The sequence below is a fragment of the Streptomyces sp. NPDC006134 genome (assembly GCF_040628835.1).
GTDB lineage: Bacteria > Actinomycetota > Actinomycetes > Streptomycetales > Streptomycetaceae > Streptomyces.
Genome location: NZ_JBEXTV010000048.1, coordinates 1 through 56,122, shown reverse-complemented (window position 1 = coordinate 56,122; position 56,122 = coordinate 1). Strand labels below are relative to the sequence as shown.

General features: G+C 74.2%; 51 protein-coding genes and 1 pseudogene (1 of these 52 cut by a window edge). 29 read left to right on the top strand and 23 right to left on the bottom strand.

Going from position 1 to position 56,122, the window contains the following annotated elements; all coding sequences use genetic code 11:
* From ABZ340_RS27135 to ABZ340_RS27090, 10 genes are all read left to right on the top strand, one after another.
* On the top strand, positions 1-4,017 hold the 3' portion of the coding sequence (locus tag ABZ340_RS27135; protein ID WP_358784446.1) for a HAMP domain-containing protein. Its footprint begins 261 nt before the window's first position; 4,017 of the gene's 4,278 nt are visible here — the last part of the coding sequence; its start codon lies off the left edge, out of view; the stop codon is at positions 4,015-4,017.
* A gap of 334 nt (positions 4,018-4,351) precedes the next feature.
* On the top strand, positions 4,352-6,721 hold the full coding sequence (locus ABZ340_RS27130) for a SpoIIE family protein phosphatase (protein ID WP_358784461.1): 2,370 nt from the start codon (positions 4,352-4,354) through the stop codon (positions 6,719-6,721).
* Positions 6,722-6,883: 162 nt separating this feature from the next.
* Complete coding sequence (locus ABZ340_RS27125) at positions 6,884-7,294, top strand: STAS domain-containing protein (protein WP_358784445.1); 411 nt, start codon at positions 6,884-6,886, stop codon at positions 7,292-7,294.
* Between the two features lie 217 nt (positions 7,295-7,511).
* Positions 7,512-8,411, top strand: coding sequence for an STAS domain-containing protein (locus ABZ340_RS27120; RefSeq protein ID WP_358784444.1), 900 nt, complete (start codon positions 7,512-7,514; stop codon positions 8,409-8,411).
* Positions 8,408-8,818, top strand: a complete 411-nt coding sequence (locus tag ABZ340_RS27115; protein ID WP_358784443.1) for an STAS domain-containing protein — start codon at positions 8,408-8,410, stop codon at positions 8,816-8,818. The genes ABZ340_RS27120 and ABZ340_RS27115 overlap by 4 nt, the downstream gene beginning before the upstream one ends.
* A complete protein-coding gene (locus ABZ340_RS27110) occupies positions 8,818-9,258 on the top strand; it encodes an anti-sigma regulatory factor (RefSeq protein WP_358784442.1) in 441 nt (146 codons plus the stop codon). The genes ABZ340_RS27115 and ABZ340_RS27110 overlap by 1 nt, the downstream gene beginning before the upstream one ends.
* Positions 9,258-10,316, top strand: a complete 1,059-nt coding sequence (locus tag ABZ340_RS27105) for an ATP-binding SpoIIE family protein phosphatase (protein WP_358784441.1) — start codon at positions 9,258-9,260, stop codon at positions 10,314-10,316. Before ABZ340_RS27110 ends, ABZ340_RS27105 begins: the two co-directional genes overlap by 1 nt.
* Positions 10,313-12,055, top strand: coding sequence for a SpoIIE family protein phosphatase (locus tag ABZ340_RS27100; protein WP_358784440.1), 1,743 nt, complete (start codon positions 10,313-10,315; stop codon positions 12,053-12,055). Before ABZ340_RS27105 ends, ABZ340_RS27100 begins: the two co-directional genes overlap by 4 nt.
* 193 nt (positions 12,056-12,248) lie before the next feature.
* Positions 12,249-13,625 (top strand): NAD(P)/FAD-dependent oxidoreductase, encoded by a 1,377-nt coding sequence (locus ABZ340_RS27095; protein WP_358784460.1) that lies wholly within the window; start codon positions 12,249-12,251, stop codon positions 13,623-13,625.
* A 101-nt stretch (positions 13,626-13,726) separates the two neighbouring features.
* Complete coding sequence (locus ABZ340_RS27090) at positions 13,727-15,973, top strand: FUSC family protein (protein ID WP_358784439.1); 2,247 nt, start codon at positions 13,727-13,729, stop codon at positions 15,971-15,973.
* Between the two features lie 39 nt (positions 15,974-16,012).
* Here the strand turns inward: ABZ340_RS27090 and ABZ340_RS27085 are convergent, their stop codons facing one another.
* The 4 genes from ABZ340_RS27085 to ABZ340_RS27070 form a co-directional block, all read right to left on the bottom strand.
* Positions 16,013-16,444: a hypothetical protein gene (locus ABZ340_RS27085; RefSeq protein ID WP_358784438.1), complete on the bottom strand. Its 432-nt coding sequence runs from the start codon at positions 16,442-16,444 to the stop codon at positions 16,013-16,015.
* 28 nt (positions 16,445-16,472) lie between these two features.
* Complete coding sequence (locus ABZ340_RS27080; protein ID WP_358784459.1) at positions 16,473-17,324, bottom strand: DUF1206 domain-containing protein; 852 nt, start codon at positions 17,322-17,324, stop codon at positions 16,473-16,475.
* A gap of 404 nt (positions 17,325-17,728) precedes the next feature.
* Positions 17,729-18,595 (bottom strand): SigB/SigF/SigG family RNA polymerase sigma factor, encoded by an 867-nt coding sequence (locus ABZ340_RS27075; protein ID WP_358784437.1) that lies wholly within the window; start codon positions 18,593-18,595, stop codon positions 17,729-17,731.
* A 218-nt stretch (positions 18,596-18,813) separates the two neighbouring features.
* A complete protein-coding gene (locus tag ABZ340_RS27070) occupies positions 18,814-19,257 on the bottom strand; it encodes an ATP-binding protein (RefSeq protein ID WP_358784436.1) in 444 nt (147 codons plus the stop codon).
* 233 nt (positions 19,258-19,490) lie between these two features.
* Between ABZ340_RS27070 and ABZ340_RS27065 the strand changes: the two genes are divergently transcribed.
* The 3 genes from ABZ340_RS27065 (at position 19,491) to ABZ340_RS27055 (ending at position 22,028) form a co-directional block, all read left to right on the top strand.
* A complete protein-coding gene (locus tag ABZ340_RS27065; RefSeq protein WP_358784435.1) occupies positions 19,491-19,718 on the top strand; it encodes a hypothetical protein in 228 nt (75 codons plus the stop codon).
* 90 nt (positions 19,719-19,808) lie between these two features.
* Entirely contained in the window at positions 19,809-21,296 is a 1,488-nt protein-coding gene (locus ABZ340_RS27060; RefSeq protein WP_358784434.1) for an aminotransferase class I/II-fold pyridoxal phosphate-dependent enzyme, read from the top strand.
* 276 nt (positions 21,297-21,572) lie between these two features.
* Positions 21,573-22,028, top strand: coding sequence for a cyclic nucleotide-binding domain-containing protein (locus tag ABZ340_RS27055; RefSeq protein ID WP_358784433.1), 456 nt, complete (start codon positions 21,573-21,575; stop codon positions 22,026-22,028).
* A 22-nt stretch (positions 22,029-22,050) separates the two neighbouring features.
* Here ABZ340_RS27055 and ABZ340_RS27050 read toward each other — a convergent pair whose 3' ends face one another.
* Both ABZ340_RS27050 and ABZ340_RS27045 read right to left on the bottom strand, forming a co-directional pair.
* Positions 22,051-23,373 carry an MFS transporter gene (locus ABZ340_RS27050; protein ID WP_358784432.1) on the bottom strand — a complete coding sequence of 441 codons (1,323 nt, stop codon included), beginning with the start codon at positions 23,371-23,373 and terminating at the stop codon, positions 22,051-22,053.
* Between the two features lie 118 nt (positions 23,374-23,491).
* Positions 23,492-24,103, bottom strand: a complete 612-nt coding sequence (locus ABZ340_RS27045; RefSeq protein WP_358784431.1) for a LysE/ArgO family amino acid transporter — start codon at positions 24,101-24,103, stop codon at positions 23,492-23,494.
* Positions 24,104-24,175: 72 nt separating this feature from the next.
* Between ABZ340_RS27045 and ABZ340_RS27040 the strand changes: the two genes are divergently transcribed.
* Positions 24,176-25,081, top strand: a complete 906-nt coding sequence (locus tag ABZ340_RS27040) for a LysR family transcriptional regulator ArgP (protein ID WP_358784458.1) — start codon at positions 24,176-24,178, stop codon at positions 25,079-25,081.
* Positions 25,082-25,276: 195 nt separating this feature from the next.
* Complete coding sequence (locus ABZ340_RS27035; RefSeq protein ID WP_358784430.1) at positions 25,277-25,528, top strand: WhiB family transcriptional regulator; 252 nt, start codon at positions 25,277-25,279, stop codon at positions 25,526-25,528.
* Positions 25,529-25,571: 43 nt separating this feature from the next.
* Here ABZ340_RS27035 and ABZ340_RS27030 read toward each other — a convergent pair whose 3' ends face one another.
* Positions 25,572-26,021, bottom strand: a complete 450-nt coding sequence (locus tag ABZ340_RS27030; protein ID WP_358784429.1) for a DUF6098 family protein — start codon at positions 26,019-26,021, stop codon at positions 25,572-25,574.
* Between the two features lie 347 nt (positions 26,022-26,368).
* On the opposite strand from ABZ340_RS27030, the gene ABZ340_RS27025 reads away from it, so the two are divergent.
* Positions 26,369-26,722, top strand: a complete 354-nt coding sequence (locus tag ABZ340_RS27025; RefSeq protein ID WP_358784428.1) for a DUF488 family protein — start codon at positions 26,369-26,371, stop codon at positions 26,720-26,722.
* A gap of 86 nt (positions 26,723-26,808) precedes the next feature.
* On the opposite strand, the gene ABZ340_RS27020 is transcribed toward ABZ340_RS27025, so the two are convergent.
* Entirely contained in the window at positions 26,809-28,482 is a 1,674-nt protein-coding gene (locus ABZ340_RS27020; protein WP_358784427.1) for an FAD-binding dehydrogenase, read from the bottom strand.
* Positions 28,483-28,935: 453 nt separating this feature from the next.
* Here ABZ340_RS27020 and ABZ340_RS27015 point away from each other — a divergent pair, with 453 nt between their 5' ends.
* Positions 28,936-29,682 (top strand): MBL fold metallo-hydrolase, encoded by a 747-nt coding sequence (locus tag ABZ340_RS27015; protein WP_358784426.1) that lies wholly within the window; start codon positions 28,936-28,938, stop codon positions 29,680-29,682.
* A gap of 9 nt (positions 29,683-29,691) precedes the next feature.
* Positions 29,692-30,924 (top strand): DUF4032 domain-containing protein, encoded by a 1,233-nt coding sequence (locus ABZ340_RS27010; protein WP_358784425.1) that lies wholly within the window; start codon positions 29,692-29,694, stop codon positions 30,922-30,924.
* Between the two features lie 166 nt (positions 30,925-31,090).
* On the opposite strand, the gene ABZ340_RS27005 is transcribed toward ABZ340_RS27010, so the two are convergent.
* Positions 31,091-32,581 (bottom strand): MFS transporter, encoded by a 1,491-nt coding sequence (locus ABZ340_RS27005; RefSeq protein WP_358784424.1) that lies wholly within the window; start codon positions 32,579-32,581, stop codon positions 31,091-31,093.
* A 203-nt stretch (positions 32,582-32,784) separates the two neighbouring features.
* Here ABZ340_RS27005 and ABZ340_RS27000 point away from each other — a divergent pair, with 203 nt between their 5' ends.
* The 3 genes from ABZ340_RS27000 to ABZ340_RS26990 all read left to right on the top strand — a co-directional run bounded on the left by ABZ340_RS27000 (position 32,785) and on the right by ABZ340_RS26990 (position 35,468).
* Positions 32,785-33,462 carry an AIM24 family protein gene (locus ABZ340_RS27000; protein ID WP_358784423.1) on the top strand — a complete coding sequence of 226 codons (678 nt, stop codon included), beginning with the start codon at positions 32,785-32,787 and terminating at the stop codon, positions 33,460-33,462.
* Positions 33,463-33,747: 285 nt separating this feature from the next.
* Positions 33,748-34,707, top strand: a complete 960-nt coding sequence (locus ABZ340_RS26995; protein ID WP_358784422.1) for a threonine/serine dehydratase — start codon at positions 33,748-33,750, stop codon at positions 34,705-34,707.
* A gap of 335 nt (positions 34,708-35,042) precedes the next feature.
* A complete protein-coding gene (locus ABZ340_RS26990) occupies positions 35,043-35,468 on the top strand; it encodes an SsgA family sporulation/cell division regulator (protein WP_358784421.1) in 426 nt (141 codons plus the stop codon).
* 61 nt (positions 35,469-35,529) lie between these two features.
* Here the strand turns inward: ABZ340_RS26990 and ABZ340_RS26985 are convergent, their stop codons facing one another.
* Positions 35,530-36,069, bottom strand: a complete 540-nt coding sequence (locus ABZ340_RS26985; RefSeq protein ID WP_358784420.1) for a DUF6328 family protein — start codon at positions 36,067-36,069, stop codon at positions 35,530-35,532.
* A 191-nt stretch (positions 36,070-36,260) separates the two neighbouring features.
* Here ABZ340_RS26985 and ABZ340_RS26980 point away from each other — a divergent pair, with 191 nt between their 5' ends.
* Positions 36,261-36,608 (top strand): hypothetical protein, encoded by a 348-nt coding sequence (locus tag ABZ340_RS26980; protein WP_358784419.1) that lies wholly within the window; start codon positions 36,261-36,263, stop codon positions 36,606-36,608.
* Between the two features lie 33 nt (positions 36,609-36,641).
* On the opposite strand, the gene ABZ340_RS26975 is transcribed toward ABZ340_RS26980, so the two are convergent.
* Complete coding sequence (locus ABZ340_RS26975) at positions 36,642-37,625, bottom strand: aldo/keto reductase (RefSeq protein WP_358784418.1); 984 nt, start codon at positions 37,623-37,625, stop codon at positions 36,642-36,644.
* Positions 37,626-37,699: 74 nt separating this feature from the next.
* Entirely contained in the window at positions 37,700-38,917 is a 1,218-nt protein-coding gene (locus ABZ340_RS26970; RefSeq protein ID WP_358784417.1) for an FAD-dependent monooxygenase, read from the bottom strand.
* Positions 38,918-39,149: 232 nt separating this feature from the next.
* On the opposite strand from ABZ340_RS26970, the gene ABZ340_RS26965 reads away from it, so the two are divergent.
* A complete protein-coding gene (locus tag ABZ340_RS26965; RefSeq protein ID WP_358784416.1) occupies positions 39,150-39,602 on the top strand; it encodes an SRPBCC family protein in 453 nt (150 codons plus the stop codon).
* A 178-nt stretch (positions 39,603-39,780) separates the two neighbouring features.
* On the opposite strand, the gene ABZ340_RS26960 is transcribed toward ABZ340_RS26965, so the two are convergent.
* Together ABZ340_RS26960 and ABZ340_RS26955 are read right to left on the bottom strand one after the other, a co-directional pair.
* Positions 39,781-40,491, bottom strand: coding sequence for a ribonuclease H (locus ABZ340_RS26960; RefSeq protein WP_358784415.1), 711 nt, complete (start codon positions 40,489-40,491; stop codon positions 39,781-39,783).
* A gap of 42 nt (positions 40,492-40,533) precedes the next feature.
* Positions 40,534-41,331, bottom strand: a complete 798-nt coding sequence (locus ABZ340_RS26955) for a VOC family protein (RefSeq protein ID WP_358784414.1) — start codon at positions 41,329-41,331, stop codon at positions 40,534-40,536.
* 189 nt (positions 41,332-41,520) lie between these two features.
* Here ABZ340_RS26955 and ABZ340_RS26950 point away from each other — a divergent pair.
* Positions 41,521-42,401: pseudogene (locus ABZ340_RS26950) on the top strand (aminoglycoside phosphotransferase family protein).
* Positions 42,402-42,431: 30 nt separating this feature from the next.
* On the opposite strand, the gene ABZ340_RS26945 reads toward ABZ340_RS26950, so the two are convergent.
* Positions 42,432-42,914: a VOC family protein gene (locus tag ABZ340_RS26945; protein WP_358784413.1), complete on the bottom strand. Its 483-nt coding sequence runs from the start codon at positions 42,912-42,914 to the stop codon at positions 42,432-42,434.
* A gap of 398 nt (positions 42,915-43,312) precedes the next feature.
* Here ABZ340_RS26945 and ABZ340_RS26940 point away from each other — a divergent pair, with 398 nt between their 5' ends.
* Together ABZ340_RS26940 and ABZ340_RS26935 are read left to right on the top strand one after the other, a co-directional pair.
* Complete coding sequence (locus ABZ340_RS26940; RefSeq protein WP_358784412.1) at positions 43,313-43,969, top strand: ATP-dependent Clp protease proteolytic subunit; 657 nt, start codon at positions 43,313-43,315, stop codon at positions 43,967-43,969.
* Positions 43,969-44,571, top strand: a complete 603-nt coding sequence (locus ABZ340_RS26935; protein ID WP_358784411.1) for an ATP-dependent Clp protease proteolytic subunit — start codon at positions 43,969-43,971, stop codon at positions 44,569-44,571. Before ABZ340_RS26940 ends, ABZ340_RS26935 begins: the two co-directional genes overlap by 1 nt.
* Before the next feature lie 150 nt (positions 44,572-44,721).
* Here ABZ340_RS26935 and ABZ340_RS26930 read toward each other — a convergent pair whose 3' ends face one another.
* Positions 44,722-45,132, bottom strand: coding sequence for a helix-turn-helix transcriptional regulator (locus ABZ340_RS26930; RefSeq protein ID WP_358784410.1), 411 nt, complete (start codon positions 45,130-45,132; stop codon positions 44,722-44,724).
* A 271-nt stretch (positions 45,133-45,403) separates the two neighbouring features.
* Here ABZ340_RS26930 and ABZ340_RS26925 point away from each other — a divergent pair, with 271 nt between their 5' ends.
* Complete coding sequence (locus ABZ340_RS26925; protein WP_358784457.1) at positions 45,404-46,303, top strand: RNA polymerase sigma factor SigF; 900 nt, start codon at positions 45,404-45,406, stop codon at positions 46,301-46,303.
* A 125-nt stretch (positions 46,304-46,428) separates the two neighbouring features.
* Here ABZ340_RS26925 and ABZ340_RS26920 read toward each other — a convergent pair whose 3' ends face one another.
* Entirely contained in the window at positions 46,429-46,884 is a 456-nt protein-coding gene (locus ABZ340_RS26920; protein ID WP_358784409.1) for an ATP-binding protein, read from the bottom strand.
* Between the two features lie 196 nt (positions 46,885-47,080).
* A complete protein-coding gene (locus ABZ340_RS26915) occupies positions 47,081-48,361 on the bottom strand; it encodes a DUF6777 domain-containing protein (RefSeq protein ID WP_358784408.1) in 1,281 nt (426 codons plus the stop codon).
* Positions 48,362-48,546: 185 nt separating this feature from the next.
* Between ABZ340_RS26915 and ABZ340_RS26910 the strand changes: the two genes are divergently transcribed.
* Complete coding sequence (locus ABZ340_RS26910) at positions 48,547-49,833, top strand: streptophobe family protein (RefSeq protein WP_358784407.1); 1,287 nt, start codon at positions 48,547-48,549, stop codon at positions 49,831-49,833.
* A gap of 70 nt (positions 49,834-49,903) precedes the next feature.
* Here the strand turns inward: ABZ340_RS26910 and ABZ340_RS26905 are convergent, their stop codons facing one another.
* Entirely contained in the window at positions 49,904-50,257 is a 354-nt protein-coding gene (locus ABZ340_RS26905; protein WP_358784456.1) for a helix-turn-helix domain-containing protein, read from the bottom strand.
* Positions 50,258-50,502: 245 nt separating this feature from the next.
* On the opposite strand from ABZ340_RS26905, the gene ABZ340_RS26900 reads away from it, so the two are divergent.
* Entirely contained in the window at positions 50,503-51,210 is a 708-nt protein-coding gene (locus ABZ340_RS26900; protein ID WP_358784406.1) for an SDR family NAD(P)-dependent oxidoreductase, read from the top strand.
* 209 nt (positions 51,211-51,419) lie between these two features.
* Here ABZ340_RS26900 and ABZ340_RS26895 read toward each other — a convergent pair whose 3' ends face one another.
* The 4 genes from ABZ340_RS26895 to ABZ340_RS26880 all read right to left on the bottom strand — a co-directional run bounded on the left by ABZ340_RS26895 (position 51,420) and on the right by ABZ340_RS26880 (position 55,816).
* Complete coding sequence (locus tag ABZ340_RS26895; protein WP_358784405.1) at positions 51,420-52,427, bottom strand: serine/threonine-protein kinase; 1,008 nt, start codon at positions 52,425-52,427, stop codon at positions 51,420-51,422.
* A complete protein-coding gene (locus ABZ340_RS26890; protein WP_358784404.1) occupies positions 52,427-52,972 on the bottom strand; it encodes a hypothetical protein in 546 nt (181 codons plus the stop codon). Before ABZ340_RS26890 ends, ABZ340_RS26895 begins: the two co-directional genes overlap by 1 nt.
* Positions 52,969-55,341 carry an FHA domain-containing protein gene (locus ABZ340_RS26885; protein ID WP_358784403.1) on the bottom strand — a complete coding sequence of 791 codons (2,373 nt, stop codon included), beginning with the start codon at positions 55,339-55,341 and terminating at the stop codon, positions 52,969-52,971. Before ABZ340_RS26885 ends, ABZ340_RS26890 begins: the two co-directional genes overlap by 4 nt.
* A gap of 64 nt (positions 55,342-55,405) precedes the next feature.
* Positions 55,406-55,816, bottom strand: coding sequence for a hypothetical protein (locus tag ABZ340_RS26880; protein ID WP_358784402.1), 411 nt, complete (start codon positions 55,814-55,816; stop codon positions 55,406-55,408).
* Between the last annotated feature and the right edge of the window lie 306 nt (positions 55,817-56,122).

Sequence of the window (56,122 nt, the reverse complement as noted above, 5' to 3'; positions counted from 1 at the left end):
GTCTCGGGCACCTGGGCGGACCTGACGGACTCGGTCAACGCCATGGCCGGGAACCTGACCACCCAGGTCCGGGACATCGCCCAGGTGGCCACGGCGGTGGCCAAGGGCGATCTGTCGCAGAAGATCGACGTGCCCGCGCGGGGGGAGATCCTGGAGCTGAAGGAGACCGTCAACACGATGGTCGACCAGCTCTCCGCCTTCGCCGACGAGGTCACCCGCGTGGCCCGCGAGGTCGGCAGCGAGGGGCGCCTCGGCGGCCAGGCCAAGGTGCCGGGGGTCGCCGGTGTGTGGCGTGACCTGACGGACTCCGTGAACCACATGGCGGGCAACCTGACCAGCCAGGTCCGCTCCATCGCCCAGGTCACCACGGCGGTGGCCAAGGGCGACCTCTCCCAGAAGATCACCGTGGACGCCCGCGGCGAGATCCTCGAGCTGAAGAACACCATCAACACGATGGTCGACCAGCTCTCCGCCTTCGCCGACGAGGTCACCCGCGTCGCCCGCGAGGTCGGCACCGAAGGGCGGCTCGGCGGGCAGGCGGACGTCAAGGGCGTCAAGGGCACCTGGCGGGACCTGACGGACTCCGTGAACTTCATGGCGGGCAACCTCACCGCCCAGGTCCGCAACGTCGCCCAGGTCGCCACCGCGGTCGCCGAGGGCGACCTGTCGCAGAAGATCACCGTGGACGCCCGCGGCGAGATCCTCGAGCTGAAGAACACCATCAACACGATGGTCGACCAGCTCTCCGCCTTCGCCGACGAGGTCACCCGCGTCGCCCGCGAGGTCGGCACCGAGGGCAACCTGGGCGGGCAGGCGACGGTCCGCGGGGTGTCGGGCACCTGGAAGGACCTCACCGACAACGTCAACGTGATGGCGTCGAACCTGACCGGCCAGGTGCGCTCCATCGCCCAGGTCGCCACCGCCGTGGCCCGCGGCGACCTGTCGCAGCGGATCACGGTGGAGGCCAAGGGCGAGGTCGCGGCGCTGGCCGGGGTCATCAACACGATGGTCGACACCCTGTCGGCGTTCGCGGACGAGGTGACCCGGGTGGCCCGCGAGGTCGGCACCGAGGGACGCCTCGGCGGCCAGGCGCACGTGCCGAACGTGGCCGGCACGTGGAAGGACCTCACCGACAACGTCAACTCGATGGCCAACAACCTCACCGGCCAGGTGCGCAACATCGCGCTGGTGACGACCGCGGTGGCCAAGGGCGACCTGTCGAAGAAGATCGACGTCGACGCCCGCGGCGAGATCCTCGAACTGAAGACGACGATCAACACGATGGTCGACCAGCTCTCCGCCTTCGCCGACGAGGTCACCCGCGTGGCCCGCGAGGTCGGCACCGAGGGACGGCTCGGCGGCCAGGCCGAGGTGGAGGGCGTCTCCGGCACCTGGAAGCGCCTGACGGAGAACGTCAACGAGCTCGCGGGCAACCTGACCCGGCAGGTCCGTGCGATCGCCGAGGTCGCCAGCGCCGTCGCCGAGGGCGACCTGACCCGCTCGATCACCGTGGAGGCGTCCGGCGAGGTCGCCGAGCTCAAGGACAACATCAACTCCATGGTGGAGTCCCTGCGCGAGACCACCCGGGCCAACCAGGAGCAGGACTGGCTCAAGACCAACCTCGCCCGGATCTCCAGCCTGATGCAGGGGCACCGGGACCTGCCGGTGGTCGCCGAGCTGATCATGGACGAGCTGGTGCCGCTGGTGTCGGCGCAGTACGGCGCCTTCTACCTCGCCGAGGACGGCGACGACGGCCCGGAGCTGCGGCTCGTCGGCTCCTACGGGCGGCCCGGGGACGATCCGCGGCCCACCCGCATCGCCTTCGGCCGCACCCTGGTCGGCCAGGCCGCGCGCAGCCGCCGCACCATCACGGTGGACGAGCTGCCGCCCGGCTACGTCACCATCTCCTCCGGCCTCGGCGAGGTGGTGCCGACCGCGCTGGTGGTGCTGCCCATCGTGGTCGAGGGCCAGGTGCTCGGCGTGATCGAGCTGGCGTCGGTCACCCCGTTCACCCAGATCCACCAGGACTTCCTGGCCCAGCTGATGGAGACCGTCGGCGTCAACCTCAACACGATCGTCGCCAACGCCCGCACCGACGAGCTGCTGGCCGAGTCGCAGCGCCTGACGTCCGAACTCCAGGCCCGGTCGACGGAGCTGCAGGTGCAGCAGGAGGAGCTCCAGCGCTCCAACGCCGAACTGGAGGAGAAGGCCTCGCTGCTGGCCGCGCAGAACCGGGACATCGAGGCGAAGAACCTCCAGATCGAGCAGGCGCGGCAGGAGCTGGAGGCCCGCGCCCAGCAGCTGTCGCTGGCGTCGAAGTACAAGTCGGAGTTCCTGGCCAACATGAGCCACGAACTGCGCACCCCGCTCAACAGCCTGCTCATCCTCGCCCAGCTGCTCGCCCAGAACCCGTCGCGCAACCTCACCCCCAAGCAGGTCGAGTACGCGCAGATCATCCACTCCGCCGGCTCGGACCTGCTCCAGCTGATCAACGACATCCTGGACCTGTCGAAGGTCGAGGCGGGCAAGATGGACGTGGCGCCCGAGCGGGTGACGCTGCGCCAGCTCATCGAGTACGTCGAGGCCACCTTCCGGCCCATGACGACGCAGAAGGGGCTGGACTTCACGGTCGCCACCGCGCCCGGGGCGCCCGCGGACCTGCTCACCGACGACTCCCGGCTGCGGCAGGTGCTGCGCAACCTGCTGTCCAACGCGGTGAAGTTCACCGAGCGGGGCGGCGTGGAACTGCGCGTCGAACCGGCGGCGGACGACGAGGTGCCGGAGGGCGTCCTGCGGGGCGGTGCCGTGGTGGCGTTCCGGGTGAAGGACACCGGCATCGGCATCCCGGAACAGCACCTGGAGACGATCTTCGGCGCGTTCCAGCAGGCGGACGGCACCACGAGCCGCAAGTACGGCGGCACCGGCCTCGGCCTGTCCATCACCCGGGAGATCGCCCAGCTGCTCGGCGGCGCCGTCACGGTGGACAGCACGCCCGGCCAGGGCAGCACCTTCACCCTGTTCCTGCCCGTGGCGCGGCCCGACTTCGAGGACCTGCTCGGCCGCGGCCAGGTGCCGGAGCAGGAGCCGGCCGACGCGCCCGCCGACGTGCTCGCCGGCCAGCCGGCGGTGCCCCAGGTCACGGCCGGGCCGCGGCAGCGCCCCCGGCGGCTGCTGGTCGTGGAGGAACGGCCGCGCGGGCTGCTCACCCTCGTCGCGGAGAGCGTCGTGGCGGACCTGACGCACGGCCGGGACGACACGGTCGCCCGGCCCCCGGTCGACATCATCACCGCCGTGGGCGCGCAGGAGGCGGCGGGCGCCCTGGCCGCCGACCCCTGCCACTGCGTGGTCCTGGAGCTGGGCATGCCGGACGAGGAGGCGTCCCGGTTCCTCCAGGCGCTGGAGGGCGACTCGGCGCTGGCGAGCGTGCCGGTGCTCGTGCACAGCGGTCACCGGACGGACGCCGCCCTGGAGGAGGGACTGCGGTCGCGGGCGGCGGGCGGGGCGCTGGAGTTCCTCTCCAGCCTCGACGAGCTGCGCGAGCGCATCGCGCTGCACCTGTCCGCCGAGGAGCCCGGGGACGTCCTGTCCCTGGTGCGCCACGAGGAGCCGAAGCGTCTGGCGCCGCAGCCCGTCGACGCCTCGCCGTCCGGCCGTACCGTCCTCGTCGTCGACGACGACGCGCGCAACCTGTTCGCGCTCAGCGGCATCCTCGAGCTGCACGGCTTCCGGGTGCTGCACGCGGAGAACGGGCGCAAGGGCATCGAGACCCTGGTGAACAACCCGGACATCGCGCTGGTCCTGATGGACGTGATGATGCCGGAGATGGACGGCTACACGGCGACCGCGGAGATCCGCAGGATGCCGCAGTACGCGGAGCTGCCCATCATCGCGGTCACGGCGAAGGCGATGCCCGGCGACCGGGAGAAGTCCCTCGCCTCGGGAGCGAGTGATTACGTCACCAAGCCCGTGGACACCCGCGATCTCATCGCCTGCGTCCGGCGCTGGCTGCCCGCATGAGCCCGGCCCCCGTCCCGTACACCGGAGGGCCGGGCGGCCCGCGGCGCCCCGCGTCGCGAGCCGCGGCGCCCCGCAGCCGAGGAGCGGTCACAGCGTGAGTATCTCCGAGCATCCGAGTGAACAGGCCGGCGACGAGCCGCGGTTCGAGGCCACCGCGCCCGGAGCCACCGGGGCCTCCGAGGTCACCGGGATCTCCGAGGGCACCGGGACCTCCGAGGTCGCCGGGGCCTCCGGGACCTCCGAGGCCACTGGGGCCACCGGGATCTCCGAGGCCACCAGGGCCTCCGAGGTCACCGGGATCTCCGGGACCTCCGGGGCGTCCGCCCCGCCGGGGGTGCCCGCCGTTCCGGGCGGCCTCGGCATCCCCCCGCTCTCCCCCGTGGGCCGGCTGGCGGCCACGGTGGAGCGGCTCAGCCGCGAGGTGCGGGCCGCGCAGGCGGAGGCCGAGGGGCGCGCCCTGATCGAACTGGCCAAGGGCATCCTGGTCGAGCGGCTCGGGTGCGGCCCGGCCCAGGCCGCCCGGCAACTCGCCGAGCTGGCCGAGCAGGCCCAGGTGACGCCGCTGGAGCTGGCGGTCGACGTCATCAACCAGGCCGCCCGGGACCGGGTGTCGGAGGTGACGGACGCCTTCCTCGCGGCCACCGCCGCCGCGGAGGCCGCGGACGCCGAGGCCGAGTCGGCCGCCGTGCGGCTGCGGGCGGCGGAGAGCGGTGCGCTGGCGGCGGACGACACCCAGGCCGTCGCCGACGCCCTGCTGGAGCAGGCGCTGCGCCCGCTGGGCGCGGTGGCCGTGGCGATCTGGGCGGCGGGCGCCGACGGGTCGCTCACCCTGGCCGGCAGCGCCGGCTTCTCCCCCGCCGAGGCCGCCCGCTGGCGGTACGTCCCGCCGGACGTGGCGACGGTGGCCCGGCGCGGCCTGACCGAACGCCAGGGACAGTGGATCACCTCGCTCGGCCGGACCGGGGTGCCCAGCGTGGGCCGGCACCAGCACCCGGACGGCGGGCGGGTCGCCCTGCCCGCCGGGACCGGCGGCCGCATCCACGGCGTCCTGGAGATCGTCTGGCCCGAGCCGCTGGAACCGCAGCCGCCCCAGGTCGTGCGGCAGGTGGAGGCCCTGGCGGAGCTGTGCGCCCACACCCTGGAGACGTACAGTCCGCCGCCCGGCGCCGCACAGGAGCCGCGGGTGCTGCCGGACGCGGCGGAGCTGATGGACCTGGCCGACGGTCTGCACGACCCCGCGCTGGTCCTGGTGCCGCACCTGGACGCCGCCGGGAACCTGGCGGACTTCCGCATCCACCACGTCAACGACCGTTTCCTGGACCCGGCCGGACGGCCGCGCGCGGTGGTGAACGGCGCGCTGCTGCTGGAGGCCTACCCGATGGCCGCCGGGGAGAGCGAGCTGTTCCAGCGGGTGGAGCGGGTGTATGCCACCGGCGAGCCGTTCCGGGCCCGCCGCATGAACCTGACCGCGCTGGTCGACCAGGTGCCGCTGTCGGCGGTCGCGGACATCAGCGTCAGCCGGCACGGCAGCGCCGTCCTGCTGATCTGGCGCATCGAGGACGAGACGGCGCGGCTGGCGAGCCTGCTCCAGCATGCCCAGCGCCTGGGCCGGATCGGCGGTTTCGAGGAGAACCTGCTCACCGGGGAGATCACCTGGAACGGGCAGCTGTTCGACCTGTACGGGCGCCCGGAGTCCAGTACGCCGGTGCCGCTGGAGGAGCTGCCCGCGTACGCCCACCCGGACGACGCCGTCACCATCGGCCGGTTCCTGCGGACCCTGCTGCACCACCGGCGGCCGGCGTCGGCGGCGTTCCGGCTGCAGCGGCCGGACGGGGTGACCCGGCACATCCGGGTGGTCGCCGAGCCGGTGCTGGACACCGACGGCCGGCTGCTCCTCGTCCGCGGGGCGTACCAGGACATCTCGGCCCAGCACTGGACGGAGGTGGCGCTCGCCGCGACGCGCGACCAGCTGGCGCACACCGAGCAGCAGGCCAGTGAGCGCAGCCGGCTGGCGCTGCAGCTGCAACGCGCGATCATGCCGCCGACGCAGGCCCCGCTGCGGCTGCCCGAGCTGCAGGTGGCGGTCCGCTACCGGCCCGCCGAGACCGAGCACCTGGTGGGCGGCGACTGGTACGACGCCGTGCACCTGCCGTCCGGGCTGGTGCTGCTGAGCGTGGGCGACGTGGCCGGGCACGGCATCGAGGCCGCCACCAGCATGGTCGTGCTGCGCAACGCGCTGCGCGGCCTGGCGGTGACCGGTGCCGGGCCGGGGCAGCTGCTGTCGTGGCTGAACATCGTGGCGCACCACCTGACGGGCGCGGTCACGGCCACGGCGGTGTGCGGCCTGTACGACCCGGCCACCCGGGCGCTGCGGTGGGCCAGGGCGGGCCATCTGCCGCCCGTGCTGGTCCGGGGGGCGCAGGCGGCTCCGCTGCCCCTGGTGAAGGGGATGCTCCTCGGGGCGGTGCCGGAGGCCTCGTACGAGGAGGCGGAGCTGCAACTGGCGGCCGGGGACACTCTGTTGATGTACACGGACGGCCTGATCGAGCGCCGCGACCGCTCCGTGGAGGAGTCCCTGACGCAGCTGCTGACGACCGCCCGCACGGCGCCGAGCACCCTGGACCAGCAGCTGGACCGCCTGCTCACCTACAGCCGGTCGGACACGGACGACGACACGTGCATCGTGGGCATCAGGGTCGGGTGACCGGGTCCCTGCGGGCCGGGTGGCGGACGTCACGGCGTCCCGCCGCCCGGCCGGCAGGCATGAGACGGGGATTCGGGGGTAACCGCCCGGGCGCGGTGAGGAACGCCTGCGGAACGCCGCAGGGGTCACCGGCCCTGGCCGTCCGCTCTGTTGGAGGTACTCGTGCCCATTGCCCAGAACCCGCTGTCCGTCGAGGTGTCGCTGCCCCGGGAGGATGTGGCGCTGCTCACGGTGCAGGGTTACCTGGACGTCGACACGGCGACGGAGTTCCAGCACCATCTGGCCAACCAGCTCCACCACGGCCGGCGGCACTTCCTGCTGGACCTGTCGGCGGTGCCGTTCATGGACTCCTCCGGCATGAACATCATCCTGCGCGTGTACCAGGAGGTCCGGGAGATCCCCGGGAGCGTGCACATCATCAACCCCACGCCGGCCGTGCAGCGCATCCTGGACCTGACCGGGGTGAGCATCACGGTGCCGGTCTCCAAGACCGCGGACGACGCGCTCGCCCTCGTCGACCGGGGGACCGTGCCACAGCCGGAGGGGGACCCGGCGCCCGGGCCGGACGCCTGAGCCGGGCCGGCCGCCGCCCGCCCGAACCGCTGTTCCTTCCCAGGATGTGCGTCGCGACGCCGGCCAACCGCCGTGCCACCCGGCCGGATCGTCTCCGAGGGACGAGGTGTCGTCCGAGGTGGACGGGTGATTACAGTGGTCGCCCGGCAGAGTCACACAGCCGTCCCGTTGCCTGAAACGGTTCGGTGCGACGCAACGTGGATGAGGAGTGAAGCAGGTGCCGGAGCACACAGCGGAGGACACGCTCGGAACGCCGACTCACGAGGTCAGGGAATTCCTGCGCCGCCGTCGTGAGCAGATCGCCCAGCGGTGGGCGGACGAGCCGCTGTTCCGCTCCGTGTTCACCGTCTCGCGGGACGAGGCGGTGGAGGCGGGCAAGGCCGTCGTGGACGCGCTGGCCGAGGTCGCGGACACCGCGCGGGTGGACGATCCCGACGCGGCCGGGTTCAGCGGGGTGCGCGAGCAGCTGGCGCGGATGGGCGCCGCCCGGGGCCGCGCCGGCCTGACCGCCGCCCAGGTGTCGAGCGAGCTGGCCACCCTGCGCCCGCCCGTGGAGAACCTGCTGCTCAGCGATCTCGCCGAGGCCCCGGCCGAGCACGTGCGGGCGTGCGTCACCACGCTGACCGTGCTGATGGGCACGTTGCGGGTGGTCGTCATGCAGACGGCGCTGAGCGAGGGGGAGGCCCTGATCGACCGGCAGCGGCTGCAGCTGCTGGAGGTCGCCACGCCCGTCATCAAGCTGTGGGACGGCATCGTGGCGGTCCCGCTGATCGGGACGCTGGACAGCGCCCGCAGCCAGGTGGTGATGGAGACCCTCCTGCAGGCCATCGTCGAGCAGCAGGCGCGGTTCGCGATCCTCGACATCACCGGGGTGCCGACGGTCGACACGCTGGTGGCGCAGCACCTGATGAAGACGGTCGCGGCGGCCCGGCTGATGGGTGCGGAGTGCATCGTCTCCGGGATCCGCCCCGCGATCGCCCAGACCATCGTCCACCTGGGGCTGGACCTGGGCACGGTGATCACCCGGGCCGGGCTGGCCGACGCGCTGAAGTACGCGCTGCACCAGCTCGGGGCCGACATCGTGGGCCCGACGGCGAACGGTGCGGGTCAGCGGTGAGCGAGGCGTTCTCCGGCCCGGGCGCGGGACATGTGCCGGTCCTGCGACTCGGTGACGTCCTCCTGGTCACGCTCCAGGGGGATCTGCACGACAGTACGGCGCAGCAGTTGCAGCAGGACCTCGCCGAGACCATCACGCGCAGCGGGGCCACCGGTGTGATCATCGACATCTCCGGGGTGGAGATCGTCGACTCGTTCCTCGGCCGGGTGCTGGCGGAGATCGCGGCGCAGGCCTCGCTGCTGGCCGCGCGCACGGTCGTGGTCGGCATGCGGCCCGCGGTCGCCATCACCCTGGTGGAGCTGGGTCTGACGCTGCCCGGACTGGACACGGCGCTCAGCACCGAGGTGGCCATGGACCTCCTCACGCAGGGATCGCCCCGCGTGGGCGTGCGCCGGGAGAGTCCGTGATGACCACGGGCGCGGGCGTTCAGGCCCGCCTGCCGATCCGGTCGGACATGGATCTGGTGTGGGTGCGCCAGCATGTGCGGCAGGCGGCAGCCCAGCTCGGCTTCGGTCTGGTGGACCAGACCAAGCTGGTCACCGCGGCCAGCGAGCTGGCCCGTAACACCCTGGTGCACGGCGGCGGTGGCCACATGGAGTCGGAGGCGCTGGAGAGCCGTGGCGTACGCGGGCTGCGGCTGACCTTTTGCGACGAGGGTCCGGGCATCGCGGACGTGGAGCGGGCGCTGAGCGACGGGTACACCTCCGGTGGCGGCCTGGGCATGGGGCTGGGCGGCGCCCGGCGTCTGGTCCACGAGTTCGCGATCGAGACCGCCCCGGGGGCCGGGACGACCGTGCGGGTGACCTCCTGGACGGCCCAGCCGCCACGGCCGCGTGAGGAGCACTGATGCCGCGCGTATGGGACGTTCCGGTGCACGACTCGACACGCGTGCGCGACGCCCGGGTCGCCGCCGAGCAGGCGGCGGCCGCCGCCGCGCTGGACGAGTCGCGCACCTCGGCGGCGGCGCTGGTGGCGACGGAACTCGCCACCAATCTGCTCAAGCACGCGGGCGGCGGCCAGGTCCTCATCGACCTCGTGGACCCGCCCCTCCCGGCCGACGGCCGGGAGGGTGTGCGGGTGGTGCAGATAGCGGCGATCGACCACGGTCCGGGGATCGCCGACGTGTCCGCCGCCCTGCGGGACGGGTTCTCCACGGCCCGCTCGCTCGGCGCCGGGCTCGGCACGTGCCGGCGCGTCGCCGACGACTTCGGCCTGCACAGTGCCCCGGGCCGGGGCACGGTGGCGCTGGCCCGGGTCGGCGCCGCCGTTCCGCGCGGTGCCGGCCGGACGGCCGGGGTCCGGGCCGGCGGGATCAACGTGCCCTTCGCCGGGGCGGAGTACTCCGGGGACGCCTGGGCGTGGGTGCGGTCCGGGGACCGGGTGACGCTGATGCTGACCGACGGTCTGGGCCACGGCCCGGAGGCGGCCCGCGCCTCGGCCGTCGCGGTGGAGGCACTGCGCGGCTCGGCCCACCGCACGCCCGCCGAGGTGCTGCGGCACCTGGACACGGCGCTCGGCGGCACCCGCGGCGCGGCCGTGGCCCTGGCGCAGGTCGACGTCCGCGCGGGCCGGCTGCGGTTCGCGGGGATCGGCAACGTGGGGGCGCGGCTGTGCGAGGGCGGCGGCTGGCGGACGCTGGTGTCCCGGCCCGGGATCGTCGGCGTGCATCGGCCGGCGACCGTGCGCGAGGAGGAGACGGTCTGGGCGGAGGACCGGCTGCTGGTCCTGCACAGCGACGGCCTGCCCAGCCGCTGGGTCCCGCCGGCCGAGTTCTGCCCGGGGACCGCGGCCGATCCGGCGGTGACGGCCGCCGTGACGATACGCGACGCCAGCAGTCCCGCCCGCCCGGTGCGGGACGACACCGCCGTGGCCGTGCTGACCCCGACCCCGCCGGACCGCCCATGATGCGTACTTGGCAGATCTCCACCGTCACCGATGCGGCACGGGCCCGCATCGCCGCCGCGCGGCTGGCCGCCGCCCACGGGGTGCCGCCTCTGGAGCGCACCCGGCTCGCGGCCTCGCTCAGCGCCCAGCTGCGGCAGTGCCTCACCAAGGGCGGCACCTGGCGGCTCACGCTGGAGACGGACACGTCCGCCGGGGCGCAGTGCCTGCTGCACGTGACGGTGACGCCGTCGCCGGAGGCGTGCGCCGCCGGAGCGCCGCCGTGGCGGACCACGGTGGCCTGCCCGGAGGCGGCGGAGGACGCCGGGGCCGGTCCGGTGGCGGACGACGACCCGGCGGCGCTGGCGGAGGCGTTGCTGGGCGCCGACGAGGACACGGCGCTGGTGCTGGACAAGCTCACCGAGCAGGAGGAGCTGGTCGCCTTCCACCGGGAGGAGCTGCACCAGACCAACCAGGGCGTCGTGGCGCTCCACGCCGAGCTGGACGCGGCGGGCCGGGCCCAGCGGGAGGCGTTCGCCGCGGAGCGCAAGGCGCGCAACGAGGCCGAGAGCGCCCGTCGCCGGCTGACGTTCCTCGCGGACGCGAGCGCGGTGGTGACGGCGTCGCTGAACCACCACGAGATCGTGCGCCACCTCTGCGAGGTGCTGGTGCCCGAGTACGCCGGCAGTGCCGACGTGTGGCTGTTCGACCACACCGACCACGGTGAGGCCGGGGCGGGCGCGCACCGGCCCGCCCCGCTTCCGGCCGCGGCCGTGGTCGCGGCCCGCACCGGCCGGCCGCAGTACGCCGCGGATCATCCGGGCGGCCTGCCCGGCGTCGACGACCAGCCGCCTTCGGCGCTGCACGCCGGGCGGCCCCTGCTGTGCGTCCCGCTGATGGCCCGGCGGACGTCGCTGGGCGTGCTGACGCTCACTCCGCCCGGGGAGCGCTGGGACCCGGACGACGCGGTCATGCTGATCGAGCTGGCCCGGCGGGCCGGCACCGCGATCGACAACGCCCGGCGCTTCGAGCACAACCGGGACATCGCCGAGACGCTGCAGCGCGCCCTGCTCACGGACCTGCCCGCCACGCCCGGCCTGGAGCTGGCCGCGCGCTACCTCCCGGCGACGTACGGGCTGAACATCGGCGGCGACTGGTACGACGCCTTCCGCCAGCCCGACGGCAGCGTGATCGCGGTCGTCGGCGACGTGACCGGGCACGGGCTGCACGCGGCGGTGATGATGAGCCAGCTGCGCACCGCGCTGCGCGCCTACGCCGTGGACGGCGGCAGCCCCGGCCGGCTGCTGACCCGGCTGCACAACTTCCTGCACCATCTCCAGCCGGACCTGTACGCCACCGCGGTCATCGCGCGGTTCAAGCCCGGCGACCCGACCCTGACGTGGGCCGCCGCCGGTCATCCGCCGCCGGTGCTGCGCACCGCCGACGGCCGGGTGCACACCCTGGACGCCAAGCCCGGCGCGATGCTCGGCATCCCGCTGAAGCAGGAGATCGCCGACCACACCGTGCGGCTGAGCCCCGGGGCGACGCTGGCGCTGTACACCGACGGCCTGGTCGAGCGGCGGGCCCACGGCATAGACCCGGGCATCGAGCGCCTGGCGGCGGCGCTCGGCGGGTTCGGCCCCGCCGCGCTGGCGGCGGATCTGGAGGGCGTGGCCGACGGCATCCTGCAGCCCCTGCTGAGCGACTCCGAGCGCGACGACGACGTGTGCCTGCTCCTGTGCCACCTGAGCGAAACGGGCTGAGGGCGCCGCGGGCTCCCTCCGCGGTGCGCGTCCCGGCCGCGGCGGGCAGGGTGGTGCCACAGACGTTCGCCTGCCTGCCACGTCCGGCTCGCGCGACGGCCGCGGGCGCGGTGTGATCGCAGGAGGTGCGAAACAGCGATCCAGGGGCAGGCGAATGGCGTTCGAGGCAGACCGCCTGGAGCCGCAGAAAGGGATGAACACCGTGACACGACCCAGGATCCTGGTGGTTGGCGCAGGTTTCGCCGGTGTGGAGTGCGTCCGCCGCCTGGAGAGGAAACTCGCCCCCCACGAGGCCGACGTCACGCTGGTGACGCCGTTCGCCTACCAGCTCTATCTGCCGCTGCTGCCCCAGGTCGCTTCCGGGGTGCTGACGCCCCAGTCGATCGCCCTGTCCCTGCGCCGCAGCCGGAAGTACCGCACCCGGATCATCCCGGGCGGCGCCATCGGCGTGGACCTGAAGGCGAAGGTGTGCGTCATCCGCACCATCACCGACCAGATCGTGAACGAGCCGTACGACTACATCGTGCTGGCCCCGGGCAGCGTCACCCGGACCTTCGACATCCCCGGTCTGACCGACAACGCCTTCGGCATGAAGACCCTCGCGGAGGCCGCGTACATCCGCGACCACGTCATCTCCCAGCTCGATCTGGCCGACGCCAGCCAGGACCCGGCCGAGCGGACCTCCCGGCTGCAGTTCGTGGTGGTCGGCGGCGGTTACGCGGGGACGGAGACCGCGGCGTGCCTGCAGCGCCTGACGCACGCCGCCGTCAAGCGCTACCCGCGGCTGGACCCGGGCCTGATCAAGTGGCATCTGATCGACATCGCGCCCAAGCTCATGCCGGAGCTGGGCGAGAAGCTCGGGCGCAGCGCGCAGGAGATCCTGCGCCGGCGCGGCATCGAGGTCTCGCTGGGTGTCTCCATCGAGAAGGCGGGCCCGACGGAGGTCACCTTCACCGACGGCCGGGTGGTGCCCACGCGCACGCTGATCTGGACCGCCGGGGTGGTCGCGAGCCCGCTGATCGCCACGCTGGACGCGGAGACGGTCAAGGGGCGCCTCGCGGTCACCGCGGACATGTGCCTGCCGGGCCACGACGGGGTGTTCGCGCTGGGCGACGCCGCCGCCGTGCCCGACCTCGCCAAGGGCCAGGAGGGCGCCGTGTGCCCGCCGACCGCGCAGCACGCGATGCGGCAGGGCCGGCACGTCGCCGAGAACGTCATCGCGACCCTGCGCAACCAGCCGATGCGGCCGTACGTGCACAAGGACCTCGGTCTCGTCGTCGACCTGGGCGGCAAGGACGCCGTGTCCAAGCCGCTCGGCGTCGAGCTGCGGGGCGTCCCCGCCCAGGCCGTCGCCCGCGGGTACCACTGGTCGGCGCTGCGCACCAACGTCGCCAAGGCCCGGGTGATGACGAACTGGCTGCTCAACGCGGTCGCGGGCGACGACTTCGTGCGGACCGGATTCCAGGCCCGCAAGCCCGCCAAGCTGAAGGACTTCGAGTTCACCGACGCGTACCTGACGCCGGAACAGGTGCGGGCGCACGTGGAGGGTTCCGGCCGGGTCGGGTCGTGACCCGGCTCCGGGCCGGTGCCGGCGGCATGCGATCCTGGGAAGGAAGATCGCGTAGCGAGAAGCGCATGTGACGCGTGTGAAACGGGAGAGAGTACGGCGGGGTGAGGGCAGCGGGACGTTCGGGCCGGACACGTCTGCGGGACCGCATCGCCGCGTCCGACCCGGGGCTGCTGCGGCTGACGGCCGGTCTGCGGACGGTGGGCGCCATCGCGCTGGCGCTGGCGGTGCTCGCCCTGCTGCGGGCGCCCGTCACCCATCTGGTGGCCGGGGCGATGGCGGCGATGGTCGCCACCTTCGCCATCAGGGAGAAGCAGCCCGGCGCGCAGGCCGTCACGCTCGCGCTCGGCCTGCCGGTGGCGCTGGCCTCGGTGTCGCTGGGCGCGCTGCTCAACCAGCGGGTCGTCGTCGGTGACGCCTTCTTCGTCGTCCTGATCTTCTGCGCGGTCTACGCCCGCCGGTTCGGCGACCGCGGCACCGCGCTCGGCCTGATCGGCTTCCAGATCTACTTCCTGTCCCTGTTCGTCGGCGCGACGGTCGCGACGCTGCCGCGGGTGTGCGGCGCCATCGCCGTCGCGTTCGCGTGCAGTGCCGTGGTGCGGTTCGCCGTCGTGCCGGCGACGCCCGCAGGGATCCTCCAGCGGCTGCGGCAGGCCTTCCGCGCCCGGCTGGCCCAGTTGCTCACGGCGCAGCTGGAGCTGCTGGACGCCGGGCCGGACGACATCGACGACGTACTGGAGGACGTACGCGCCGGGACCGCGCGGCTGCACGAGACGGCGCTGATGATCCAGGCCCGGCTGGAGGAGGGGACGCCCGACGAGTCCGTGGCGCGTCTGGTGCAGCGCCGCGTCGCGGATGCCGAGATCGCCGCCGAGCGGCTCGGTCTGCTGCTGCTGACCGCGCGCAGCGCCGAGCGGGCGGACACCCTGACCATGCACCTCCCGGGCGCCCCCGCCCCGTCGATGCGCCGGCCGGCCCCGCCGGACGAGGCCACGGCGACGCTGCGGCGCGACCTGGAGGCGCTGCGCGCGCTGGTCCTGCGGCCGCCCGCCGAGCACACGGGGACGGCGCTGGCGCACGTGCGCAACCGGCTGCTCGGCTACCGCGACGAGGAGAACCTGCCGCCGGCCGCCCCCGTCGTCCAGGACGTCTTCCGCGCCGTCGGCGAGACCGCCCGCGCGGTGCTGGGCCTGCGGATCGCCTTCGGCGGGGCGCCGGACGAGTCGGACGACAGCCCGGCGACGACCCGCTCCCGCGAGGAGCTGGACGCCGAGGACGCCGCCATCGACGCCGGTGAGGAGGAGACCGCGGCCGAGGAGGAGACGGGGCTGCGGCGGCCCACCACGCGGGCGGCGGTGCAGGTCGCCGTCGGCTCGTCGCTGGCGATCGTGGGCGGTGAGCTGCTGTCCGCGCAGCGCTGGTACTGGGCGGTGCTCACCTGCTGGATCGTCTTCCTCAACACCGCCTCCACCGGCGAGATCCTCGTCAAGGGCTACCGCCGGCTGCTGGGGACCGTGTTCGGGGTGGTGGCCGGCATCGTGCTGGCCGGGCTGGTCGGGCAGCACACGTGGACGGCGTTCGCGCTGGTGCTGGTCTTCATCTTCGCGATGTTCTACACGGCGCCGCTGTCGTACACCCTGATGTCGTTCTTCGTCACGGCGATGCTGGGGCTGCTGTACACGCTGCTGCACACCTACAGCGCCTCGGTGCTGCTGCTGCGCATCGAGGAGACGGCGCTCGGGGCGGCCTGCGGGGTGATCGCGGCGGCGCTGGTGCTGCCGATCCACACCGACCGCCGCACCAACGAGCTGCTGGGCACGGTGCTGGAGCGGCTCACCGACGTCACCGAGGGCGCCGTCGAGCAGCTCAGCGGCGGCCCCGCGGCCGACCTCCTGGACCGGGCCCGGGACCTGGACCAGGCGCTGGGCGACCTCCGGTCCGCCACGCAGCCGCTCACCCACCCGGTCACGCCGCTGCGGGCCCGCCGCGACACCGCGCGCTACGTGGTGGCCCTGCTGGAGACCTGCGCCTACCACGCGCGGTCCCTGGCCGCGACGGCGGAGCTGCTGCCGACCCATCCGTCGATCGCGGCCGACCCGCGGCTGCGCGGGGCCGTGCGGCGCACCGTGCGCAACATCGGCGCGATCGCCGCGCACCTGGCCGACGAGCACGCCGAGGTGGCGGTCGAGACCGGGCCGAGCATCGCCTCGCTGCTGGAGCCGGACGCCGACGGGACGCCCCGTTACGGCCGTATCACCGGCCGTGTGCTGCGGCACCTGGAGCGCCTGGACGAGGCGGTGGCGGGCCTGGCCCGGCCGCTGGGCGTGCCCGTGGCACCACCGAAGCGGTGACGCGGTGCGGCCGGGGGCCGTGCCCGGAGGACGGCGGGGTCAGAAGTCGGTGGGCAGGCCGCTGGCCTCGGCGATGCCGCGCAGTTCCTCGTTCTGGCGGTGACGGTCCCTGAGGAAGTCGGCGATCTCGCCGAGCCGGTCGGGGTCGGAGGCGGTGGCGGCGTCGGTGACGACCCGGACCGGGCCGGTCTCCTCGGTGGTGATCTCGACCACCTCGTTGTCCAGGCGGCCGGTGACGGCGGTGGCGATGACCAGGGCCGCCTCCTCGCGGATCTCCTGGGGCAGCTCGTCGGCCTCCGCCCCGTCCAGGGAGAAGTCGATGGTGGGCAGCTGGTGCTCGTCGATGGCCCGCAGGACCGGCTCCACGACGTTGAGCAGCATCCGGTAGTCCTCGGTGTCCATCCGGATACGCAGAAGGTCGAGGTAGACGTCCACGGGACGGCCCTCCGGCGGGATCTCGTGTTCGTTCATCCCTCCCGTGTTCCCCGTGCCGCGCGGCTCAGACGCGACGCCAGCGGGCGAGCGCGAAGGAGAAGACGCCGAACAGGACCAGGCCCGCCGCGACGCAGGCCAGCAGCCAGGGGCCGAGGGGCGTGCCGGCGAAGGAGCGCAGGGTGTCGTCCAGGCCCTTGGCCTCCTGCGGCCGGTAGTCGACCGCGGCGCGTACGGCGAAGGCGCCCGCCGCGGCGAACACCAGCCCGCGCGCCACTCCCCCGCCGACGCCCGTGACATCCACCAGGCGCCGGGCCCAGGGCGTCAGCTCTCCCGGCTTCAGCTTCTTGCGGTAGCTGCGGCGCAGCGCCTGGACGCCGATCACCACCCCGGCGACGACGATCGCCGCGCCGGCCGCTCCCACGGCCCACTGCCCGGCGGGCGCCTCCAGCACCCTGGCCGTGACGTCGCGGGACTGCCGGTCGCCGGATCCGCCCGCGCCGCCGCCCGAGGTGCCGCCGGGGCGCGCGGCGAACGCCAGGACCGAGTAGGCGACGAAGCCGTAGAAGACGCAGCGGGCCGCGGAGGCCAGCCGCTTCTTCGCCTTGCGGCCGTCGGGCCCGACAGCGCCGAAGAGCGCCTCGGACAGCCGCCACAGCGCCATGCCGACGAGGCCGGCGCCCAGCGCCCACAGCAGGACGGCGCCGAACGGCCGGTCCGCCAGCTCGGCGAGGGCGCCGCCGCGGTCGGCCTGCCGCCGTCCGTCGCCGAAGGCGATCCGCAGGGCCAGGAGACCGACCAGCAGGTAGATCACTCCCCGGGCGGCGAGTCCCGCCCGCGCGGCTCCCTCCGCGACCGAGCCGTTCGCCGCACGCCGGGCCCGGCTGCGGCCGGTGCGCGCCGCGGACCGCGTCTTCATGCCGTTCAAACCGTTCAAGCCGTTCATGTCGCTCCTCCCCTCCCGGACACGAGGGTCCGGATGCCCCGGCTCGCCCGGCGCACACCGCGGGCCCGGGGTCCGGTGCCGTGCGGGGCGAGGGCTCCGGGCGGGGCTCCGGGCGCGGGCACGCCGACGCGGCGGCCGGCCGCACAGGAGCCGGCCGCCGCGGGAGGGGCCCGGGGGACCTGAGGGGCCTGGGGGCCTGGGGAGAACGGACCGTACTCGTCACGGCACGGGTCGTGTCCGTCCCCGGGCAGGTCCACAGACGGGGCTCGGGGGCCCGTGGACGGATGCCGGAGCGGGCGCGTGGACAGGGCCCGGAGCGGGCCCGTGGGCGGGGGCGGGCGGCGGGTCCGGGACAGGAGGGCGCCGCGGACGCGCTGTCAGGCCGACGGCCGCTCGCCCGTGGGCCTGCGGCCCGGCCGCTGCCCCATCGCCTCGTCCCGCACCCGGGCGCAGCTGCGGCTGATGAGGCGGGAGACGTGCATCTGGGAGATCCCGAGCCGGTCCGCTATCCGGCTCTGCGTCATGTCCTCGAAGAAACGCATGTAGAGAATGGCCCGCTCCCTCTCGGGCAGGCGGCGCAGGCCCTCCTTGGCGGATTCGCGGTCGATCACGACGTCGTACGAGGAGTCCGCCGCGCCGAGGGTGTCGGCGAGGCTGTAGCCGTCGTCGCCGGCCGACAGCTCGGCGTCCAGCGACAGCGTGCTGAAGCTTTCCAGCGCCTCCATTCCGGCACTGACCTCTTCCTCCGTCAGCCCCGTGTGGGCGGCGATGTCCGCCACCGAGGGTTCCGGGCTGCCCGGGCTCTGGGTGAGTTCACGGCGCGCCACGCGCACCTTGTTGCGCAGTTCCTGCACGCGGCGGGGCACCCGAAGGGCCCACATCCGGTCCCGGAAGTGCCGCTTGACCTCGCCGGTGATGGTGGGGACGGCGTAGCTCTCGAAGGCTCCCCGCTCCGGGTCGAAGCGGTCGATGGCCTTCACGAGCCCCAGCGCCGCCACCTGCCGCAGGTCCTCGACGGACTCCCCGCGGTCGCGGAAGCGTCCGGCGATCCGGTGCGCCATGGGCAGCCAGGCCGTGACGAGTTCGTCGCGGACGGCGTCGCGCTCGGGCCCGTCCTCCAGGGAGGCCAGCTTGGCGAAGAGGGCGGCGGTGTCGGGGGCGTCGTCGTGCCGCCGGCGGGCGGGGGTGGTCGCGGACTCGGACTCGGGCGTACCGGGACGGCTGGTCGGCGTATCGATGAGCATGCGGATTCGCTCCTGAACGGTGGTCTCAGGGACTTGCCGCGGGAGGCGATGGAAGAAGGGCTGTCCGCGCTGCCTGGAGGGCCCGGGGCAGCCACACCGCTCCCGCTGCTGCGCCTCCGGTCCGAAGCACGAAACTGCATCTGCCCTCACCCCGGTGGAACAAACTCCGCTTTTCGCAAAAGCACCCGGGAAGCGCTTGAGCGGGGCCTCGGGCCACCTCAGACCAGCGGAACCACCACGGTGATGCATTTGCCGCCCGACGGCAGGTCGGACACCCGTACGTCACGCGCCAGCCGGCAGACGATCGGCCAGCCCCGGCCGCCGGCCCGCCGGCGGCCCTGGGGGTCGGTCGGCTCCCTCACGACCGGCAGTGCGTCACTGCGGTCGCTCACCGAGAGCCGGACGCTCGGCCCGTCGACGTCGACCCGGAAGTCCGTGAGGCCGCCGCCGTGCAGGATCGCGTTGGTGGTCAGTTCGGAGGCGACGAGCACGGCGTCCGACAGCGCGTCCGCGTCGCACGGGGTCCGGGTGGCGCGGCAGCGCTCGGTGACGGCGCGCTCCACGGCCCGGCGCGCCTCGGCGGGTTTGCCCGGCCGTGGCTGCCGGGCGCGGTCCGTGCCGTGCCGTTCGACGGCGGTTTCGGTCGTGTGCCTCTCACGCATCCGTCAGCTCCCTGGTCGGCGGGACGAGATACCGGATCCGGCCACACCCGCGGCGGCCGTACGGGCGTGTCCGCCGGCACGGGTTCGCCCGCCCGGGCCGTCGGTTCACCGTTCGCCGCCCGGGCGCGGCGGGGTCCTGTTCTCCGGCTGACCTCTGTGCGCACCCCCAAACCTGCGGGCGCTCGCATGGAGCAACCGCCATTCCGGGGCCGTGCCGGGGTACGCGGAAGGACATGACCGATGTGGTGGACTCCGATGAACTGATGCGGCGGATGCAACGCGCGAGGGCCTGCGCGGCCAGGGAGGAGCGGACGTGGCGGGCGCGGCACGACGAGCTCAGGTCGGCCGACCCGGAGGCGGCCCGTGAGGCGGCCGTCCGGACGGTGGCCTACGAGACGGTGATCCGGGTGCTGGACGAGGTGCTGACACCGGGTCGGCGCACGGCCGGCGCCGACGGCTGACAGGAGGCGGAGGCAGGAAGGGGCCCGGCGGCCTCGCCCGTCCGGTCACGGGCCGATTGGCGGCGGCCGGTGCCGGGCACCCGCTCCGGCATGGCAGCCGATCACACCCGCGCACCGGTCCTGGAAGCACTCGCCGACTACCGCCGTGAGGGGCGGCTGTCGTTCACGCCGCCCGGGCACAAGCAGGCACGCGGCGCGGATCCCGCGGTGCGCGAGGTGCTCGGCGACGCCGTCTTCCTCGGCGACGTCCTGGCGACCGGCGGGCTCGACGACCGGCTCACCCGCAACCGGGTGCTGCAGCGGGCGCAGGAGCTGATGGCCGACGCGGTCCACGCCGACCACACGTTCTTCTCGACCTGCGGGAGCTCCCTGTCGGTGAAGGCGGCGATGCTGGCGGTCGCCGGACCGCACGAGAAGCTGCTGGTCGGGCGGGACGCCCACAAGTCGGTGGTGTCGGGTCTGATCCTGTCCGGCATCGAGCCGGTGTGGGTGGAGCCGCGGTGGGACCCCGAGCGGCATCTGGCCCATCCGCCGTCCGCCGAGGAGTACGAAGCGGCGTTCGCCGCGCATCCGGACGCCAAGGGCGCCCTGATCACCAGCCCGACGCCGTACGGGGCCTGCGCGGACCTGCGGGCCGTCGCCGAGGTCTGCCACCGGCGTTCGCTGCCGCTGATCGTCGACGAGGCGTGGGGCGCGCATCTGCCCTTCCATCCGGACCTGCCCTCCTGGGCGATGGACGCGGGCGCCGACATCTGCGTCACCAGCATCCACAAGATGGGCAGCGGTCTGGAGCAGGGTTCCGTCTTCCATCTGCGGGGCGGCCTCGTCCCGCCGAAGCTGCTGGGGATGCGCGCGGACCTGCTGGGCACCACGAGCCCGTCGGCGCTGATCTTCGCCGGGCTCGACGGCTGGCGCCGGCAGATGGTGCTGCGCGGGCGGGAGATCATGGGGGCCACGCTGGATCTCGCCGCCGAGGTCCGCGCGGCCGTCGAGGAGATCGACGGCCTGCACGTGGACGGCCGCGGCGACTACTGCGGCCCGGGCGGGGCCGACGACTTCGATCCGCTGCCCGTCGTCATCGACCTCGGCGGGCTGGGCATCACGGGTTTCCAGGCGGCCGACTGGCTGCGCGGGCACCGGAACCTGATCGCGCACCTGACGGACCACCGGCGCATCGGCACCCAGATCACCCTCGGTGACGACCGGGAGACCGCCGGGGAGCTGCTCGCCGCGCTGAAGGACCTCGCCCGCGCGGCCCCCGGCCTGGCTCCCGCTCCCCGGGTGGAGGTGCCGTCGCCGTCCGGGCTGCGGATGGAACAGGCGGCGCTGCCCCGGGACGCGTTCTTCGGGCCCACCGAGGACGTGCCGCTGAGCCGTGCGGCGGGCCGCGTCGCGGCGGAGATGATCACGCCGTATCCGCCCGGCATCCCGGCGGTCCTGCCCGGCGAGCGGCTGACCGAGCCGGTGCTGCGGTACCTGCGCGGCGGTCTGGAGGCCGGCATGTACCTTCCCGACCCGAGCGATCCGGCGCTGGAGACGGTCCGGGTCGCCGGCCCGGGCGCGGGCGCGGCCGAGTGAGACAAGTCACGCGTCCCGCTCTCGATTTCACGGCACGGCCACAAATGGTTTAGCGTTCATCAACACGTGGCGGCGGAGTCGACCTCAGCAGTCCTCCGGCGTCACCGCTCACGGCCCTGGCTGGTTCCCCCCGTCCAGCCAGGGCCTTTTCACGTCCTGGCCCGAAGCTCGCCAAAAACCGCCGTCCGCCGAGGTGCTCAGGGCGTCCGCAGCCGCTGAAATGGGCGTAGGGAAAGCACCGGGCAGCAGCCCCCTCCCGGCGAGGAGCCCCGCGCCATGACCAAAGCGATCAAACTGCTCACCGCCCTTCCGCCACCGCAGCGCGGACGCCTGATGGAGCTCGCCCGGGAGGTGTCCTTCCCGGAGGACACCCGCATCTTCGAGCCGGGCGGCACGGCCGACCGCTTCTGGGTGCTCCGTTCCGGCGCCGTCTCCCTCACTCAGCGGGTGTCGTCCCTGCAACAGGCGACGGTGGCGAGTCTGGGCGCCGGCGACCTCCTCGGCTGGTCCTGGCTGTTCCCGCCGTACCGGTGGGATTTCGGCGCCGAGGCCTTCAGCCCCGTACGGGCCTACGAGTTCGACGCGGCGGCGGTGCTCGCGCTGTGCGACGAGGATCCCCGGCTCGGGCTGACGCTGGTGCGGTCCGTCGCCGAGATCCTCGCCCACCGGCTGGAGATGACCCGGGGCCAGCTCATGGAGCAGTACGCCCTGCACCGGCGCGGCTCCCTGTGAGACGGCGGAGGCGTCGCGGGCGTCAGACGCGGTAGCGGCGCAGCGCCGGGACGGCGAAGGCCAGGGCCAGCATCACGGCGACGACGAGCAGTCCGCCGCCCGCGACGGCGGTGCGGGTGCCGAAGGCCGAGCCGGCGGTGCCGTGCAGGACGTCGGCCAGGCGCGGACCGCCCGCGACGACGACGGTGAAGACGCCCTGCATCCGGCCGCGCATCTCGTCGGTCGCCGCGGACAGCAGGATCGCGCCGCGGAACACCATGGAGACCATGTCGGCGACGCCCGCGACGGCGAGGAAGGCCACCGCGAGCCACAGGCTGCCGCCGAGCCCGGAGCCGGCGATGGCCGCGCCCCAGACGACGACCGCGCCGATGACCATCCAGCCATGCCGCCGGGCCCGGGAGAACGTGCCGGAGAACAGCCCGCCGAGCACGGCGCCGACGGGGATGGCCGCGTACAGCAGGCCGAGGGCGAGTCCTTCGCCGTAGGAGGCGTACGTCTGGGAGGCGAGCTGCGGGAACAGGGCGCGGGGCATGCCGAGGACCATGGCGACGATGTCGGCGAGGAAGGACAGCAGCAGCACGGTGTGCCCGGCGATGTAGCGGAAGCCGGCCAGCACCTCCCGCAGGCCCGCGCGCCGCGTCCCCGCGCCGGACAGGGGCGGCAGCGCCGGCAGCCGGTGCACCGCCCACACCGTGACGCACAGGGCCAGGGCGTCGATCAGATACAGCTCGGGCAGGCCGACGACGGGGATGAGGACGCCGGCCAGCAGGGGACCGATCACCTGGCCGGTCTGCATGACGGTGGAGCCGAGGGCGTTGGCGGCGGGCAGCTCCTCCTCCGGTACCAGGCGGGCGATGGAGGCGCTGCGGGCCGGCGCGTTCAGGCCCCAGAACGCCTGCTGGAGCGCCAGCAGCAGCATGAGGGCGGCCACGGACTCCAGCCCGGTGACCGCCTGCAGCCAGAACAGCAGCGAGGTGACGGCTATGCCGGTGTTGGTGATCAGCAGCAGCTTGCGGCGGTCCATGGCGTCGGCGACCGCCCCGCCCCACAGGGCGAAGACCACCAGGGGCACCAGGCCGGCGAGGCTCGCGGAGCCCACCCAGGCCGAGGAGCCGGTGATGTCGTAGATCTGCTTGGGCACGGCGACGGCGGTGAGCTGGCTGCCGACCGCCGTGACGACGGTGGAGACCCACAGCCGGCGGTAGGCCGGGCGGCGCAGGGGGCGGGTGTCCATCGCCCAGCGTCGCCGGCCGCGTCGCCGGGCCGGAGCCTCGGCGGGGGTTTCGGTGGAGGTCTCGGTGGGGGCCGGTGCCCCGGGTGCGGTACCGCTGTCGCTCGTGTCCACGCGCTTCCTACATGCTCGTTACATCTTTCTGCTCGGTTCACTATCGCAGGGCACCGGACGCGCCCCGCTCCCGGTTTCGGTTCCGGTTCCGGTTCCGGTTCCGGTTCCGGTTCCGGTCTCAGGCTCCGGCGACGAGCGTGACCCCCAGCGTGACCATGACGACGGCGACCAGGGCGTCCAGGACGCGCCAGGAGGCGGGCCGGGCCAGGAACCGGCCGAGGAAGCGGGCGCCGAACCCGAGCGCGGCGAACCAGCACAGGCTGGCGCACGCCGCGCCGAGCCCGAAGGTCCAGCGCAGCGGGCCCCGGTCGGCAGCGACGGATCCGAGCAGGAAAACGGTGTCGAGGTAGACGTGCGGGTTGAGCCACGTCAGCGCCAGACAGGTCAGCACGGCCCGGCGACGCGAGCCCGCCGCCGCGCCGTCGGCGGTGAGCGCGCCGGGCCGCAGCACCCGCCGGGCGGCCAGGACCCCGTAGCCGATCAGGAACGCGCCGCCGATCCAGCCCACCGCGGTGAGCGCGCCCGGCCAGGCCACCACCACCGCGCCCACCCCGCCGACACCGAGGGCGATGAGCACGGCGTCGGACAGGGCGCAGATGCCCACCACGGCGAGGACCGCGTGGCGGCGGATCCCCTGGCGCAGGACGAAGGCGTTCTGGGCGCCGATGGCGACGATGAGCGACAGGCCGGTGCCGAATCCGGCCGCCGCGGCGGTGAGCGCGTTGGTCATGCCGTCGACGCTAGGCGGACGATCACTGGACGTACAGCTAAAGATTCTTACCTACCATTAGCTGCCATGAAGATGGAGGGAGCGGCCGAGCTGCCGCTGGACCAGGTGCGGACCCTGCTGGCGGTGGTGGACGAGGGGACGTTCGACGCGGCCGCCGCGGCGCTGCACGTGACGCCGTCCGCGGTCAGCCAGCGGGTGAAGGCGCTGGAGCAGCGCACGGGCCGGGTGCTGCTGCTGCGCACCAAGCCGGTGCGGCCGACGGAGTCCGGGGCGGTGCTGGTGCGGCTGGCCCGTCAGCTGGCCCGGCTGGAGCACGACGCGTACGCCGAGCTGGGGCTGAGCGGCGCCGGGGAGCCGGTCCGCGTCTCGGTGGCGGTGAACGCCGACTCGCTGGCGACCTGGTTCCTCGGGGCGCTGACCGCCGTCCCGCGCGGGCCGGAGCTCTGTTTCGAGCTGCGCCGCGAGGACGAGGACCACACGGCGGCGCTGCTGCGGGAGGGGACGGTGATGGCCGCGGTGACCTCGTCGCCGGACCCCGTGCCGGGCTGCTCGGTGCGGACGCTGGGCCGGATGCGGTACGTGCCCGTGGCCGCGCCCGGGTTCGCCGCGCGGCACCTGGACGGGCCGCTGCGGGACGTGCTCGCCGAGGCGCCCGTGGTGGTCTTCGACCGGCGGGACGACTTCCAGGACGACTTCGTCCGCCGGCTGCGGCGCGGCCGGGGCGGCGCGAGCCCGGGGCGGCACTCCGTCCCCACGCCGGAGGGCTTCGTCGAGGCGATCGCCGCCGGTCTGGGCTGGGGGATGGTGCCCGAGGCCCAGGCGGACCCGCTGCTGCGGACCGGCCGGCTCGTCGGCCTCGCCCCGGACCGGACGGTCGACGTCCCCCTGTACTGGCAGCAGTGGCGGCTCGACTCACCGGCCCTGGCCGCGGTGGCGGAGGCGGTGGCGCGGACCGCGTCCCGGGCCCTGCGGCAGTAGCCGCCGGTGGCCGGCCCCGCGGCCCTCGGGGTACGCCGCGGCCGGTTTTCCCGTCCTCGGCCCACTTGAGGGGCGTTCGCGGGATTTCTTGCGGCCTGTGGCTGTTTCATCCGCACGCCGACAGGTGACCCGTGAGCAAGCGACTCACACAACTCGTGTACGAGGCACGTACGACTTCGATCGCAGGTGACTTTGATGGACAACTGGCGAAAGCACGCCGAGTGCCGCCATGAGGACCCCGAACTCTTCTTCCCGGTCGGCACCTCGGGCCCGGCCCTGATGCAGACCGAGCAGGCGAAGGCGGTCTGCCGGCGCTGTCCGGTCCGGGAGCAGTGCCTGCAATGGGCACTCGGCACCGGGCAGTCCATCGGTGTCTGGGGCGGGACGAGCGAGACCGAACGCCGTGCGCTCAAGCGGCGCGTCGCGACACGCAGGAGCTCGGGCTGATCGCGGACGACCCCTGGAATCCGCCTCGTCCCCTGGGGGCCGCTCAGCGTCCGGTGCGGCGCAGCGGCCCCCAGGGGTGTTCCTGGCGGGCCACCTCGGCCCGGGCCTCTTCGATGACCTCGGAGCCGATCCAGCACAGCGGCCGGGCGTCGGTCACCAGCGGCTCGTTGTCGGGTCCGCGGCCGGTCTCCCGGCCGGCCAGCACCCAGGGCCGGACGCCGGGGCCCTTGTCGTGCGGCAGATGGGCGTAGTCGTGCAGCCGCCGGGCCACCCACACCCGGACGGGCCGGTCCTCCCACCACTCCTCCACGTCGAGGGGGTTGGCGGACAGGCCCGGCATGGGCGTGCCGGTGAGCTCGTCCTTGCTGGAGACGTCGGTGAGGTCGGTCTCCGGGCCCCGCGACCAGCGCACATACAGGCCCTGGTGCCGCTCGACCAGGCCGGCGAGTTCGTCGAGTGTGCGCACGACCGGCAGGTCGCCCGATCCGCTCATGTCCTGACCTCCCTCGTTCTGTCGCGTCAGGCCGACGGAGTACCCGCACGGCCCGGAGGGAATCGACGGCCCGGAGGGAAACGGACGAGTGCCTTCCGCCACAGCCCGGCCGTCTTCCGTCACAGCCCGGCCGTCTTCCGTCACAGCCCGGCCGCCCTCCGCCGCAGCCCGGCCGCCCTCCGTCACAGCCCGGCCGCCCTCCGCCGCAACCCGTCCCTCTCCCCCGCCGTACGGCCGCGCGGGCCCGCAGTACGGGAGGGCGCCCGCCCGGGGCCCGGCGTAGGCTCGCGCCAGAGCCGTCCGGCACGGAGTCCGGCGCGCAGTCCGGCACGGAAGGGAGCCCGGCCGTGAGCGTTCGCGTCCGCCGCGTCTACGATCCGCCCGAGCCCGGGGACGGTGTGCGCGTGCTGGTGGACCGGCTGTGGCCGCGCGGTCTGGCGAAGGACGCCGCGCGGGTGGACGAGTGGCCCAAGGCGCTCACGCCGTCGACGGAGCTGCGCCGCTGGTACCACGGGGGCGAGGGCTCGTACGAGGAGTTCGGCGAGCGCTACGCGGCGGAGCTCGCCGCCCCCGAGGCCGCCGAGGCGCTCGACCGGGTGCGGGAGCTGGCCGGCGAGGGCCCGGTGACCCTGCTGACCGCCTCCAGGGACACGGCGACCAGCCACGCGGCCGTGCTGGCCCGCCTCCTCGGCGGGGAGTGAGGAGACCGGCACCCCGGACGTGAGCACGCCGGACACCGGCACCCCGGACGTGAGCGCGCAGGGCACGGGCGCGCCGGGCACCCGGGTCAGGCGGTCTGCCGGGCCGCGGCCCGTCCGGCCGCCCGCCCGGAGAACAGGCAGCCGCCGAGGAAGGTGCCCTCCAGGGCGTTGTAGCCGTGCACACCGCCGCCGCCGAAGCCGGCGACCTCGCCGGCCGCGTACAGGCCCTCGACGGGCTTGCCGTCGGTCCCGAGGGCGCGGGAGTCGAGGTCGGTCTGGATGCCCCCGAGGGTCTTGCGGGTGAGGATGTGCAGCTTGACGCCGATCAGGGGCCCCGCCGCCGGGTCGAGGACGCGGTGCGGCGCGGCGACGCGGCCGAGGCGGTCGCCCAGGTAGCGGCGGGCGTTGCGGATGCCCTGGACCTGGGCGTCCTTGCCGTAGGGGTGGGTCAACTGCAGGTCGCGGGCCTCGATCTGGCGACGGATCTCCGCGGCGTCGAGGAGCGGTTCGTCGGTCAGCCCGTTCATCCGGTCGACGAGCCGGTCGAGCGTGGGCGCGGTCACGAAGTCGGCGCCGTGGCGCACGAACGCGGCCACCGGTCCCGGCGCCCCCTTGCCGAGGACGCGTTCGCGCAGGAACGCGCCGCGGTCCTTGGCGGTGATGTCGGGGTTCTGCTCGGAGCCCGACAGGGCGAACTCCTTCTCGATGATCTTCCGGGTGAGGATGAACCAGGAGTGGTCGTACCCGGCGATGTCCTCGGTGGTGCGCAGGTACTCGAGGGTGGCGAGGGTGTCGTAGCCGGGCAGGCACGGGTCGGGCAGGCGGCGGCCGAGGGCGTCGAACCACATCGGGGACGGCCCGGACAGGATGCGGATGCCGTGACCGGGCCAGATCGGGTCCCAGTTGCGCAGGCCCTCGGTGTAGTGCCACATGCGGTCGCGGTTGACCAGGCGGACGCCCGCCCGGGCGCTGATGTCGAGCATCCGCCCGTCGACATAGGCGGGGACGCCCGTGACCATCTCCTTCGGGGGCGTGCCGAGGCGTGCGGGCCAGTGGCGGCGGACGAGGTCGTGGTCGGCGCCGATGCCGCCGGTGGTGAGGACGACGGCCTGCGCGGTGAGCTCGAACTCGCCGACGGGGTCGCGGTTGGAGGCCACGCCCCGGGGCGAGGCGTCCTCGGCCAGGACCGTGCCGCGCACGCCGCGCGCGGAGCCGCCCTCGACGACGAGCTCGTCGACCCGGTGGCGGTGGTGGAAGGTGAGCAGCCCGTCCCGCGCGGCCTGCCGGGCGTAGCGGACGAACGGTTCCACGACCCCGGTGCCGGTCCCCCAGGCGATGTGGAAGCGGGGCACGGAGTTGCCGTGCCCGTGGGCGGTGAGGCCGCCGCGCTCGGCCCAGCCGACGGTGGGCAGGAAGGTGATGCCGTGCCCGTCCAGCCAGGACCGCTTCTCCCCCGCCGCGAACTCGACGTACGCGCGTGCCCAGCGCACCGCCCAGGAGTCCTCGTCCGCGAGACGGTCGAAGCCGGCGCTGCCCTGCCAGTCGTTCCAGGCCAGGTCGAAGGAGTCCTTGACGCCCAGCCGCCGCTGCTCGGGGCTGCCGACGAGGAACAGCCCGCCGAACGACCAGTACGCCTGCCCGCCGAGGTTGGCGGCGTTCTCCTGGTCGACGAGCGCGACCCGGCGGCCCCGGCTGGTCAGTTCGTGGGCCGCGACCAGGCCCGCGAGTCCCGCTCCGACGACGATGACGTCGGCGTCCATGGCGACCGTCCCTTTCCTCGTGCCCCGTGCGCGATCGCCCGGCGCGGGCGTGCTCCGTGTTCCTGCGGTGTCCGGGCCGGGTCCGGGGCTCGGGCGGCGGGCACCGGCACGTCCGTCTCCACCGGCAGCCGGTCCCGGTCCGGAAGCGGGACCCCGGTGACGCGGTCGGCGGCGGGCACGTCCGGGTCGCCCCGCCGCGCGTCCCGCCGCCGTGGCCCGGCCTCCGTCCGGTACGGGAATGTATCCGATACGGCGGTGTACCGGAACGGCCCGGCGGCAGAGCGCGCAGACGGCCGGCGTCCGGGCCGCCCCGGCCCGTGACGCGGTGCGCGGGGGACGGCTCCGCAAGCGCGCCCCGCCACCGCGTCCGCACGGCGCGCGCCGCGGACGCGCCGGCCCGCTTCTGGTTGGCTGTCCCCGTCGGACAGCGGCTCCCGGGACAGGGGAAGAGCGATGCGGGCGGACATGCGGCAGGTCGCCGACGGCACCTACCTGGTGCACGGCAGCAACACCAACTGGGTGATCCTCACGGAGGGGGACGCGGTGACGCTGATCGACACCGGCTACCCCGGGGACCGGCAGCGGCTGCTCGGCTCGCTCGCGGCGGTGGGCGCCTCCCCCGAGGCGGTGGCGGCCGTCCTGATCACCCACGCCCACAACGACCACCTGGGCTCCGCCGAGCACCTGCGCGCCGCGTACGGCACGCCCGTCCTCCTGCACGAGGCCGAAGTCCCGCACGCGCGCCGGGAGTTCCTGCACCAGGTGTCTCTCGGGCGGGTCCTGCGCAACGGCTGGCGGCCGGGCGTGCTGCCCTGGGCGGTGCACGCGGTGCGCTCCGGCGGCACGGCCCACAACCCCGTGGCCGACCCGCGCCCGTTCCCCGCGGCCGGCGCGCTGGACCTGCCCGGCCGCCCCGTGCCGGTGCACACCCCCGGGCACACCCGCGGCCACTGCGCCTACCACCTGCCGCACGCCGGGGTGGTGGTCTCCGGTGACGCCCTGGTGAGCGGCCACCCCACCTCCCGGGTCCGGGGACCGCAGCTGCTGCCCGCCATGTTCGACCACGAACGCGCCGGGACGGCGGCCTCCCTGGACGTCCTCGCCCGCCTCGACGGCGACGTCCTGCTGCCCGGCCACGGGCCCGTCCACCGGGGACCGGTCGCGGCGGCCGCACACCTGGCCCGCGAACGGGCGTTCTAGAGTCGGGGCATGGCCTTGCAGATCAGCGCCACCAATCCGGAGCACCCCGCGGTCCTGCTCGAACTGCCCTGGCAGCTTCCCCTGGAGGAGTGGCCGGAGAAGTACCTGGTGCCGCTGCCGCGCGGCATCTCCCGCCACGTCGTGCGCTACGCCCGCGCGGGCACCGAGGTGGTCGCCGTCAAGGAGCTCGCCCGGCGGCCCGCGCTGCGCGAGTACGAGCTCCTGCGCGACCTGGACCGGCTGGGCATCCCCGCCGTGGACCCGCTGGCCGTGGTCACCGGGCGCACCGGCGCCGCCGGCGAGCCGCTGGAACCGGTCCTGGTCACCCGGCATCTGGGCGGCTCGATGCCCTATCGGTCGATGTTCGAGACCACCCTGCGCCCGGCCACCATGCACCGCCTGATGGACGCCCTCGCCGTGCTGCTGGTACGGCTGCACCTGGCCGGGTTCGCCTGGGGCGACTGCTCCCTGTCCAACACGCTCTTCCGGCGCGACGCGGGCGCCTACGCCGCCTACCTCGTCGACGCCGAGACCGGCGAGCTGCACCCGCGGCTGAGCGACGGGCAGCGCGCGTACGACCTCGATCTGGCCCGGGTGAACATCAGCGGCGAGCTGCTCGACCTGGAGGCGTCCGGCGCGCTGCACCCCTCCGTCGACCCGGTCGAGTTCGGCACCGAGATCTGCGCCCGCTACCACGGCCTGTGGGAGGAGCTGACCCGCACCTCGGTCTACCCGGCGGGCAAGTACCACTACATAGAACGCCGCATCCGGCGGCTCAACGACCTCGGCTTCGACGTCGCGGAGATGCAGATCGAGCACGCCTCGAACGGCGACACGGTCACCTTCGTGCCCAAGGTCGTCGACGCGGGCCACCACCAGCGGCAACTGCTGCGCCTGACCGGCCTGGACGCCGAGGAGAACCAGGCCCGGCGGCTGCTGAACGACCTGGAGTCCTGGATGGCCACCCAGGACGACTACGCCCCGGGCGACCCCCTCGGCGCCCGCCCGGAAGTCCTCGCCCACCGCTGGGTGCGGGAGGTGTTCCGGCCCACCGTGCGGGCGGTGCCGCGGGAGCTGCGCGGCGCGATGGACCCGGCCGAGATCTACCACGAGCTGCTGGAGCACCGCTGGTTCCTGTCGGAGCGGGCCCAGCACGACATCGGCCTGGACGCCGCCGTCGAGGACTACCTCCGCACCGTCCTGCCCAAGGCACGGGAGACGCTGCGGCCGACGGAGGAATGAGCCCGCGGCGCGCGGGCGCCGTGCCCCGTCCCCAGGGACCCGACGGGGCGTCAGTCGGCGCGAACGGGCCGGACGTACCGGACGTCCTGCGTCCGGTCCTCGCACGCGGGCGGCCCGGGCGACCGGGAGCGGAAGGCTCCGGGGCGGGTCCGGGCGCCCCGGCGGTTCACGCGACGGCGCCCGGCACCCGTTCCCGTACGAGGGAGTAGAGCACCACCGCGACGGCCATCACGCCGGCCGCGGTCAGGACGCCGGGGGCCCAGCTTCCGGTGACGTCGCGCAGGACGCCGCTGACGACCGGGCTGGCCACCGCGCCGATCTCGGCGACCAGGTTGAACATGCCGAAGAGGGAACCCCGGTGCTCCTCGGCGGCCAGGTCGCCCAGGATGCTGTGGACGATGGGCTGCAGGGCGTTGAAGAACAGGCCCGAGGAGAACAGGATCAGGCCGAGCAGCAGCAGGGACGGCTCGCCCACGAGCAGGCTCACGCCGAACGCGGTGGCCAGCAGGGTGTGGACGGCCGCGCAGGTCACCGCAAGGGGCTTGCGGCCCTTGCCGGCCCGCACCCGGCGGTCGGCGATCCAGCCGCCGACGGGGAAGCCGATGATGCCGGCGCCCGCGTTGAACGCGGCGGTCAGGGCGGCGGCGGTCAGGCTGCTGTGGGCGGCCTCGGCGACGATCTGCACCGACCAGAACGAGAAGAACCACAGGTTCCACATGACCGCGACGAAACCGATGTGGACCAGCCAGACATCGCGGTTGAGCAGGGCCGCCGCGTGCCCGGACCGCATGATGCCGCGCACCACGACCGTCACCATCACCGCGAAGAGCACGCCCGAGCCGATCGCGGTGAGCCACTCGGGCCAGCCGAACGCGTCGGCCGCCAGGAAGAGCGCGGTGATCGCGACGGCGGCGGGGACCGAGTAGAGGATCAGCCGCAGGGTGGGCGCCCCGAGCCGGAGCGGGCGGTCGCCCCGGGCCCGGAAGAAGGCCCAGGTCGCCGCCGCGACCAGCAGGGAGCAGACCCCGAACACGTACATCGGCATGCTCCACGCGCGGTCGCCCATGTCCCAGGCGCCGGCGCCCCAGTCGATGAGGTGCGGGGTGGCCAGCACGCCCACGGTCAGGCCGATCGACAGCCCGGACAGGACCACGCCGAGTCCCATGGTGCGGCGACGGGGCGGGGTGTGTGCGATGACCAGCACCCGGTCGTTGGAGTAGAACACGCCCTCGCCGAGCCCGGTGAGCACCCGGGCCACCACGAACCCGATCAGCCCGCCGGCCAGACCCGACACCAGGGTCATCAGCCCGGCCCAGAGGAGCGAGACGACGAGCATCTCCCGGTGCCCGTACCGGTCGCCGAGCCGTCCGCCCGCGTACTGGGTGAGCATGTAGCCGGTGAAGAACATCGACCCGATCAGGCCGCCCAGGGCGGCCGGGTGGGTGGCGTCGCCGATGAAGCCGGCCTTGTTCTCGATCATCCAGGAGACCACCGGTCCGGTCACCGTCCGGTCGGCGTAACTCACCACCCAGCCGGCGAGCAGGAAGCCCCACAGGTGGGTGTGGCGGCCGGAGAAGAGCGGCCGGCGCGCGGCGCCGGCGGACGGGGGCGCCGGCACCGCGGTGCCGGTCCCGGTGGGCAGGGCGGGTTCCGTCATAGCGTCCCCCTTGACGCGGAGAGGCTGGCCGCACAGCGGCCAGAAAGCGCTTGCTACCAGGTGCTGCCCGCCAAGATCGCAGCAGCGAACCCACAGGTCAACGGTTGACTTCGCCGGAAGCTGGGGTTAGGGAGCGGTGCGACCGGCCGCCCCCACCGGGGACGGCCTTGGCGGAAGGGGGCCGGCCGCGACAGGATGCCCCCATGAAGGGCGACCTCTTTTCCAGCGAGCACCTGGTGCGGCCGGCCACGGCGCCGGGCATGACGGTCCAGAACGCCAAGTGCATCCGGTACACCGTGGACGGCGAGATGGTCGCCCGGCAGGGTGCGATGGTCGCCTACCGCGGCGATCTGCGGTTCGAGCGCAAGGGCCAGGGCGTGGGCGGCATGCTCAAGCGCGCCGTCACCGGGGAGGGACTGCCGCTGATGGCGGTGCGCGGCCGGGGCGAGGCATGGTTCGCGCACGAGGCTCAGAACTGCTTCGTCGTCGAGGTCGACCCGGGGGACGAGTTCACCGTCAACGGCCGCAACGTCCTGTGCTTCGACGCGTCGCTGTCGTACCGCATCGCGACCGTCAAGGGCGGCGGCATCGCCGGTGGCGGCCTGTTCAACAGCGTCTTCACCGGGCACGGCCGGCTGGGCCTGGTGTGCGACGGCAACCCGCTGGTGATCCCCGTCGCGCCGCAGGATCCGGTGTACGTCGACACGGACGCGGTCGTCGGCTGGACGGCGGGCCTGGAGACCTCCCTGCACCGCTCGCAGTCCCTCGGCTCGATGCTGCGCGGCGGCTCGGGCGAGGCCGTGCAGCTGATGCTCCGGGGGCAGGGGTACGTCGTCGTCCGGCCCAGCGAGGCGGCACCGCCGAAGGCGCAGCAGCACTGAGGTCCCGGCCCGCGGACGGCGGACGGCCGACGGCGGACGGCGGACGGCCGACAGGTGACAGCCGACGGCGGACGGCCGACAGGTGACAGCCGACAGCCGACGGCGAACGGCGGGCGGCGGACGGCGGGCGGCGGACGGCGGACGGCGGGCGGCGGGCGGCGGGCGGCGGGCGGCGGGCGGCGAAGTCCACCGGACCGGACCGGGAAGGGAGTTGACCTTCGGCGGGCAGCGAGGGAGGGTGCCAGGCGGCGCGGATCTCCGCCCGCGCCGGAAGGGATGACCGCCGTGATCGGGATCAGCGAGATCGAAGCCGCCGCCGAGCGGATCGCCGGACATGTGGTGCGCACCCCGGCCGTGCCGAGCCCCGGGCTGTCCGCGCTGCTCGGCGTACCGGTGACGGCGAAGCTGGAACTGCTCCAGCGCACCGGCTCGTTCAAGGCGCGCGGCGCGGTGGCGAAGCTGCTGTCGCTGGACGAGGCCGAGCGGACCGCCGGAGTCGTGGCGGTCAGCGGCGGCAACCACGGGATCGCTCTGGCGGTCATGGCGGCGGCCCTGGACGTGAAGGCCACGGTGGTCATGCCGCGCTCGGCGCCCGCCCGCTCCGTGGAGATCGCCGAGGGCGCCGGCGCGGTGGTGCGGCTGGCCGACGGCATGGCCGAGGCCTTCGCGCTGGCGGAGCGGCTGCGGGAGGAGGGGCTGACACCGGTGCACCCCTTCGACGACCCGGTGGTGATCGCCGGACAGGGCACCGTCGGGCTGGAGTTGGCCGACGACGCCGGTGACCTGACCGACGTACTCGTCAGCGTCGGGGGCGGCGGGCTGATCGCCGGGGTCGCGGCGGCGCTGCGGGCCCGCCGGCCCGGCGTGCGGATCTGGGGGGTGGAGACCGAGGGCGCCGAGGCGATGTCGCAGGCGCTGGCGGCGGGCGGCCCGGTGCCGGTGGAACTGTCGTCGATCGTCTCCACGCTCAGCGCGCCCGCCGTGTCCCGGCTGACCTACGATCATGTCCGCGCCCTGGTCACCGAGGTGGTCGTGGTGCCGGACCGGGAGGCCGTGCGCGGCGTCCTCGACCTTGCCGAGCACGCGAAGGTGTGGACCGAGCCGGCCGCCGGGTGCCTCCTGCCCGCCGCCCGGCGGGTGGTGGAGCGGGTCGGGGGCGGTGCCCGGATCGGGCTGGTGGTGTGCGGAGGCAACGCGACGACCGCCGACGTGAGGACGTGGTCGGACCGCTTCGGGCTGCGCTGATCCCCGCCTGCGCCCCCGGGGGCGCGGCTGTGCGCGGAGCGTGCCGGGCTCGACGGCCCGGACGCCTTCGTGGAGGCGGGTGCGCCCGTACACGCGGGCCGGATTGACCGAGACCGCGCTGGTACGGACCGGCGGCCGGGCGCAGCCGGGCGTCCCCGGACCGGGCGGAGAAGGCGCCGCTGCCGGCGCCGCGCGACGCCCCGGCCTCCCGGTCCGTCCCCGCCCGCCGGCACGGGCCGGGAGGGCGATCACCCGTGCGGCCGAGCATGGCGGGCGAGGACGGGGTACTAGAGGGCCCTACGTCCGTTCTCCTCGGACTCCTCGGAGGCCCTTTCGTGAAGTCCTTCACGCACACGACCCTGGTGGTGCAGTTGCAGGCGGGTGACACGGACCGCTGCCCCGTGCTCGCCCACCTCAGCTACGACGCCGCCGACCCGTTCGCCGTCACCTTCCTGTTCAGCCATGACGGCCGTGTCCTCGCGCGGTGGACGCTGGACCGGGACATGCTCGCCGACGGGCTGTCACGGCCGGTCGGCGTGGGCGACGTACGGCTGGGGCCGGCCTCGACCGGCCGGTGGGAGGAACTGCGCATGGAGTTCCTCGGCGACCCGCGGCCCGACGGGGGCCGCCACCACGCCGTGGTCCACGTGTGGGCGCCGGCGATCGCGGCCTTCCTGCGGGAGACCCACCGGATCGTCCCGCCCGGGCGGGAGGAGGTGCGGGTGGACGACTTCCTGGCCGAGGTCATGGCCGAGGGCTGAGCCGCCCCGCCCGGTCGTCGCCCTCCCCGCGCATCCGCGTACGGCGGCTGACGGCCGGGCGCTACGGTCCCGGCGTGCCGCCCCGGCCCCCGTCCGGGCGGGGCGGGCGGGAGGTGTACCGGTGCCGGGTCCACAGCGGGAGGACGAACCAGCACAGCAGGTACCAGGCGACCACGCCCGCGACCAGCCACGGCACGAAACCGTCGTCGGTCGCCACGCGGAGGATCAGCAGCAGTGAGGCGGTCATGGTCGCCAGCAGCAGCACGAGGCCCAGCAGGGTCAGCCGGGAGGCCCACCGCACGGCCTGGGGTTTGACGCGCCGCCCGGAGACCAGGCGGTGCAGGGAGACCGGCCCGATCAGGGCACCGGTCGCGGCGGCGCCGAGGACGACCGTCACGATGTAGATGCGGCGGTCCGTGTCCGCCAGGTCGTCGTACTTCGGTGTGAACACGACGGTGAGCAGGAAGCCGAAGAGGATCTGCACGCCCATCTGCGCGACGCGGACCTCCTGGATGAGCTCCTGCCACATCCGGTCGGCCCGCTCCTCCTCGGTCTCGTTGCGGCCCCTGCGCCTGCTGTCGCCCGCTGCCGTGTCCGACACGGTGTCCTCCCGGTTGCCGCGGCCTGGACTGTCCGGGCGGGTGCCCGTCGGCCCGGGCATCCGTCCGTCTTCCCGGGTTCCCCGTGCCCGGCCGCCTTGTCGGGCCGGTGTGCCCGGGTGCCGTTTGAGCGATCACCCGGTGGTTACACGGACCGCGCAAGACGCCCCGAGGCCGAGGAGGTCGTACCAGGATGTCCGACACGCAGCTCACCGTGACGCTCAGCGGCGGCGGCATCGACGACGCGCGGACGGTGGTACGCGCGCTGGAGGGGGTGTTCGGCGCGCCGGACGACCTTCCGGCCGACGAGCGGGCGACGGTCCGTACGGCCACCTTCCGCGCCTCCGCCGCGCCGCAGACGGCCGCGGCGCCGTCGGCGGACGCCGGGCGGCTGTCCGCGCCGGTGACGGTCACCGTGCAGGGCAGCCCGCAGGCCGTCGCGACGGCGAGCGAGACCCTGACCCGCGCCTTCTCCGTCCGCGAGGAGGGCGCCGCCTCCGGCGACCAGGAGCAGGAGAGGCAGCTGCTCCTGGTGCCGTAGGGCGGGGCCGCCCGGGCCCCGCCCGCGAGGGCTCTACCAGCGGCTCTCCACCTGGTCCTTGATGCGCCGTTCGTACAGGCCGCGGATCGCGGCGAACGTCTCCCGCGGCGGCTCGGGCAGGGTGGCGGCGGCCGCGTTGGCACGGGCCTGCTCCGGCGAGCGGGCACCGGGGATCACGGTGGTCACGCCCGGCTGCTCGACGATCCAGCGCAGGGCGAGCTGGGCCGGGGTGTACCCCTGCGGGGCGAGCGCGGCGAACTCGGCGGCGGCCTCGACCCCGGTGGCGAAGTCGACGCCGGAGAAGGTCTCGCCCTGGTCGAAGGCTTCCCCGTGCCGGTTGAAGGTGCGGTGGTCGTTGGCGGCGAAGACCGTGTCCTTGGTGTACTTGCCGGACAGCAGGCCGGAGGCGAGCGGCACGCGCGCGATGATGCCGACGCCCGCCTCCCGGGCCGCGGGGAGGACCTCGCGCAGCGGCTTCATCCGGAACGGGTTGAGGATGATCTGGACGCTCGCCACGTTCGGCCGGGCGATCGCGGTGAGCGCCTCCGCGCAGGTCTCCACGCTGACGCCGTACGCGGCGATGCGCTCCTCCTCGACCAGGGTGTCGAGGGCGTCGAACACCTCGTCCGTGGAGTAGACCGGCGTCGGCGGGCAGTGCAGCTGGACGAGGTCGATGCGGTCGACGCCGAGGTTGCGGCGGGAACGGTCGTTCCAGGCGCGGAAGTTGTCCAGGACGTAGTTCTGCGGGATCTGCTCGACCCGGCGGCCCATCTTCGTGGCGACCAGCACGCGCAGGTCGGGCCTGCCGCGCAGGAACGCGGCGATGGTCTCCTCGCTGCGTCCGTCGCCGTAGACGTCGGCCGTGTCGAAGAAGGTCACCCCCGACTCGGCCGCCGCCTCCAGTACCGCGAGGGCTTCCTTGTCGTCGACGTCGCCCCAGTCGGCTCCCAGCTGCCAGGTGCCGAGGCCGATCACGGACGCCTGCTGACCGGATCGTGTGAATGTGCGCTCTTCCATGGGCGGAAGTCTGACATCCGTCCCGGTCGCGCGGTGCGCCGGTACCGGTGTCCCGGCCGGCCCCGTGTCCGCCGCTACCTGCGGACGGCCAGCGTCCGCGCGTGCACGGTCCTGGCGACCCTCGGCCCCAGCCAGCGCTTGAACCGGCGCAGCGCCACCAGCTGCCCGGCCGCCTGGTCGATGCGGTAGTACAGCTGCGGCGGGACGTACGGCAGCAGGGGTGAGTGGCGCTGGCCGAGCAGGGCGAACATCTGCTCCGGGGGCAGGTCGATGTAGCGCGGCAGGTTCTCGTACCACCGGGCGCTGTAGCGGGCCGCGCTCTGCACCGGCAGCAGGGCCCGGACGCGTTCGCGCTCGTACCGGGCGAGGGCCTGCGGGAGGGCGGCGTGCTCGCGCAGGGCGCGGGCCAGGGCGATGGCGTCCTCCAGGGCGAGGGTGGTGCCGGCGCCGATGGAGTAGTGGGTGGTGTGGGCGGCGTCGCCGAGCAGCACCAGGTTGTCGCGGAACCAGGTGCGGTTGGTGAGGGTGCGGAAGGTCAGCCACGGGGTGCTGCCGCCGGCCGCGGAGCGCCCGGTCAGGGGGTGGCCGTCGAGCACGTCGGCGAAGAGGTCCGCCAGCAGGGCCGGGCCGTCCTCCTCCCCCGCCCGGTCCAGGCCGAGGCCGGTCCAGGTCTCGGGGGAGCATTCCACGACGCAGGTGCTGCGCTCGGGGCTGTAGCCGTAGCCGTAGAACCAGATCCAGCCGTGGCGGGTCTCCCGGAAGGCGAAGGTGAAGGAGTCGAAGACCTTGGTGGTGCCGAGCCAGATGTAGGGGTTGCGGCCGGCCCGGACCTCGGTGCCGAAGTGGCCGGCCCAGCGGGTGCGCAGCGCGCTGCGCACCCCGTCGGCCGCCACGACGAGGTCGGCGGCGGGCAGGTCCGTGCCGGTGATCTCGTGCTCGAACTCCAGCCGCACGCCGAGCGACCGGGCCCGTGCGGCGAGGATCTCCAGCAGCCGGTGCCGGCCGATGCCGAAGCCCTCGTCCCCGTGGTGGCGGGTCGTCAGGCCGCGTACGTGGGCGACCCCCTCGCTCCACCGCACGGAGTGCTCCTCGACGGCGCGCGCCGTTCGCGGGTCGTGTTCGTGGAGCCGGTCGAGCAGTCCGCGCCAGTAGGTCACGCCCCAGCCGTAGGTGGAGCCCTCCGGGTTGCGCTCGTAGACGGTGATGTCGTGGGACGGGTCCTGCTGCTTCAGCAGGATCGACAGATACAGGCCGGCGGGCCCGCCGCCGGCACAGGCGACCTTCACATACACCCCTGAAAAGTACGCAAAGCGGTCAATTCACACCGCAGAGTAACAGCGCACCGGGCGCTGTCCACGGCCTGGCTGACGGTGTGTCAACTCGCGTCCGGGAGATCGGCCGGATCGCCCGGCCCCGCGCCCCGGTGCCGGCCGATGGCCGGGCTGGTGGTTTCCTCCGCAGGTCACGGGTACTCGCGCGGACGAACCGAGAGAGAAGAAGGAAGAGACGAAGGAGGGAACCACCGTGTCGAAGGTCGAGGAATCCATCGAGGTCGGCGTCCCCGTGCACACCGCCTACAACCAGTGGACCCAGTTCGAGACGTTCCCCGAGTTCATGAGCGGGGTGGAACGCATCGAGCAGCGCACCGACACGCTCACGCACTGGGTGACGAACGTGAACGGCGTCCACAAGGAGTTCGACGCGGAGATCACCGAACAGATCCCGGACGAGCGGGTGGCCTGGACCACGGTGTCCGGCGAGGCCAGGCAGGCGGGTGTGGTCACCTTCCACCGCCTCGACGCCGACCACACCAAGGTGATGCTCCAGATGGACTTCCATCCGGACAGCGTCACCGAGAAGGCCGGCGACAAGCTCGGGTTCGTGAAGCGGCAGACCAAGGGCGATCTGGAGCGCTTCAAGCACTTCATCGAGGAGCGCGGCCAGGAGACCGGCGGCTGGCGCGGCACGGTCGTCTGACCGCGGGACAGGCGAGGGCGCACGGCGCCCGCCGGGCCCCGGGCACCCCGGCCCGCACCGCGGCGGGCGTCCGGGGCTCCCGGGGCATCCGGGAACGACCGCGCCGGCGGTCGCACGGGGCGCGGCGCGGGCCCGGGGCCTGTCCGTCGCGAGGTGGGCGGGGGTGCGGCGTCAGGCCCTAGCCGGCCGCTTCCGCCCGGCACTCCGGATGGCCCCAGCCCTGCGGGTTCTTGGCGATCGGCTCTCCGGCCGCGTACGACCGTCCGCACACGCAGCGGCCGGGGAACTTCGCCTTGATCGTGCGCGCGGAGCTCCCGCCGGCCGTTCCCCCGGCCCGCTGCCGGGACGCGCCGGGCCGGCGCCGCGGCGCCTTGACCGGAACGTCGGGCGCGGGCGGCGGCTCGGGCGAGCCCAGCTCGCTGCCCGCGGGTTCCTGGACGGTGGCGGCCTGGCTGGCGGCGCGGTCGGCGAAGTCGTTGAGCGGGTCGCCGTCGACCTGGTGGGCGGGCACGTAGCGGAACTCGACCGAGCGGCCCTCCAGCAGCTCGTCGATGCGCACGACCAGCTCCTGGTTGGCGACCGGCTTGCCGGCGGCCGTCTTCCAGCCGTTGCGCTTCCAGCCCGGCAGCCAGGTGGTGACCGCCTTCATGGCGTACTGCGAGTCCATCCGGACCTCCAGCGGTACGCCGGGGTCGGTCGCCGCCAGCAGGCGTTCCAGGGCCGTCAGCTCGGCCACGTTGTTGGTGGCCCTGCCGAGCGGTCCCGCCTCCCAGCGGGCCGGGGCCTCGGAGTCGTCGGCGACGACCCAGGCCCATGCCGCCGGGCCGGGGTTTCCCTTCGAAGCGCCGTCGCACGCGGCCACCACACGTTCACGCATGGGCCCGATCATGCCATGGCCGGCCGGGACGGCGGTTCCGGGCTCGGTCCCGCTTCAGGGGACGTCGGTGAAGGCGGGCGTCTTCCCCCGCGTGGCCGTGAGGTCGATCACCGAGAAGTCCGCGCCCTGCGGGTCACTCAGCGCCGCGAACCGGCCGAACGGGGTGTCCATCGGGCCGGAGCGCAGGACCCCGCCGAGCTCGGTGGCCTTGGCCACGGCCGCGTCGCAGTCGGCGACGGCGAAGTAGACGTTGATGTACGACGGCACCTCGGGCGGGAAGTCCTCCGTCATCCTCATCCGGCCCAGGACGCTGCGGTCGCCCAGGTCGTAGACGCGGAAGTCCACCTCGACGTCCTCCATGCGCTTCGCCCGGTAGGAGAAGACCGCGGGGAAGAACGCGTCCGACTTCTCGGGCTCCCGGGTGAAGACCTCCGCCCAGCAGCAGGCCCCGGGCTCGGCCGTCGCCTGGAAACCCTCGTGCCGGCCCGCCTGCCAGACGCCGAAGAGGACACCGCCGGGGTCGCGGGCCAGGCACAGGGTGCCGAAGTCGTCGGCCTCCACCGGCTCCATCAGCACCCTGCCGCCGTTGTCGCGGATCCTGTCGGCGGTCGCCGCCGCGTCCTCGGACGCGAAGTACAGGCACCACTGGGACCGGTCCTCCTGCCCGGGCATGGGCGGGACGACGGCGGCGACCGCCTTGCCGTCCGCGTAGGCCTCGGTGTAGTCGCCGTACTCCGACGACGCCTCGCCGAAGGTCCAGCCGAGGACCTCGCCGTAGAAGCGTTTGGCGCCCTCGGTGTCACGGACCATCGCGTCGGCCCAGCAAGGGGCGCCCTCTGGGTGTACTGCCATGGCTGCAGCCTCTCCGAGTAGGTGGGGGAGCGAATGGGCGGGGGTCCGAACAGGCGGGTGGTCCGTTTCCTCACGCTAGCCACCGGTACGCCGGTCCGCGCGCCGAACGCCTCGCCGGGCACCGGCCGGGAAATCCTTCGACAGCATGCCCCGCGGCCCGCTGGGATGGGCGGCATGGGTGCGACGAGGATGCGCGCGGACGAGGTCGACGTCGACGCCTCCCTGGTCGGCCGGCTGGTCGGACGGCAGTTTCCCCGGTGGGCCGGGCTGCCGGTGGAGCGGCTGCGGTCCTCGGGCACCGAGAACGCGATGTTCCGCCTCGGCACGGACCTCGTGGTGCGGCTCCCCCGCCATCCCGGCGCCGTCGCGGACGTGGCGCACGAGCGGCGCCGGCTGCCGCGGCTCGGCCCCCGGCTGCCCGCCGCCACGCCCGAGCCGGTCGGGACCGGAGAGCCCGGTGAGGGGTTCCCGTGGCCGTGGTCCGTCTACCGCCGGCTGGACGGCCGCAACCCGGCCGCCGGTGCGCTGGAGGAACCCGGACTGCTCGCCGCGGACCTGGCGGCGTACGTCACCGCGCTGCGCCGGATCGATCCGGCGGACGCGCCCGCCGGTCCCCGGAGCGGTCCCCGGCCGCGCGGGACGCGCCGACCCGGGAGGCGCTCGCGCAGCTGCGCGGACGGGCCGACACCGACGCGCTGACGCGCCTGTGGGAGCGGGCCTTGCGGACTCCCGGGCACACCGGACGGCCCGTCTGGGCGCACGGCGGCCTCTCCCCCGGGAACGTGCTGGTCGACGGAGGCCGACTGGCCGCCGTGATCGACTTCGGCTGCGCGGGGGTGGGTGATCCGGCGGTCGATCTGATCGTCGCCTGGAACCTGCTGCCCGCCGGCGCCCGCGAGGTCTTCCGCGAGGCCGTGGGGGCGGACGAGGCGCAGTGGGCGCGCGGACGCGGCTGGGCGCTGTCGATCTCGCTGATCCAGCTGCCGTACCACTGGGACACCAATCCGCAGCTCGCCGAGAACTCCCGGCACGTGATCCGGGAGATCCTGGCCGAGGCCGAGGCCGAGTGAGACCGGGCGGGGCCGGGCGGGGGGCCGGGGTCACCCGCCCGCGTACGCCTGTTCCAGGGCCGCGATGTCCAGCTTGCCCATCGCCAGCATGGCCCGGGTGGCGCGGGCCGCCTTCTCCTGGTCCGGGTCGCCGATCATCTCGATCAGCCGCTTCGGCACGACCTGCCAGGAGACGCCGTACTTGTCCTTGAGCCAGCCGCAGGGGCCGGGTTCGCCACCGTCCTCGGTGAGCTTGTTCCAGTAGTGGTCGACCTCCTCCTGGTCCTCGCAGTCGATCTGGAAGGAGACGGCCTCGGTGAACTTGAACTCCGGGCCGCCGTTGAGCGCGACGAACCGCTGGCCGTTGGCCGTGAACTCGACGGTGACCACCTCACCGGCGGGGCCGGGACCGGCCTCGGTGTAGCGGATCGTCCGCCCGATGCCGGAATTCCTGAAGACCGAGACGTAGTACGCGGCGGCCTCCTCGGCCTGGCCGTCGAACCAGAGGCATGTGGTGAATCCGTCGGTGGCCATGAGTTCCTCCTGGAGTGGAAGGCGGTTGTCAGGGTGGACCCGTCCCGGCCGCGGAAGTCATCGGCCAAACGGCCGGAAAGCAGGAGTGTCCCCATGAGCCCGCGCGGTACCGGCGGCACGCCCGGACCGTGGAGGAGTTCGCCGGGCGGACCGGCTCGGCGGATCCGCCGCGGGAGCCGGACCCGTTCGCAGGCGACGGCGGCGTACGGGCGTTCTCCCGGCGGGTGCGGGACAAGGGCGTGAGCCGGCCCGCACCGGCCGCTCTGCCCGTGGCGAATCTGCCCCGGGCAGAGAATTCCCCGCCCGGGCCGGTCCGGGGCCGACAGTGGAGACCGCGGCGCACACCGGCCGCGCACACCCCGCTCGACGACTCGACGACGACTCGACAAGGAGCGCCGATGTCTCCACTGACCGCCGGCCCCGGGCCGGCCCTGCTGCCGCGGGCGGAGGAGGGCGACACCCCTCCGACGCGGTTCGACGACCACCTGGCCGCGCAACTCCTCGGCCAGCGCATCATCCTGCTGGGCACCCAGGTCGACGAGGTCTCCGCGAACCGCGTCTGCGCCCAGCTGCTGATCCTGTCCGCGGAGGACCCGCGCACCGACATCAGCCTGTGCATCAACAGCCCCGGCGGCTCCGTCCACGCGGGCCTGGCCATCTACGACACGATGCGGCTGATCCCCAACGACGTCTCGACGCTCGCCATGGGGTTCGCCGCCAGCATGGGCCAGTTCCTGCTCAGCGTGGGCACGCCCGGCAAGCGCTACGCCCTGCCGAACGCGCGGATCATGATGCACCAGCCGTCGGCGGGCATCGGCGGCACCACCGCCGACATCGAGATCCAGGCCGAGAACCTGGAGTTCACCAAGCGGACCATCGAGCGGATCACCGCCGAGCACACCGGGCAGAGCCCGGAGACCATCTCCCGGGACGGCGACCGGGACCGCTGGTTCACGGCCGAGGAGGCCAGGGAGTACGGGATGGTGGACCGGGTGGTGGAGTCCCTCGCGGACGTCCGCCCGGCCGCGACCCGGCGACGGATGGGACTGCAGTGATGGGCACGTACACGATTCCGAACGTCGTCGAGCGCACCCCGCAGGGCGAGCGGTCCTACGACGTGTTCAGCCGGCTGCTGTCGGAGCGGATCATCTTCCTCGGCACCGAGATCGACGACGGCGTCGCCAACGTCGTCATCGCCCAGTTGCTCCATCTGGAGTCGGCGGCGCCGGAGAGCGAGATCGCGATCTACATCAACTCGCCCGGCGGCTCGTTCACCTCGCTCATGGCGATCTACGACACGATGACGTTCGTACGGGCCCCCATCTCGACGTTCTGCGTCGGGCAGGCGGCCTCCACGGCGGCCGTGCTGCTGGCCGGCGGGGACCCGGGGCGGCGGTTCGTGCTGGAGCACGCGCGGGTGCTGCTCGGGCAGCCCGCCACCGCCGGGCAGCGGGGCACGGTCTCCGATCTGGCCGTCCACGCCAAGGAGATGGTGCGGATCCGCTCCCAGGTGGAGGAGGTGCTCTCCCGGCACACGCACCACGACGTGGCGACGCTGCGCGCGGACATGGACCGCGACAAGGTGTTCACCGCGCACGAGGCCGTGGCGTACGGACTGGCCGACGAGGTGCTCAGCCGACGCCTCGTGACGGTATGACGGCATGACGGTGTGACCGTGTGACACGCCGGGCCGGTGCCCCGGTCGCCTTGCCCGGGGCACCGGTCCGTGGACTTGTCCGGGGGCTCCGGCCCCTGAGCTGCCCGGCGCGCCGGCCGTGAAGTCCGGCGCGTCGGTCCGCGGCCGCCGTCAGGCCGCCAGACAGAGCCCGTCGTAGCGGGCGCCGGGCGTGCCGCGGCCGGCACCCGCGTGCCGGGAGGTGACGCGGGTGAGCCGGCCGTGGGCCCGCGCCAGCAGGTCGCCCAGGCTCAGTCCGAGGGCCTGGGCGGCGGCCGCCAGGACCTCCGACGACGCCTCCTTGCGCCCGCGCTCCACCTCCGACAGGTACGGCATGGAGATCCGGGCCGCCTCCGCCACGTCCTTCAGGGTGCGCTCCTGGGCGAGGCGTTCACGCCGCAGGACGTCACCGACCAGGTCGCGCCACAGCGGTTCCCGCCCGGGGGCCGGGCGGGCCGGGGATGCGGCGGGGCGGTTCTCCGGGCGCGCGGCCGGAGGGCGCAGAGGGATGACACGGGCTTCGTTCGGCGCTTGGCTGCTCACCCCCTCAGCCTAGAAATCGGCGGCCGGAGGGGAAGAGCGCGGCGTTCCGCCCTGAGGGGAATCGGGCCGGGGGCGCCCCGGCATGTACGGTCTCGGTCACGCCGATACGCTGAGAGCATGTCGCATACCCTCGTGAATCCGGACGTACAGTGCGAATGATCCCCGATTTTCCGTCACCCGGCAACACGGGGGGCATGCACCGTCCTGACCTGGGTACCCGCAGCGACGAAGGACTCAGGGAGACCTAACCGTGACTTTCGTGGGAGAGGTAATGGACACCGTCGACACCGCCGTGATCCGGCCGGACGCACCGGCCGTCGAGAAGACCACCGGGAACGGGACGACGGGTGAGGGTCCGCTGGCGGAGGTCGTGGACCCGCGGGCCGTGGCACCGCGCGACGCGCGGGAGCTGTCCCGCCAGTTCTTCCAGCGCCTGACGGAGCTCGAAGAGGGCACGCACGAATACCAGTACGCGCGCAACACGCTCATCGAGATGAACATGTCGCTCGTGCGGTTCGCCGCCGGCCGCTTCCGCGGCCGCGGGGACGACATGGAGGACATCGTCCAGACCGGCATGATCGGCCTGATCAAAGCGATCGACCGGTTCGAGCTGTCGCGTGAGGTCGAGTTCACCTCGTTCGCCCTGCCGTACATCGTCGGCGAGATCAAGCGGTTCTTCCGCGACACGACGTGGGCCGTGCACGTGCCGCGGCGGCTGCAGGAGCTGCGCGTGGAACTGGCCAAGGCGCGCGAGGAGCTCTCCAGCCGCCTGGACCGCGAGCCCACCGTCGCCGAGCTCGCCACGCTGATGAACATCACCGAGGACGAGGTGATCGAGGGCCAGATCGCGGCCAACGGGTACAACTCCTCCTCGCTGGACGCCGCGCTCACCGGGGACGGTCCCGAGGGCGGCGAGGCCGTGCTCGCCGACTTCATCGGCGTGGAGGAGGACGGGATGCGGCTCGTGGAGGACTTCCACTCGCTCGCTCCGCTCATGGCCGAACTCAGCGAGCGCGACCGGCAGATCATCCACATGAGGTTCGTCGAGGAGGCCACCCAGGCGGAGATCGGCGCACAGCTCGGCTGCTCCCAGATGCACGTGTCCCGGCTGATCAAGCGGATCATCACCCGGCTGCGCGAGGGCATGCTGGGTGAACTCGGCTGCGCCTGAGACCCCGCGGAGAGACACAGCGCACCGGGACGCGGGTACCGCCCCACCACCGGAGTGGGGCGGTACCCGCGTCCCGGTTGGCCGTGGCGTGCGGTCGCCGGGACCGCGGGACCGGGGGCCGGAACTCAGGCGTCGTTCAGCGGGACCACGGCGCGCACCCGTTTGCCGACCGGCACCCGCTCGACGGTGACGGACTCCGTCAGCGCGTGGACGATCTCCAGGCCGTGCCGGCCGACGCGTTCGGGGTCGCGCGGGAAGCGCCGGGGCAGGGCCCCGCTGCTGTCGTAGACGCCCACGGTCACCGAGGCGTCCGTGCCCTCCAGCTCCAGGATGTACGGCCCCTGGCTGTGCCGGTCGGCGTTGGTGACCAGTTCGCTCACCACCAGGAGGACCGCGCCCTCGGTCCGCGAGCCGATCGGGGCGCACCACTCGGTCCTGAGCTGGTCGAGGAAGAGCGACGCGAAGGAACGCGCTTCGGCGATGCATCCCGGATCGCCGGTGTAGTGTGCCGCCCGCCGTAGCGGTTCCACGGGCACGTCGAAACCAGTCGGTATCACTGCCCCGTCCAGGTGCTCGATCATGCGTTTCTCTCTCAGAAGCCGGACTGGCCGGACGCTGCTGCACCAGTCCGCATACCCCGAGCCGGGCTCCGCAGTCCCCGTCGTCCGCACTGCGGGCGTCGTCACGGCCGCACGGGCATGCGCAGGTTACCCGACCGGCCTCCGGCCGGGGGAAACGGCTCGGGCCGGAGCCCGCCGCGGGCGTCCCGGCCGGGGTTCACAAGACCGGTGCGGCGGTGGGCGGGACGGGTTCGACCACGGGCGCCGACGGGGGCGGGACGGAGGCGGGCGGAGGCTCGGTGGCCGGCGATCCGGGCTGCGGCTCGCCGGAACCCGGGGCCGTCGTTCCCGGCTCGGGCGTTCCCGGCTCGGGCGTTCCCGGTTCGGGCGTCTCCGGCTCGGGTGTCCCGGGTTCGGGCGTTCCCGGGGTGGTCGTCCCGGGGCCGGACGGCGGCGGCTCCGGCTCCGGTTCCGCGGGTGAGGAGGGCCGGCCGGGAGCGGTCGTCGGCGGGGACGCGGGCGTGGAGTCGCCGGGGGGCGGGGAGGGGCGTTCGGCGGGCGGTGCGGCCGGGCGGTCCTTGCCTCCCGTGTCGCCGCGCGGGCGGGAGATCCACTCGTCGCGTTCGGGGTCGTAGAGCACGAAGACGTCGATGTCGCGCGGCGCGGGCCGGACCACGACCACGTTCGACGGGCGGTACGACGGCCAGGCGTCGCCCGTCGTCCTGGGCGGGCTCTGCTGGGGAACCGGTTCGGTCAGCGGGTTGCCGCAGGCGCAGCGCACCCGGGGGAGGCCGCGGTCGTCGACGAGTACGGCCGTGCCCGCCTGGAGGACGGCCTGGTAGGGGACGGCCTTGCCGTCGCGGTAGCCGTGGTTGGTGACGCGGGTGTCCAGGCGCAGCTGGACGGGGGTGAGGCCGCGCAGGTAGGCCGGGACCCGGGACGGTTCGACGCGGGCGACCGAGGCGAAGGCCCGGTTCTTCGCCGGGTCGGCGCCGAGCGCGTCGATCTGCCGCTCGACGTCGCAGCTGGAGGCGTTGCGGGTGCCGCCGTACAGGCCGGGGGTGCCGCCGTCGACGCCGCGGACCACGTGGGCGGGGGCGGAGGTGGTGGCCGGGGGCGGAGCCGTCGGGGACGTCGGCGGGACGGAGCTGTCCTTCGCCGTCGACCCGGTGAAGGGGTCGGGGCCCGTGCCGCCCGCCGCCTGCAGGAACACCTCTCCGCTCCTGTCACCGGTGCCGCCGCCCTCGTTGCCGGGGCCGTCGCCGCCGGGCCGCGCGAAGACGACCGCGAGGACCACGGCGGCCACCACCACCGCGGCGAGCACCGCGACGCCGGGCGCGGACCTCCACCACGGCCGGCGCGGTCGCGGCGCGCCGCCGTCCCCGCCGCCGGGCGGGGACGGCGGGGGCGGTGGTCCGGACGACGGCGGAGAGGGGCCCGACAGCGGGCCCGAGGGCGGTCCGGTGGGGCGGCCGGAGGACGGCGGTTCGACGCTCACGGGCTCTTCTTCCGCGAAAACCTCGGCGGCGCGGCACCCGGGCGGATCCTTCCGCCCAAAGGCCGGTACGCCCGCCTGTTCCCTTCATTGTGTGTCCCGGTCCGGCGGCGGGCGCAAGCCGGCCGAGCCGACGCGGACGGCCCTTCCGGCGGGCACGCCACGCGGGCGCTGCTTAGCGTGGCGGTGTGAGTGCGCACAGCCCCTCCGGTCCGGCCGTGGCCCGTCACGGCTGGGCGCAGGCCCTCGTCACCGTGCTGGCCGGGCTGGCCGCCATGGGAGTGGCCGCCGCGCTCGGGCTGTGGGCGGCCGGTGCCGCGGACCTGCCCGAGGGCGCCTTCCCCCGGATCGTCGCGGCGACCGTGGTCATCGCCGTCGGCGGGGCGGTGGAGTTCTCCGGGGACGCCGGCGGACTCGCCGGCACCGAGGCCGATCTGACCGTGATGCCGCTGTCCGTCACGCTGGTGGGGGCCCTGGCCGTCGGCTGGGGTTTCCTGCGTCCGCTGCGTCACCGGGCGGTCGCGGGGGCGGCGGAGCTGGCGGGCTGGGCGGGGCGGATCGCCGTCCTGTGGCTGCTCGCCCTGCTCGCCCTGGCGTTCGCCGCCCGGCAGTCCTTCCAGGTGCCCCTGGGCGAGGGGGTGCTGGACGAGCTCGGCGACCTCTTCGGTCTCTCCCCGCGGGTCGGTTTCACCACCGACGTGCCGCTGACGCTGCTCTTCGGTCTGCTGTGGCTGGCGGGTGTGGTGGTCCTGGCCCTGCTGGTGTCGCGGGGCGCTCCGCTGCCCGGCCGGCTCCTGCGCTTCCAGGCGTCGGTGCGGCCGGCGGCGTACGCGATGGTCGTCCTGCTGCTCGCCTGCGTCGCCGTGGGGGTGGCGGCCGGTCTGGTGGTCGCGGCGACGCACGGGCATCCGGCCAGGACGTTCGCCGTGCTCCTGCTCGGCCTGCCGAACGTGGCGTGGCTCGCGTTCACCCTCGGGCTCGGTGCCACCTGGGACGGCCGGGTGGAGGGGCCGTTCGGGCTGCCGATGCCGCACGTGCTGGACGAGGTGCTGCGCACGCCGGACGTCTCGGCGCTCGACCTGCGCACGCTCGCCGGGCACGACGGCCGGGTGTGGTGGCTGGTGGCCGTCGACGCGGTGCTGCTCCTGGCCGCCGCCGTCGTGGCGGCGGGGCGCTCACCTGTCCGGGCACCGGCCTGGCGGCACGCCGTGCGCCTGGCGGTCGCGCTCGCGCTCACGGTGTTGGCGGTCTGCCTCGTCGGCCGGATCTCCGCGCGTTTCGGGCTCTCCGTGCTCGGCATCGGCGATCTGGGCGGGGCCCTGTCCGGGGAGCTGTTCCTCAGACCGCGGCTGTGGACCGCGCTCGGCCTGGCGCTGCTGTGGGGGCTGGCCGCCGGGTTCCTCGGCGCGCCGCTCGCGCGGTGGGCGGGCCGGCGCGGCCCGGCGGGCGGAGACCGGACGCGGCCGCACGGATGAGTGCGCAGGGGCGGGCGTGTACGGGCCTTCGCCGGGGAGCCGCCGGGGCGGGGGCGGCTCGGGTGGAGGGTCAGGACCGTGTCCGTGGCGGGTGGGCGGCATCGTAACGGCGCCGGTTCTCGTGGATCTCTCGCCGGTGTTCCGTGGCCCAGTCGCCCAGGGCCACCACCGAGTCCAGCAGTGACGCGCCGAGGGGGGTGAGCGCGTAGTCGACACGCGGGGGGACGCTGGGGTGCACCGTCCGGGTCAGGAGTCCGTCGCGTTCGAGCTGCCGCAGCGTCAGCGTCAGCATGCGCTGCGAGATCCCGGTGACCGCGCGGTGCAGCTCGCTGAAGCGGAGGGTGCGGTCCCGGAGTTGCCCGATGACCAGGATGCTCCACTTGTCGCCGATCAGGGCGAGGATCCGCAGCACCTGCCGGCACACCTCTTCCTCCGTCTCGCGGTCGTCGGGACCGGCCTGCGGGTGGGGCGTGTCGTCGGGGTGCCGCCCGGCCGTCGAGGCGCTCCTGCGGGTCGTCAAGGGTTACCTCCGTGTGCGTCACCGACATGAATGTGCCGTCTTGTCACCGTCCGGGCGGTGACAAATCATGCTGCTACGAAAAAAGAGTAACCACCTGACGGCGGGTCGCGGCCGTGCCCGGCGCGGCCGTTGTGAACGGAAGGAACGTCGTGGAGGCGAAGACACTCGTCGTTGTCGGTGCCGGACCAGGGCTGGGGATGGGCGTGGCCAGGGCGTTCGGCCGCCACGGCTTCCGGGTCGGGCTGGTCGCCCGGAACAAGGACACCCTGGACGCCCTGGTGGGCGAGCTGACCGGGCTGGGCGTCACCGCCGCGGCGTTCCCCGCCGACATCCGTGACCGTGACGCGCTGGCCGCCGCCCTCGCCGGGGCCGGGGAGACGCTGGGGCCGATCGACGTCCTGGAGTACAGCCCCAGCCCGACCGGGCCGATCACCCACGCCGCGCAGACCACGGTCGCGTCCGCCGCCGCGCAGTTCGACCTGCATGTGCTGGGCGCGGTGGCGGCCGTGGGGCAGGTGCTGCCGCAGATGCGCGCCCGCGGCGCGGGGACGCTGCTGCTGACCACCGGCGTGTCCTCCACGGTCGCCGCGCCGTTCCTGGCCAACGTGGGGCTGGCCATGGCGGGGCTGCGCAACTGGGCCCACGCCCTGCACGCCGAGCTGCGCCCCCAGGGGATCCACGCGGCGACGGTGACGATCGCCTCCGCGATCACCCCCGGCGACGAGGTGACGGACCCCGATGTCATCGGCGCCCGCTACTACGGCCTGTACCGGCGGCCGGACCGCGTGGAGGAGGTCGTCGGCGACCCGGAGGCGTTTCGCGCCCTCGTCGCCGAGTGGGCCGGCGGGCGCGGCTAGGGGGCTTCTGACGGACCTCCGTGGAAGAAGGAGCGGCGTTCGGTGCGTGCTCTCGGTGTGCGGGGCGGAGGGTCATGTGGCGGAGCCACCTGGCCCTCCGCCCCGTGCGGCGAGTGGGGGTGCCCCCTCTGGGGGAGCGTGCCGGGCGTCGCGACGCCACGGAGATCCGTCAGAAGCCCCTGACCGGGCTCCCCTTCCGTTCGGGGCTCTCAGGGGCGGGGCCGGAACACCGGCCGGGCCCAGCGCGGGGGCGGCTGCGGGCGCCGGTCCGCCCCGGCCTCGCCCCTCGGGTCCACCCCACGGGTCGGCGGATGCCCGTGCGCCGCGCCGTCGCCGGGGGCGGCGCGGACCGCGGCGCGCAGGGCGGTGACGAAGGCGAGGCAGGAGTCGTGGCGGTCGTCGGGGTGCTTGGCCAGGGCGCGGGCGAAGACGGTGTCGGTCTGCGGGGCGAGATCGGGGCGGGCCGCGGTGAGGGGCGGTGGGTCGTCGTACTGGTGGGCCCACAGCAGGGCCATGTCGTCCTCCCGGCGGTACGGCGGACGGCCGGCGAGGGTCTCGTAGACGACGCAGGCCAGGGCGTAGACGTCGCAGCGGCCGTCGACGGGGCGGCCGGAGATCTGCTCGGGGGCCACGTAGTCGAGGGTGCCGACGAACTGGCCGGCCGTGGTGAAGCCGGTGAGCGACAGCGACTTCTTGGTCAGGCCGAAGTCCGTCAGGTACACGTGCTCGGGGTGGTCGGGGCCGGTGCCGCGGGCCACCAGGACGTTGCCGGGTTTGACGTCCCGGTGGACCAGCCCGTGCTCGTGGGCCGCGTCCAGCGCGGAGGCGACCTGCGCGGCGATGCGCAGGGCGGTGGCGCAGGGCAGCGGGCCCGTGCGGTCCAGGAGGTGGCGCAGGTCGCTGCCGGGGACGTACCGCATGGCGATGTACAGCACGCCGTCCGTCTCGCCGGCTTCGAAGACCGGCACGATGTGCGGGTGGTCGAGGGCGGCGGCGACCCGGGACTCGTGGGTGAAGCGGCGGCGGAAGGTGTCGTTGCGGGCGAGTTCCGGGGCGAGCAGTTTGAGGGCGACGGTGCGTTCCAGGCGCAGGTCCCGGGCCCGGTAGACGACGGCCATGCCGCCGCGGCCGATCTCCTGCTCGATGCGGTAGCCGGCGACCTGCCGCCCGATCAGGTCGGTGGGCCGGCCCGCGAACAGGCTGGTGTCGCGGGGCATCAGGGGCCGCCGCCGGGTGTCACGACCCGGGTGGGGGCGTGGCCCGGCCCGTCGGCGGGGGCGGCGTCGGCGGCGTAGGCGCTCAGCCGCGTGCCGTCGCCGTACACCCATCGCTCCCGCTCGGTGTCGTACAGCCACACCGACTCCCCGTCGACGACGACGCCGATGCGCAGGCCGCGGGTGAGGTGGCCGAAGCCCTCGCCGTCGAGGCTGCCGTCCGCGAGGTCCTCGACGGCGGCGCGGTAGCGGGCCAGGGCCTGTGCGGCGCGGTCGAGCAGGGGGCGCGGGTCGTCGATACCGGCCTGCGGGCCGCCGGTGGCGGGCGGGTCCTGCGGTACGGCGACCAGGAGGCGGCCGTCCACCCAGGCCGACCAGCCGTTGGAGCACACCACGTGTGCCCAGTCGCCGCGCCGCTCGGCGAGCCGTACAGGCAGCAGCGCGTCGAGGGCCACGGTGGGCCGGGCGGGGTCGGGGGCCTCCCAGGCGGGCATGCCGTGCGGGGGGACGACGTGGGTGGGCAGGAAGCCGGGGGGCGTGGTCGTCATGGGGCGGTGTCTTCCTTCCGCGTCCACCGCCGCGGCTCCTTCCGCATCACGGCGGGTTCGTGCCGGCGCAGCAGCCGGGAGACGGCGAGGCCGAAGAGGGCCGACAGCACGAGCAGCATGCCGACGTCGAGCAGCCACACGTCCGCCGCGTGCGCGAACAGCGGGTCGGCGGTCGGCTTCCCGGGCACGATCCGGGACAGTCCGATCGTGCCGGCCATCGCGCCGAGCGCCCACCGGGCGGGCACCAGCCAGGACAGCTGTTCCAGGCCGGGCACGCCGTGCAGCGGGAGCAGGGCGCCGCAGAAGACGACCTGGACGATGGCGAGCAGCACCAGCAGCGGCATCGTCACCTCCTCCTTGCGCACCAGGGCGGAGACCAGCAGGCCGAGCGTCATCGCGGTGAAGGCGAGCAGGGCGACCGCGACCGTGACCTCCACGAGCGGGGGCAGCAGCACGCCCCGGCCGCGCGGCGCGTTCAGGCCGACGCCCAGGAGGGCGACCAGGGTCAGCACCACGGCCTGGAGCACGGTGACCGTGCCGAGCACCGCCACCTTGGACGTCAGGTACGCGGATCTGGACAGGCCCACGGCCCTCTCCCGCCGGTAGATCGCGCGTTCCTTGACCAGTTCCCGTACGGCGTTGGCGGCGCCGGTGAGCACGGCGCCGACGCAGAGGATCAGCAGCGTGTTCATCGCCGTCTCCCGCGTCAGCCGGCCGCCGGCCAGGGCGCGGGCCATGGCGCCCATCACGAACGGCAGGGCGACCATGATGGCGAGAAACGCGCGGTCGGCGGCGACCGCGGCCGTGTAGCGGCGCACCAGCGTGCCGAACTGGGCGCCTCGGCCGCGCGGCCGGGGCGGCGGGGTGAGGGCGACCGGGCCGGCGCGGGGCCGCCTGGGCTGCGCGGTGGCGTCGGCGACGTACCGGCGGTGCAGGGGCGAGGCCCGGAACTCCCCCGCCCAGTCCCGGTCGCGGTCGCCTTCGAACGCCTCGAACGCCTCCGGCCACCGGGTGAAGCCGAAGAAGGGCAGCGCGTCCTCGGGCGGCCCGTAGTACGCCACGGTGCCGCCGGGCGCGAGGACGAGGAGCCGGTCGCACACGTCGAGGCTGAGGACGCTGTGGGTGACGACGATGACGGTCCGGCCGTCGTCGGCGAGGCCGCGCAGCATGTGCATCACGGAGCGGTCCATGCCGGGGTCGAGGCCGGAGGTCGGCTCGTCGAGGAAGAGCAGCGACGGCTTGGTCAGCAGTTCCAGGGCCACGCTGACCCGCTTGCGCTGTCCACCGGAGAGGCTGTGCACGTGCTGCCCGGCCCGCTGTTCCAGGCCGAGTTCGCGGATGACCTCCTCCACCCGGGCCCGGCGTTCCGCCTTGGCGGTGTCCTGCGGGAAGCGCAGTTCGGCGGCGTAGGTCAGGGCGGCGCGCACGGTGAGCTGGGCGTGCAGGATGTCGTCCTGCGGGACCAGGCCGATGCGCTGGCGCAGCTCGGCGTAGTCGCGGTAGAGGTCACGGCCGTCGTAGAGGACGGTGCCGTGGCCGGCGGGCCGCTGCCCGGTGAGGGCGCCCAGGAGCGTGGACTTCCCGGCGCCGCTCGGGCCGACCACCGCGAGCAGGCACTTCTCCCCCACCGGGAAGGAGACGTGGTCGAGCAGCGTCCTGCGGCCCCGGTCGACGGTGACGGTGAGGTCCTGTACGTCGAGGGAGACCTCGCCGGTGTCGACGTACTCCTGGAGCTCGTCGCCGGCCAGGCAGAACGCCGAGTGGCCGATGCCGACGACGTCCCCGGGGCCGACCGGGGCGCGGGTGACGCGCCGGCCGTTGAGGTAGGTGCCGTTGTGGCTGCCGAGGTCGGCGATCTCGTACGTCCCGTCGGGCAGGGCGCGCAGTTCGGCGTGGCGGCGGGAGACGACCAGGTCGTCGACGACGAGGTCGTTGCCGGCGGCGCGGCCGATGCGGACGGTGCGGGCGGGCAGCGGGCGGACGCTGGTGGGCTGCCGGAAGGTGCCGGTCAGGGCGGGCATCGAGACGGCCGAGGGGCGCCGTGAGGCGGGGCGGCCCACGAGGACGGCGCGGGGGCCGTCGGAGGGGCTGCCGAAGCGGAGGACACTGCCGGGGCCGACGTCCCAGGCGTGGACGCGGTGGCCGTCGGCGTAGGTGCCGTTGGTGCTGTGCTCGTCCTGGAGTGTCCAGTGGCCGTCCCCGGGCCGCAGCACCGCGTGGTGCCACGAGACCCGCTCATCGTCGAGGACGATGTCGTTCAACGGGTCGCGCCCGACGTGGTAGTCGTGGCCCGGACTCATCAGGGTGGAGCCGGTGTCGGTCTCCAGGACGAGGACGGGCGCGGTCGGCGCGACCGGCCGCTCGGACATGCCAGGATTCTACCGATTCGCGCACGTGTGCGCCTGTGCGGCGGGCGACGGGCGGCGAGCGGCGTCAGGAGACGGGAACGGCCAGCGGCGCGACGGTCCGCTGCATGCGCAGGGCGTCCACGGACTCGGCGAGCAGCTCGTACTCGGTCGTGTCGTCGCTGACGGCGATGCGCACCAGCCGTCCGGCGGCCAGCTCGTCGGCCACCAGCTCCTGCCGGGCCACGTCACCGCACCAGGCCCGCAGCACGGCGGGCACGTCGGGCACGGTGTCGGCGACCGGGACGAGGGCGCCGGGCGGGAGGGGCGCGGTGCCGGGCTGCGGGTCGAGCCGCTCGGCGATCCACGAGGCGCGGTCGCGCAGCCACCACAGCGCGAGGGCGAGCGTGGGCGCCCGGTAGGTCCCCAAAGGGACGCCGACGCGCCGGCCGCCGCAGACCCCGTACGCGGTGACATGGCACAGGAACTCGTCGTGCACGTCTCCCCTCCCCCGTCGCAGAGCTCGTCGCTCGCTCGTCGGTCGGCCGGGCTTCGCTTCCGTGCGGCTCGTGTGCGGTGCGTGAGGGCGCTGTCGCGTGACGTAAGTCGCCCTAGGAGTCGAGTATGTTCACTGCTGAATCACTGTCACCACGTCTTTCCGGCCAGTCTCCCGGCATATGCGTCACGGCCGTTGGCCGAAACGCCGCCCTCCGGGGCCCCTCCACGCGGGGCCCCCGGGGGGCGGCCAGGTACGGGGCGGGGGCGGGCCCGCGGCCGGGGCGTAACCGCCCGCCCCCGGGCCCGG

Excerpts from the sequence above, each read along its gene's own strand:
- ABZ340_RS27065 (WP_358784435.1), top strand. The coding sequence starts at position 19,491 with ATGACCGATGTGGTGGACTCCGATGAACTGATGCGGCGGATGCAACGC.
- ABZ340_RS27085 (WP_358784438.1), bottom strand. The coding sequence starts at position 16,444 with ATGAACGAACACGAGATCCCGCCGGAGGGCCGTCCCGTGGACGTCTAC.
- ABZ340_RS26895 (WP_358784405.1), bottom strand. The coding sequence starts at position 52,427 with ATGCCCCGCGACACCAGCCTGTTCGCGGGCCGGCCCACCGACCTGATC.
- ABZ340_RS27055 (WP_358784433.1), top strand. The coding sequence starts at position 21,573 with ATGACCAAAGCGATCAAACTGCTCACCGCCCTTCCGCCACCGCAGCGC.
- ABZ340_RS27070 (WP_358784436.1), bottom strand. The coding sequence starts at position 19,257 with ATGCGTGAGAGGCACACGACCGAAACCGCCGTCGAACGGCACGGCACG.
- ABZ340_RS26935 (WP_358784411.1), top strand. The coding sequence starts at position 43,969 with ATGGGCACGTACACGATTCCGAACGTCGTCGAGCGCACCCCGCAGGGC.
- ABZ340_RS27040 (WP_358784458.1), top strand. The coding sequence starts at position 24,176 with ATGGAGGGAGCGGCCGAGCTGCCGCTGGACCAGGTGCGGACCCTGCTG.
- ABZ340_RS27005 (WP_358784424.1), bottom strand. The coding sequence starts at position 32,581 with ATGACGGAACCCGCCCTGCCCACCGGGACCGGCACCGCGGTGCCGGCG.
- ABZ340_RS26925 (WP_358784457.1), top strand. The coding sequence starts at position 45,404 with ATGGACACCGTCGACACCGCCGTGATCCGGCCGGACGCACCGGCCGTC.
- ABZ340_RS26940 (WP_358784412.1), top strand. The coding sequence starts at position 43,313 with ATGTCTCCACTGACCGCCGGCCCCGGGCCGGCCCTGCTGCCGCGGGCG.
- ABZ340_RS27080 (WP_358784459.1), bottom strand. The coding sequence starts at position 17,324 with ATGAAGACGCGGTCCGCGGCGCGCACCGGCCGCAGCCGGGCCCGGCGT.
- ABZ340_RS27100 (WP_358784440.1), top strand. The coding sequence starts at position 10,313 with ATGATGCGTACTTGGCAGATCTCCACCGTCACCGATGCGGCACGGGCC.
- ABZ340_RS26885 (WP_358784403.1), bottom strand. The coding sequence starts at position 55,341 with ATGTCCGAGCGGCCGGTCGCGCCGACCGCGCCCGTCCTCGTCCTGGAG.
- ABZ340_RS27105 (WP_358784441.1), top strand. The coding sequence starts at position 9,258 with ATGCCGCGCGTATGGGACGTTCCGGTGCACGACTCGACACGCGTGCGC.
- ABZ340_RS26945 (WP_358784413.1), bottom strand. The coding sequence starts at position 42,914 with ATGGCCACCGACGGATTCACCACATGCCTCTGGTTCGACGGCCAGGCC.
- ABZ340_RS26955 (WP_358784414.1), bottom strand. The coding sequence starts at position 41,331 with ATGGCAGTACACCCAGAGGGCGCCCCTTGCTGGGCCGACGCGATGGTC.
- ABZ340_RS26980 (WP_358784419.1), top strand. The coding sequence starts at position 36,261 with ATGTCCGACACGCAGCTCACCGTGACGCTCAGCGGCGGCGGCATCGAC.
- ABZ340_RS26975 (WP_358784418.1), bottom strand. The coding sequence starts at position 37,625 with ATGGAAGAGCGCACATTCACACGATCCGGTCAGCAGGCGTCCGTGATC.
- ABZ340_RS27035 (WP_358784430.1), top strand. The coding sequence starts at position 25,277 with ATGGACAACTGGCGAAAGCACGCCGAGTGCCGCCATGAGGACCCCGAA.
- ABZ340_RS27045 (WP_358784431.1), bottom strand. The coding sequence starts at position 24,103 with ATGACCAACGCGCTCACCGCCGCGGCGGCCGGATTCGGCACCGGCCTG.
- ABZ340_RS27110 (WP_358784442.1), top strand. The coding sequence starts at position 8,818 with ATGACCACGGGCGCGGGCGTTCAGGCCCGCCTGCCGATCCGGTCGGAC.
- ABZ340_RS26920 (WP_358784409.1), bottom strand. The coding sequence starts at position 46,884 with ATGATCGAGCACCTGGACGGGGCAGTGATACCGACTGGTTTCGACGTG.
- ABZ340_RS27060 (WP_358784434.1), top strand. The coding sequence starts at position 19,809 with ATGGCAGCCGATCACACCCGCGCACCGGTCCTGGAAGCACTCGCCGAC.
- ABZ340_RS27075 (WP_358784437.1), bottom strand. The coding sequence starts at position 18,595 with ATGCTCATCGATACGCCGACCAGCCGTCCCGGTACGCCCGAGTCCGAG.
- ABZ340_RS27015 (WP_358784426.1), top strand. The coding sequence starts at position 28,936 with ATGCGGGCGGACATGCGGCAGGTCGCCGACGGCACCTACCTGGTGCAC.
- ABZ340_RS26960 (WP_358784415.1), bottom strand. The coding sequence starts at position 40,491 with ATGATCGGGCCCATGCGTGAACGTGTGGTGGCCGCGTGCGACGGCGCT.
- ABZ340_RS27020 (WP_358784427.1), bottom strand. The coding sequence starts at position 28,482 with ATGGACGCCGACGTCATCGTCGTCGGAGCGGGACTCGCGGGCCTGGTC.
- ABZ340_RS26890 (WP_358784404.1), bottom strand. The coding sequence starts at position 52,972 with ATGACGACCACGCCCCCCGGCTTCCTGCCCACCCACGTCGTCCCCCCG.
- ABZ340_RS27010 (WP_358784425.1), top strand. The coding sequence starts at position 29,692 with ATGGCCTTGCAGATCAGCGCCACCAATCCGGAGCACCCCGCGGTCCTG.
- ABZ340_RS27095 (WP_358784460.1), top strand. The coding sequence starts at position 12,249 with ATGAACACCGTGACACGACCCAGGATCCTGGTGGTTGGCGCAGGTTTC.
- ABZ340_RS27000 (WP_358784423.1), top strand. The coding sequence starts at position 32,785 with ATGAAGGGCGACCTCTTTTCCAGCGAGCACCTGGTGCGGCCGGCCACG.
- ABZ340_RS27030 (WP_358784429.1), bottom strand. The coding sequence starts at position 26,021 with ATGAGCGGATCGGGCGACCTGCCGGTCGTGCGCACACTCGACGAACTC.